Here is a 57,426-nt window from a genome sequence, read left to right as displayed (position 1 = left end):
ACCACCACGGCGATCGGCCGTGCCAGGTGCGGCAGGGTCAGGTGCCAGAAGATGGCCAGCGGGCCGGCACCGTCGAGGCGCGCGGCCTCCTTCTGCTCCTGATCCAGCGACTGCATGGCGGTCATCAGGATGAGAATGGCGAACGGCAGCCACTGCCACGACACGATGAGAATGATCGAGAACAGCGGGTGGTGCGCCAGCCAGTCCACCGGCTGGGCGCCGAAGAACTGCCAGACGGCGGCGAGAATCCCCGAAACCGGATGGAAGATCAGGTTCTTCCAGAGCAGCGCGCTGACCGTCGGCATGATGAAGAACGGCGAGATCAGCAGCACCCGCACGATGCCGCGGCCAAAGAACTCGCTGGCCTCCAGCAGGGCGGAGATCAGCACGCCGAACACCACGCTGATCAACAACACGCTGCCGACCAGCAACAGGGTGTTGCCGGCGCCGGACAGGAAGGCGGCGTCGGTGACGAAGTATTCGAAGTTTTCCAGGCCGACGAAATCGTTCTCGCCGGGGTACAACAGGTTGTAGCGGATCAGCGAGAAGTAGATGGTCATGCCCAGGGGCACGATCATCCAGATCAGCAGCAGAACCACCGAAGGGCTGACCAGGAACCAGCCGGGCGCCAGGCGCTTGCGCCGCGTGGCGACGGCTTCGCCAGCCGCTGGCGAGCGGGAGTCGAGGGTTGTGTTATCCATGGGGGCTCCGCAATGAGCGGTTAGGTATTGATCGTTCCCACGCTCCGCGTGGGAACGCCGCCTTTGGCGCTCCGCGCCGCGTAACACCGGGTCAGCGGACGCGGAGCGTCCCGACATACGTTCCCACGCCGACGTTTCGACGCCTCGACGTGGGAACGATCACGGTGCCGTTACTTCGGATACCCGGCGCGTTTCATTTCCCGCTCGGTGCTCTGCTGCGCGGCCTGCAGCGCCTGCTCGGGCTGCATCTGCCCGGTCAGGGCGGCGGCGAACAGCTTGCCGACGGCGGTTCCAATGGCCTGGAACTCGGGAATGGTCACCAGCTGGATGCCCACGTACGGCACCGGCTTGGCGCTCGGGTCGGCCGGGTTGGCCTTCTTCAGCGAATCTAGGGTCACCTTGGCGAACGGCGCGGCCTTCATGTAGGCATCGCTGTAGGTCGAGGCGCGGGTGCCTGGCGGCACGTTGGCGACGCCATCCTTCTCGGCGACCAGCTCGGCGTAGGCCTTGGAGGTAGCCCAGGCGCTGAAGGTCTTGGCGGCATCCTTGGACTTGGAACTGGTGGGGATCGCCAGCGCCCAGGAGTACAGCCACGAGGCGCCCTTGTCGGTGACCTGGGTCGGCGCGAAGGTGAAGCCCACCGAGTCGGCAACCTTGCTCTGCGACTTGTCGGTAACGAACGAGCCGGCCACGCTGGCATCGACCCACATGGCGCACTTGCCGCTGTTGAACAGCGCCAGGTTCTCGTTGAAGCCGTTGCTCGAGGCGCCCGGCGGGCCGTATTTCTTCATGGTGTCGACGTAGAAGTTCAGCGCGTTCTTCCACTCGCTGCCGGTGAATTCCGGCTTCCACTGTTCATCGAACCAGCGCGCACCGTAGGCGTTGGCCACGGTGGTGATCAGCGCCATGTTCTCGCCCCAGCCGGCCTTGCCACGCAGGCAGATGCCGTACTGGCCCTTGTCCGGCTGGTGCAGCTTGCCGGCGAACTCGGCCATCTGCTCCCAGGTCGGCTGCTCGGGCATCTTCAGCCCGGCCTGTTCGAACAGGTCGGTGCGGTAATAGGTGATCGAGGCTTCGGCGTAGAACGGCAGTGCGTAGAGCTGGCCGTTGGCCGACAGGCCTTCGCGCACGGAGGGGAACACATCGTCGAGGGCGTAATCGGCAGGCAGATCCTTCATCGGCTCCAGCCAGCCCTTCTCGCCCCACAGCGCCGCTTCGTACATGCCGATGGTCAGCACGTCGAACTGGCCGCCCTGGGTGGCGATGTCAGTGGTCAGGCGCTGGCGCAGCACGTTCTCTTCGAGTACCACCCACTTGAGCTTGATGTCCGGGTGCTGTTCTTCGAAGGTCTTGGCCAGGCGCTGCATGCGAATCATGTCGCTGTTGTTGACCGTGGCGATGGTCACGGTCTCGGCAGCCTGGGCGCCGACGGTCAGGGAAAGGCATGAAGCGGCTACGAATACTTTGAGCGTATGGTTCATGGTCTTGAACTCCTCTCCCTGGCCCGGTGAGCCTCGGGAGACGTTATTGTTTTTGTGGGCCGACCCGGATTACACCCCTAGCGCCGAACGCGAACAACGCCTCGACTGCACTTTGACCGATACTTTTTTGCACTGAGAGTGGAGCAAGCTGGCCAGCAGAAAAAGCCAGGAGCAGCCTCAAAAACGCTGCTTCTGGCTGTTTTCCCGTAGATAGGCGTGAAGGATTCAGTACAGGTTTTGCGCAGTAAAGCGCTGGGTGACCAACCGTCGGTAGCCGCTGGGTGTCATGCCCTTGAGCTGCTGGAAGCGTCGGTTGAAGTTGGAAATATTGTTGAAGCCGGACTCGAAACACACCTCGGTCACCGGCTTGTCGCTCTGGGTCAGCAGCTCGCAGGACTTGCTCACCCGCAGGCGATTGACGAACTCGACGAAGCCGCGCCCGGTGGCCTGCTTGAAGAAGCGCGAGAAGTAGGTGGGCGTCATCCCGAGGTACTCGGCCACTTCCTCCTGGCTCAATTCCTGGGCATAGCGCTGGAAGATGTAGTCGACGGCGCGGTTGATGCGGTCGACATGGTGTTCGTCGGCCAGCTGCGCAGCGGTGCGATCGGACAGCAACTGGTAATCGTCGCAGGCGGCGAGCAGCTCCATGAGAATGAAGAAGTTACCCAACCGGGTCATACCCTGGGAATCGGCGATGCGCTGCAGCAACTGGCGCGCCTCGCCGATGGTGTGCGGGCAACGGAACTCGATACCATACTGGGCGCGGGCCAACAGCGGCTGCAGGTCCTTGAGCTCGGCGAACACCGCGGTGCCGCTTTCCAGCACCTCGTCGGTGAAGTTGACCAGCATGTCGCGCTCGGCCACCGCTTCGCCCGGCGCCATCTGGCTGATCCAGTTGTGCGGCAGGTTGGGGCCGGTGAGAAACAGGGTGTCGGGAGAGAAATTGCCGATGTAGTCGCCGATAAAAACCTTGCCGGCGCTGGCGACGATCAGGTGCAGCTCGTATTCCTTGTGGAAATGCCAGCGCACCAGCGGGCTGGGAAAGCCGTGCTGGCGATAGATCAGCGAATGACCTTCGTGGTCATCCATCAGCTCATAGGACGGGTCGAGCGTTCTCTGCGATCGGGACATGGCGGGCCGGCATCGTCTTGTTCTTGTCGGTGATTGCCGGTGGCCGCGCTCGTCGCGCAACCCACCGACCGACTAAAGACCCTAGCACAACCCGTCGGGTTCGCTTGTTCGACTCGGATTGTAGGATGGGTCGGGCCGCGTAGGTAAAACCCATCAATGCGGTGATGGGTTTCACCCATCCTACGGATCTACATTCTGTGGGAGCGGGCCATGCGCGCGAATCGCGGGCATGGCCCGCTCCCACAGGCGTAAGGTGGACGACGCGTCACCTACGCGGCTCGCACTATCCTACGAGCCCTCAGCCCTGTGGATAACGCGCGCGCGGCGTGGCCATCGGCAGTGGGCCGTCGCCGATCTGGCGGAACTCGCCGGTTTCGGCATCGTAGGCTTTGATCTCGCTGCTTTCGATGTCGTACACCCAGCCATGGATGAACAACTGGCCGGCCGCCAGGCGCGAGGCCACCGAGGGATGGGTGCGCAGGTGGTCGAGCTGGGCCACCACGTTTTCCTCGGTGAGCACGCCCAGGGTGGTGTGGTCAGCGCAGCCGCAGTTGTCGGCCACCACGGTCTTGGCGACTTCAGCGTGGCGCAGCCAGGCCTTTACCGTGGGCATGCGCTCCAGGGTTGCCGGATCGAGTACAGCTTTCATCGCGCCGCAGTCGGAGTGGCCGCAGACGATGATGTGCTGCACGCCCAGGGCGGCGACCGCGTATTCGATGGCGGTGGACACGCCGCCGTTCATCTGGCCATAGGGTGGCACCACGTTGCCGACGTTGCGGGTCACGAACAGGTCGCCCGGCTCGCTCTGGGTGATCAGCTCGGGGACGATGCGCGAGTCGGCGCAGGTGATGAACATGGCGCGCGGCGACTGGGCATGGGCCAGCTTCTTGAAGAGCGCCTGCTGCTGCGGGAATACATCCTGACGAAAACGCAGGAAGCCATCGACCAGATGATCCAGCGCCTCGGCGGCCGATGCGGCGTTCTTTTCGGATTTGCTATCAGCAGGACGACGATTACCAGGCATAGCATTACCTCGCTTACGGATGGGGGACGGCGCGTGCGACAGCGCACAGCTTCCCAGCCGGCAGGATCACCGGCAAGGGATTGGGGCATTTGACTGTGGCAAAACCCTTCAGGACACGTCGGCGCGATAAATCGTCGCGCGACCGGGGATATCGACCGTGTTTTCGCTGGGTCGTGCGCCGCGCTGACGAGCCATGACACGGCCAATAGCCAACCTGGGTATCGCTACGCTCAACGCCAGGCTACAGAACCCGTAGCCCGGGTCGAGCGCAGCGACACCCGGGAACAGGCGCCTCGGGCTGCCCTCAGAACAAGCCCATCTGCTGCCCTGGCGGCGCGAACTGCGAGCAATCCAGTACGCCGCGCTTGCTGCCATCGTACCCATAACGGCGGCGCGCCAGGCGAAAGCGCTGGGCCAGCAGCTCGGCGAAGTGCCCCTCCCCCTTCATTCGCGCGCCAAAGCGGCTGTCGTAGTTCTGCCCGCCGCGGGATTGGCGGATCAGGCTCATCACGTGTTCGGCGCGGTCGGGGAAATGGGTCTGCAGCCATTGCTCGAACAAATCGGCGATCTCCAGGGGCAAGCGCAGCAGCACGTAACCGGCGGAACTCGCGCCAGCATCGCGGCCGGCTTCGAGCAGGCGCTCGAGCTCCATGTCGTTGATCATCGGGATCATCGGCGCAGCCATCAGGCCGACCGGCACGCCGTGCTCGTGCAGGGCCTTCATCGCACGCAGACGCGCCTTGGGCGCTGCGGTGCGCGGCTCCATGATGCGCTTGAGCTCGTCGTCCAGGGTGGTGACGCTGAACGCCACGCTGACCAGATTACGGCTGGCCAGCTCTTCGAGCAGATCCAGGTCGCGCAGGATCAGCGCGCTCTTGGTGATGATGCTCACCGGGTGGCGATAGCGCAGCAGGATCTCCAGAGCCTGGCGGGTCAGCTGGTGCTCGCGCTCGATGGGCTGATAGCCGTCGGTATTGATGCCCAGGGCGATGGGCGCCGGCACGTAGCCCGGCTTGCTGAGCTGCTTTTCTAGGCGCTCGGCCAGATTGGTCTTGGCGATCAGCTTGGTCTCGAAGTCAATGCCCGGCGACAGGTCCCAATAAGCGTGGCTGGGCCGGGCGAAGCAGTAGATGCAACCGTGCTCGCAGCCGCGATAGGGGTTCACCGAGCGGTCGAAGCCCACGTCCGGCGAGCTGTTGCGGCTGATCACCGTCTTAGCCTTTTCATGACGGACTTCGGTGACGAAGGTCAGCGGCGTCTGTTCCTGATACCAGCCGTCGTCCTCGGCCTCGCTGGTGGTGGGCGCGAAGCGATTGTGCGGCTTGCTGGCGGTGCCGCGCCCGCGGACGAAATCAGACATGGGAGACCTCACGAATGCTGTATTTACATACAGTAATTGAGCACGGAAAGTTTTCCCAGCACGCCCGATCAATGGCCGCCGGCACCTCGACCTGAACGGTGCGCGGAAAAGTCGCACACATCTGGTTACATGACGTTAAAATAGTTGTTTTGCTAACTATCAGAAGACTCATCAATGAACCTTTCGCGTCGCCAATTGCTGGGTACGCTGCTGGTCTCGGGCGGCTGTGCGGCGTTCGCCGGCTTGCCCGCCTGGGCCCTGTCGGCCGAGAGCCCCGCGCCTTATACGCGCTTCATGCGCCTCTCCACGCTGCTGATCAACCACCAGCTCAGCGCCGCGGTCGGCATGCGCATCGCCGACGCCGCGCAGCAAAAGTACCCGCAGCTGACCGACATGATGAACCGCATCATCGCCATCGCCGAGCAGCGCCAGGCCCGCACCGTGGAAGATTTCTTCGCCGATGTTCCCGAAGGCGAACTGCGCGAGCTGGCGTACTGGGTGATCTTCGCCTGGTACAGCGGCGTGTCCTCGCCCGCGGCGGACGCCCAGCTGTTCACCTATGAAGAAGCACTGACCTTCAAGACCACCGCCGATGTGGTTGCCATCCCGTCCTACGGGCTGAGCGCGCCCAATGGCTGGAGCCAGGTCACCGTCGCCCTGAGCCCGCTGCCCCGTTTCTGATCCCCTCGAAGAATTCCAGAAAATGAAAAGCCTGAACAGCGCCGACGTCGTGATCGTCGGCACCGGCGTGGTCGGTGTGACCATCGCCGAACAACTGCTCGACGCCGGCCTTAGCGTGCTGCTGCTCGAAGCCGGCCCGCGAGTCACCCGCGCCGAAATCGTCGAGAACTTTCGCAACCTGCCCCTGGGCCTCAAGGGCGACTCCACGGCCTGCTACCCGCCGCGCCCCTGGGCGCCGCACCCGATGCCCTCGTTCGAGAAGCCGGACGACACCTACCTGCAGCTCAGCGGCCCCGACGCCTACGCGCAGACCTTCATCCGTTACGCCGGCGGCTCGACCTGGCACTGGGCCGGCACCAGCTGGCGCCTGACGCCCGAGGACATGCGCCTGCGCACCCTGTACGGCGTGGGCCGCGACTGGGCCTTCGACTACCAGGAGCTGGAGCCCTACTACACACGCACCGAATACAAGCTGGGCATCTGCGGCCCGTCCAAGCCCGAGGATCAGTGGCCGCCGCTGCCGCGCTCCAAGCCATACCCGATGCCGCCGCTGCCGTTCAGCCCCGGCGAGCAGCGCTTCACCGAAGTGGTGCAGACTCTGGGCTACCGCAACGTGCCGGTGGCCCAGGCGCGCAACAGCGGCATGCCCTACGACGACCGCCCGGCCTGCTGCGCCAACAACAACTGCGTACCGGTGTGCCCGGTGGGCGCCAAGTACGACGCCGCCACGGCCCTCGGTCGCCTGGAAGCCAAGGGCGCGGTGATCACCACCGATGCGGTGGTCTACCAGGTCGAGACTGGCGAAGGTAACCGCATCCAGGCCGTGCATTATCTGGACAAGGAAAAGCAGCGTCATCGCCTCGGCGGCAAGCTGTTCGTGCTGGCCTGCAATGGCCTGGAAACCGCCAAGCTGCTGCTGATGTCGGCCGATGAGCGCAACCCCAACGGCGTAGCCAACAGCTCCGACCAGGTGGGCCGCAACATGATGGACCACCCGCAGATCAGCCTGAACCTGACCCTGGCCGAGCCGTACTGGTCCGGCGTCGGCCCGGTGGTCAACAGCGGCATCATGCAGACCTCCCAAGGCGACTTCCGCAGCGAGCACGCCGGTGCCTACTTCCGCTTCAACAACTTTGCGCGCAACCGCTTCGTCACCTTCGAAGCTCTTGGCAAGGGCCTGGTCGGCAAGGCGCTCGACGAAGAAATCCGCCGCCTGACCGCCTGCACCGCCAACGTGGTGATCGCCCACGAGATGCTGCCGGACGCCAACAACCGCCTGACCCTGTCGAACAAGAAGGACTGGCTGGGCCTGCCCAAGCCGGCGATTCACTACGACGTCGGCGACTACGTGCGCAAATCCTTCGAGCGCTACTCGCGGCCCATCGCCCTGCGCATCGCCGAAGCCATGGGCGCCACCGACGTGAAGGTCGCGCCCAAGTTCGCCCAGAGCAAGCACATCATGGGCGGGACCATCATGGGCCTGGACCCGCGCGACTCGGTGGTCGATTCCCACTGCCGCGCCCACGACCACGACAACCTGTTCCTACCCGGCGGCGGCGCCATGCCGAGCACCGCCTGCGGCAACAGCACCATCACCATGGTGGCGCTGGGCCTGCGCGCCGCTGACGCCATCGTCAGCCAGCTGAAGGGGGCCTGAGCATGAACCGCCTCAACACCCTGCTCGCCGCCGCTTTCATCGTACTACCGGGCCTGGCCGCCGCGCAGAGCTTCCCCGAGGAGCTGGTCAAGCGTGGCGAGTACACCGCCACCGCGTCGGACTGCGTGGCCTGCCACACCGCCCATGGCGGCAAGCCGATGGCCGGCGGGCTGGTGATGGCCTCGCCGGTTGGCGAAATCGTCGCCACCAACATCACCCCGTCCAAGCAGTTCGGCATCGGCCACTACACCGAACAGCAGTTCGCCGACGCCCTGCGCAAGGGCGTGCGCGCTGACGGCGCCAACCTCTACCCGGCGATGCCCTACACCGCCTACGCCAAGCTCAGCGATGACGACGTGCACGCCCTGTACGCCTACTTCATGCAGGGCGTGGCGCCGGTCGACGAGCCGGTGGCCGAAACCAGCCTGCCGTTCCCGATGAACATCCGCCTGTCCATGAAGGCCTGGAACCTGCTGTTTCACGACGACCAGCCGCTCAGCGATGACGCCGAGCACTCGGCCGCCTGGAACCGCGGCCGCTACCTGGTCGAAGGCGCGGCGCACTGCGGCACCTGCCACACGCCGCGCGGCCTGCTGATGCAGGAGCAGAACGACAGGTTCCTCGCCGGCGCCCAAGTCGGCCCCTGGTACGCGCCGAACATCACGCCGCACCGCAACAGCGGTATTGGCAGCTGGACGGCCGATGAGCTGGTGCAGTACCTCAAGACCGGCCACCTGGAAGGCAAGGCGCAGGCCGCCGGCAGTATGGCCGAGGCGATCAGCCACAGCTTCCAGCACCTGCGTGACGACGACCTGCGCGCCATCGCCGAGTACGTGATGAGCGTGCCGGCCGTAGCGAGTGCCGACGGTTTCAGCGGCGAGCAGTCACGCTTCAACCAGGGCCAGGCCGGCAACCACTTGAGTGATTTGCGCGGTGTGGAAAACGCCGAGGACGCCAAGGGCGCGCGCATCTACTCCGGCAGCTGCGCCTCCTGCCACGGCTACAACGGCCAGGGCACCACGGACGCCTACTACCCGAGCCTGTTCAGCAACTCGGCGCTGACCGGCGTGAACACCAGCAACCTGCTGGCGACCATCCTCTATGGAGTCGACCGCAAGACCACCCAGGGCCACGTGTTCATGCCGCCATTTGGCGACCAGCCTAATGCACTCAATCGCCTGAACAACGACGAGATCGCCGCGCTGGCTAACTACCTGGTGCGACAGTACGGCGACGGCAAGCAGGCGGTCAGCGCCGACGATGTGCAGACCATCCGCCAGGGCGGCCCGGCCTCCAACCTCCTGCTACTGGCCCGCCTCGGCATGCTGGCCGGCGCGCTGGTCGCCCTAGGGCTGATCGTCTGGCTGCTGGCGCGCAGGCGTCGCGTAGCCCGGCAGCGCACCGCCTGACCGCAGCAGCGGGCCGGCCCTCGGCTCGCTGCTGCTTGAGCCCGGGTAGTGCAACGCTACCCGGCGCACGTTGCCCTGAAACGGTTGCCTGAACCGTTCGTCGCCTGGCATGGTCGCATCTGCACACACCTTCGCGTCCCTGCTGTGCCGGAGCCTCCATGCCGCCCGTACCGACCTCTGCGTTGCCTCGCCTTGCCGTGGCCCTGCTGGCTTTCGCGCTGCTGGCCGGCTGTAGCGACGAGCCGCCGCCCGCGCCGAAGAGTCCGCGGGTCAAGGTGGCGACCGTCAGCCAGGTGGACTACGCGGCGGATGCCACCGTCACCGGCGACGTGCAGGCGCGGGTGCAGACCGACCTGTCGTTTCGCGTCGGCGGCAAGATCACCGAGCGCCTGGTGGATGTCGGCGACACGGTGAAGGCCGACCAGGTGCTGGCGCGCCTCGATCCGCAGGACCAGCGCAACGCGGTGCGCTCCGCCGAAGCGGCCGCCGAAGCCGCCCGCGCCCAGGTCAAGCTCAGTGCCGCCAACCTGTGGCGCCAGCAGCAACTGCTGCCCAAGGGCTACACCAGCCGCAGTGAATACGACAGCGCCGTGGCCAGCGACCGCAGCGCGCGCAACAGCCTGGCTGCCGCCGAAGCGCAACTGGCCGACGCCCGCGAACAGGCCGGCTACACCGAGCTGCGCGCCGAAAGCGACGGGGTGATCACCGCCCGCCAGGCCGAAGTCGGCCAGGTGGTGCAGGCCGCCACGCCGATCTTCGGCCTGGCCCGCGAAGGCGCCCGCGATGCGGTGTTCAACGTTTTTGAAGCGCTGCTGGTCGAGCCTGGCCAGGCGGTGCAGGTCAGCCTGCTCGACAACCCCGAGGTGACCGCCCGTGGCGTGGTGCGCGAGGTCAACCCGCAGGTGTCGGCGCAGAGCGGCACGGTGCAGGTCAAGGTCAGCCTCGAAGAAGTGCCGGCAGCGATGACCCTGGGCTCGGCGGTCAGCGCCCATGTCAGCAACCCGGTGGTGCGCAGCGTCGAGCTGCCCTGGTCGGCGCTGACCAAGGCGGAAAGCGAGCCCGCGGTGTGGCGCCTGGGTGAGGACGATACCGTGCAGTTGCACCCGGTGCAGGTCGGCCGCTACCTGACCGACAAGGTGATCATCCGCGCCGGCCTGAATGACGGCGACCGCGTGGTGGTGGCTGGCGGGCAACTGCTGCATCCGGGCCAGAAGGTGGAAATCGCCGAGGCTCGTGCACAGAATCAGCAGCAACAGCAGGAGCAGCAGCCATGAAGCGCGCTATCCCGTTAGTGCTGCTCGCCGCCCTGCTCGCCGGCTGCGCCGAAGACGAGAAACCCGAGCCGATCCGCCCGGTGCTCTACACCGAAGTGCAGCAGCAGGACCAGCAGGTGCTTGGCCGCTTTGCCGGCACCATCGAGGCGCGGGTGCAGAGCACCCTGGGCTTTCGCGTCGGCGGTCGGGTTTCCCATCGCATGGTGGACGCCGGCGCCGAAGTGACGGCCGGCACGCCGCTGGCCACCCTCGACCCCACCGACCAGCAGAACGCTCTGCGCGCCAGCGAAGGCGACCAGGCACGCGCCGAAGCGCAGTGGATCAACGCCCAGGCCAATGCCCGGCGCCAACAGGAACTGTTCGACCGCGGCGTCGGCGCCAAGGCCAACCTGGAGCAAGCCCAGACCGAACTGAGCAACGCCCGCAGCAACCGCGACCAGGCCGCAGCGGCCACCCGCCAGGCCCGCGACCGGCTGAACTACGGCACCCTGAAAAGCGACTTCGATGCAGTGGTCACCGCCTGGCACGTGGAGGCTGGCCAGGTGGTCGGCGCCGGCCAGGAAGTGGTCACCCTGGCCCGCCCGGACTTGCGCGAAGCGGTGTTCGACCTGCCCGTGGAGCTGGCCGACGGCCTGGACGATCAAGTGCAGTTCAACGTCGCCTCCCAGCTCGACCCGAGCATCGCCACCCGCGGCCGGCTGCGCGAACTGGAGCCGCGCGCCGATGCCGCCACCCGTACCCGCCGCGCCCGCCTGACCCTGGAAGAAACACCGCCCGGCCTGCGCCTGGGCACTGCGGTGGCGATCAGCATGACCCGCGCCCAGCAGCCGCGCAGCCTGTTGCCGGCCGCCGCCGTACAGGAAGTCGACGGCCAGAGCCGCGTATGGGTGATCGACACCCAGGCCAACACCGTGCACCCGCGCACCGTGCAGGTGGTCGGCCGCGAAGGCGAACAGATCAGCGTCGAAGGCCTTGCGGCCGGCGACAAGGTAGTCAGCGCCGGCCTGAGCGAACTCAGGGACGGCCAGCAGATCCGCATCGATGAGGGCGTCGCACCATGACCCAGCAGGCGCCGCGCAAGGACGGCTTCAACCTCTCGGACTGGGCGCTGCGCCACCAGTCGTTCGTCTGGTACCTGATGTTCGTGTCGCTGCTGATGGGCGTGATCTCCTACATGAACCTGGGCCGCGAGGAAGACCCGGCGTTCACCATCAAGACCATGGTCATTCAGACTCGCTGGCCGGGCGCCACGGTGGACGAAACCCTCAACCAGGTCACCGACCGCATCGAGAAAAAGCTCGAGGAACTGGACTCGCTCGACTACGTGAAGAGCTACACACGGCCCGGCGAGTCGACCGTCATGGTGTTCTTGCGCGACACCACCAGCGCTGGCGACATCGACAACATCTGGTACCAGGTCCGCAAGAAGATCGACGACATTCGCGGTGAGTTTCCCCAAGGCTTGCAAGGCCCGTCGTTCAACGACGAATTCGGCGACGTGTTCGGCTCCATCTACGCCTTCACCGGTGACGGCTTGAGCATGCGCCAGCTTCGCGATTACGTGGAAAAAGTGCGCGCCGAGATCCGTAGCGTGCCGGACCTGGGCAAGGTGCAGATGGTCGGCCAGCAGAACGAGGTGTTCTACCTCAACTTCTCGACCCGCAAGCTGGCCTCCCTGGGTATCGACCAGAGCCAGGTGATCCAGAGCCTGCAGGCGCAGAACGCGGTCACGCCGTCCGGGGTGATCGAAGCCGGGCCGGAGCGGATTTCCGTGCGCACCAGCGGCCAGTTCGCCTCGGAAGCCGACCTGCGCAACGTCAACCTGCGCCTGGACGACCGCTTCTACCGGCTGACCGATATCGCGGAAATCACCCGCGGCTACGTCGACCCGCCGCAAGCGCTGTTCCGCTACAACGGCAAACCGGCCATCGGCCTGGCCATCGCCATGCGCGACGGCGGCAATATCCAGACCTTCGGCAAGGCTCTGCATACACGCATGGACGAGATGACCGCCGAACTGCCAGTAGGGGTGGGCGTGCACGTGGTGTCCGACCAGGCCGAGGTGGTCGAAGAGGCGGTCAGCGGCTTCACCCGTGCGCTGTTCGAAGCGGTCGTGATCGTCATGCTGGTGAGTTTCGTCAGCCTCGGCATCCGCGCTGGCCTGGTGGTCGCCTGCTCGATTCCGCTGGTGCTGGCCATGGTGTTCATGTTCATGGAATACAGCGGCATCACCATGCAGCGTATTTCCCTGGGTGCATTGATCATCGCCCTCGGGCTGATGGTCGACGACGCGATGATCACTGTCGAAGTGATGGTCACCCGCCTGGAGAAAGGCGACTCGCTGCACGATGCCGGCACCTTCGCCTACACCTCCACGGCCTTTCCGATGCTCACCGGCACCCTGGTCACGGTGGCCGGCTTCGTGCCCATCGGCCTCAACTCCAGCTCGGCGGGCGAGTACACCTTCACCCTGTTCGCCGTGATCGCCGTGGCACTGCTGCTGTCCTGGCTGGTGGCCGTGGTGTTCGCCCCGGTGATCGCCGTGCACATCCTGCCCAAGCGCCTGCAGGCCAAGGAAAAAGGCCCGGGCCGCATTGCCCGAGCCTTCGACAGCGGCCTGCTGCTGGCCATGCGGCACCGCTGGTGGACCATCGGCCTGACCATCGCCCTGTTCGCCGCCTCACTGGCCGGCATGACGATGGTGCAAAGCCAGTTCTTCCCTGCCTCGGATCGCCCGGAGCTGCTCGTCGACCTCAACCTGCCGCAGAACGCCTCGATCAACGAGACCCGCGCCCAGGTCGACCGCCTCGAAGCCACCCTGGAGGGCGATGAAGACATCGCCCGCTGGAGCACCTACATCGGCCAGGGCGCCCTGCGCTTCTACCTGCCGCTCGACCAGCAATTGCAGAACCCCTTCTATGCCCAGCTGGTGATCGTCGCCAAGGACATCGATGCCCGCGACCGCCTGGTGGCCAAGCTCAACAAGCGCCTGCGCGAGGACTTCGTCGGCATCGGCACCTTCGTGCAGCCGCTGGAGATGGGTCCGCCAGTGGGCCGGCCGATCCAGTACCGGATCAGCGGGCCGAACGTCGATCAGGTGCGCAAGCACGCCCTGGAGCTGGCCACCCTGCTGGACAAGAACCCGGACATCGGCGAGATGGTTTACGACTGGAACGAGCCCGGTAAGGTGCTGCGCATCGACGTCGCCCAGGACAAGGCGCGCCAGTTCGGGCTGTCTTCCGAGGACGTCGCCAACCTGCTTAACAGCGTGGTCAGCGGCAATACGGTCACCCAGGTGAAGGACGACATCTACCTGATCGACGTGATCGGCCGCGCCGAAGACAGCGAACGCAGCTCGCCGCAAACCCTGGAGAACCTGCAGATCGTCAACCCGAATGGCGTGGCCGTTCCGCTGCGCGCCTTCGCCACCGTCGGCTACGAGCTGGAGCAACCGCTGGTGTGGCGTCGCGACCGCAAGCCGACCATTACCCTCAAGGCCGCCGTAGTCAGCGACATCCAGCCCACCGACCTGGTCGCCAACCTGGCGCCGGACATCCAGAAATTCTCCGATGGACTACCCAACGGCTACAGCGTCGCCACCGGCGGCACCGTGGAAGAAAGCGGCAAGGCCCAGGGTCCGATCGCCAGCGTGCTGCCGCTGATGCTGTTTCTGATGGCCACCTTCCTGATGATCCAGTTGCACAGCGTGGCCAAGACCTTCCTGGTGTTCAGCGTGGCGCCGCTGGGCCTGATCGGCGTGGTGCTGGCCCTGGTGCCGACCGGCACGCCGCTGGGTTTCGTGGCGATTCTTGGCGTACTGGCGCTGATCGGCATCATCATCCGCAACTCGGTAATTCTGGTGACCCAGATCGACGAATTCGAACGCGCTGGCGACTCGCCCTGGCAAGCGGTGATCGACGCCACCCACCATCGCCGCCGCCCGATCCTGCTGACCGCCGCTGCCGCCAGCCTGGGCATGATCCCCATCGCCCGCGAAGTGTTCTGGGGCCCGATGGCCTACGCCATGATCGGCGGCATCTTCAGCGCCACCCTTCTGACGTTGCTATTCCTGCCGGCGCTGTATGTGGCGTGGTATCGGATTGAGGAGCCGTCGGAAAAGGAGCGGGAGAAGGCGCCGGCTTGAGGTGAATGGCCTATCGCGTGCTGTCAGTGAGATTGATGGTGCTCGATAGGCCCTTCGCGGGCATGGCCCGCTCCCACAGGTTTGGCGGGGCGCTCAGATTCCGTGGGAGCGGGCCATGCCCGCGAAAAATAAGGCAGTCACCTCAACCCTAAAGCCAGACCGCATTCCAAAATGGGTAGTCACCAATACGCCTGACCAACCCCGCCCTCAGCGGGTTGGCCACGATATAGCGCGCCACACCGAGCAAATCCTCCTCGGCGCGCAGCCCATGATCGTGGAACCCAGCCACCCAGATCCCCCTCTCGGTGCCCGCGCGCTTTCCAGCCAACCGACTGCTCGACGATTTCAGACGATTCACCAAAGCAGCCAGGCTGTCCACCTCGCCCAGTTGAATCAGCCAATGGGCATGATCCGGCATCAGCACCCAGGCCAGCATATGGCTGTCGCGCAGGAGCGTCGGGGGTTTCAAAGCAGCGGGCAGCCGCACAGCCAGCGGGGAAGTGGCTGAATATCGGCTGACGGTCACGGGTGATGGTGGTGATCAGATAGGCCGTTCCTGGGCAGGAAGCGCGGCCTCTACGCAGGGCGCGATAGCCCGGTTTCGATGGCATCGGCATGAATCGACCTCCGTGTTGATTCAGCGAGGTCAGTCTAGCCCTTGATATCGCTTCGCGCGCATGGCGCGCTCCCACAGGGATCTATGGATACCGACAATTCGGTGTCGGGCTCGAATCCTGTGGGAGCGGACCATGCCCGCGAACGCTCTCAGCTTCCCCGCGCCCGCTTGAGCCGATAGGCAAACTGCGCCCGGCTCAACCCCAGTAGCCGCGCCGCTGCAGCCAGGTTGCCGGCGCTGCGTTGCAGGGCCTGCTCCAGCAGCTGGTTTTCAACGGCCTCCAGCGACAGGCTGGCATCAGGCAAATCCGGGCAGCCAAGGCGGGTCAGCAGATCCACCTCGCCGGGCTGCTCCTGGTCTTGTACCAGGCGCCCCTGCTGCAACAGCGAATAGAACTCGGCCGGCAGCTCCTCGTCGCGGAACAGGTGGTTGAGATCGATGGGTGCGCCGTCGTTACTGGCGATCACCCCGCGCTCGATCAGGTTCTGCAGCTCGCGGATATTGCCGGGAAAGCTGTAGTTGAGCAGCGCCTTCAGGCCACGCATGGTCAGGCCAACCGGCGTGCGCCCGTAGCGCTCGCAGTAGCGGCGCATGAAGAAATCCACCAGCAGCGGAATATCGTCGCGCCGTTCGCGCAGCGGCGGAATATGGATCGGGTAGACGTTGAGGCGATAGTACAAATCCTCGCGAAACTCGCCACGGCGCACCGCCGCACGCAGGTCGACGTTGGTGGCGGCGATCACCCGCACGTCGACGCTGATCACCGAAGTGCCGCCGACCCGTTCGATCTCGCGCTCCTGCAGGGCGCGCAGCAGCTTGCCCTGGCCCGGCAGACTCAGGCAGGCGACTTCGTCTAGAAACAGCGTGCCGCCCTGGGCGCGCTCGAAGCGGCCAGGCCTCGAATGGCTGGCGCCGGTGAAGGCGCCGCGCTCGACGCCGAACAGTTCGGCCTCGATCAGGCTTTCAGCGATGGCCGCGCAGTTGAGCGCCACGAACGGCCCATCACGGCGCTCGCTCATGCGGTGCAGGTTGCTGGCGAACAGTTCCTTGCCGACCCCGGACTCGCCGCCGAACAACACCGTGGCCGGCGTGCGCGCCACCCGCTGCAGCGACTGGAAGGCGGCGTTGAAGGCAGCCGAAGCGCCGATCATGCGGCCTTCGTCGGTTTCACCCGCGCTGGCCGGCAACGGTTGGTAGGCGGCGCGTTCCAGGCCGCCGCCCTCGCCTTCCTCGGCTGAGGCGTTGAGATAGCGCAGGTCCTCTTCCACATCGCCCCACAGCTCGGCGGTCTTGCCCAGCACGCGGCACACCTGATGGCCCATGGCGCGGCATTCCACCTCGCGAAACACCACCAGGCGGCCGAACAGCCCGCTTACGTAGCCGGTGGCATAACCGATTTCCATCCAGCAGGCCGGGTCGTTGCCGATGCCGTAGGCGGCGATGTGCTCGTCGTCTTCGTGGGCGTGGTGCCAGAGAAATTCGCCGTCGTAGTGGCCGCGGTCGACATCGAACTCGAAGTGCAGCGGCTCGACCTTGACCATGCCTTCGAGCCCATGCAGGCGGATGCCGGCGGCGAATATAGAGGCCGGCTCGGCGCCTGCCCAGCGCTGCTGCACCAGGCGCGCATCCCGGGCGCCGGAGAGGTAGCCAACGCGGGTGAACAAACCGCGGGCGCGCTCCATGCCCAGGCTGTCGATCAGCTCGCGGCGCAGCGCGCCCAATGCCTCGCAATGCAGCAGCACCATGCGCTGATCGTTGAGCCAGATGCGTCCGTCCCCCGGAGAAAAGAACAGGCACTCGGTGAGGTCACGCAGTGTCGGCGCACTCTGCCAGTCCAGCGCATCGCTGGCGCCTCGGTAGTGCGGTACTTCGGTGATCTGCAACGCATCCAGGGAAATACGACGGGTATCGATCACGCACGACTCCTCGCTTACGCAATTCATCACTTCGATCCGTGGCGGGCAGGCTCTGGATTGCTCATTTGCTTAACAGCGAGCCTTTCAAAACCACACCTGATGGATCGTAGAAATTCGATGAATACAGCCAGCTTATTGAAATTGTTATGGATTCTCTGCGCCACCCAATACCGCGATACGGCTGGGCACGCTCCTTGCGATCAGTGTCAATGCCATCGGCACATCACTCAAAACAACAATACTCCAAGGAGACACCATGTCTCGACTGCCCCGTTCAGAATCGAACCCTGCCCTGCTGGATGAGCAGATCTGGGAGGCCCGGCTGTTTTCCGGCACCTGGCGCACGCCAATAGCGGGCGGGCGTAACGAAGTCAGCGAGCCGGCTACCGGTAAGTGTCTGGCCACCACCGGCCAGGCTCGCGCTGAGGACGTCGCCATGGCTACCGCCGCGGCAGCCGCCCAACAGCCAGCCTGGGAGGCTGTGCCACCGCGCCAGCGCGCCGATATCTTCCTGCGCGCCGCTCAGCTACTGCAGGCCCAGGCAGACGAGTGTGCGCTGTTCATCGCCCGGGAAACCGGCGGCATCCTGCCCAAGGCCCAGCATGAGGTGCGCGAAGCGGTGCTGTTCCTGCAGCTCGCCGCCGGCCAGGTGATGCAACCCCACGGCCTGGTACTGCCGAGCAACACCGGCACGCTCTCCTACGCACGGCGTCTGCCCCACGGCGTAGTGGGGGTGATTTCGCCATTCAACTTCCCGCTGATCCTGTCGATCCGCGCCGTGGCGCCGGCCCTCGCCGCCGGCAATGCAGTGGTGCTCAAGCCTGATCCGCAGACGCCGATTGCCGGCGGTTTCCTGATCGCCCGTTTGTTCGAGCTGGCCGGGCTGCCCGAGGGCGTGCTGCACGTTTTGCCCGGCGGCGCCGATGCCGGCGCGGCGCTGTGCAGCGACCCGCACGTGCGGATGATTTCCTTCACCGGCTCCACCGCTGCCGGCCGCAAGGTGGCGGAAACCGCCGGCCGCCACCTGAAAAAGGTGGCCCTGGAGCTCGGCGGCAAGAACCCTTTGATCATCCTCGACGACGCCGACCTGGAGCGCGCCCTGAGTTGCGCCAGCTGGGGCGCCTTTCTTCATCAGGGGCAGATCTGCATGGCCAGTGGGCTGATCCTGGTGCACGAGTCGCTGCACGAGCGTTTCGTCGAAGGGTTGGTCGAGCGCGCCCGGCACCTGCGTGTCGGCGACCCGGCCGGCGGCGATGTGCAGCTCGGCCCGATGATCAACGAGAACCAGCTGGTGCGTACCCATCAACTGGTGCTCGACAGCGTGGTGGCCGGCGCTCATCTGCATACCGGCGGTCAGTACGACGGCCTGTTCTACCAACCCACCGTGCTCAGCCACCTGACGCCGGGCATGCCGGCCTTCGATACCGAGATGTTCGGTCCCGTGGCCTGCGTGGCCAGCTTCGCCAACGACGAAGAGGCCATCGACCTGGCCAACCGCACCGAGTACGGCCTCGCCGCGGCAGTGATCTCGTGCTCCGTGGGCCGCGCCATGGCGGTCGGCGCCCAGCTGCGCGCCGGCATGCTGCACATCAACGACCAGACGGTGAACGACGACGGCGTCAACCCGTTCGGCGGCCGCGGTAACTCCGGCAACGGCGGCAGCATGAGCGGCCCGGCCAACTGGGACGAGTTCACGCAGTGGCAGTGGGTGACGGTCAAGGACACGCCGCCGCAGTACCCCTTCTGACGTCTCACCCGACTGACTCACAACAAGAACAAGAGGACGCACCATGAACCTGAATCTGCACGACAAGACCCTGATCGTCACCGGCGCCGCTTCCGGCATCGGCGCCGAAGTCGCCCGCCTGGCGCGCTGCGCCGGTGCGCGGGTGATCGCTCTGGACCGTAACGAGCCACAGATCAGCGTGCACGCCTATCACCAGGTGGATCTGGGCGACCCGGCGAGCATCGACCAGGTGATCGCCCGCCTGCCCGGGCACATCGACGGCCTGTGCAACATCGCCGGCGTGCCCGGTACCGCGCCCGCCGAACTGGTCGGCCGGGTCAACTACCTGGGCCTACGTCACCTTAGCGAAGGCCTGCTGCCGCGTCTGGCTGGCGGTTGCATCGTCAATGCTGCGTCGATTCTTGGCGCCGAATGGCAGCAGCGCCTTGAAGCCCACAAAGCGCTGGCCGCCACCGCGGGTTTCGAGGCCGGTAGTGACTGGCTGGATGCCAATCCGGTCGAGCAGGCCACCTGCTACCAGTACTTCAAGGAGGCGCTGATCGTCTGGTCGTACCAGAACGCTTCGCCCTGGTTCCGCGAGCACGACGTGCGCATGAACTGCGTGGCCCCCGGCCCGGTGTTCACGCCGATCCTCGGCGACTTCGTACAGATGCTCAGCGATGAACGCCTGGAGCGCGACGGCCGCCACATGAAACGCCCGGCCCTGGCCGACGAAGTAGCTGCAGTGGTGCTGTTCCTCTGCTCGGATGCGGCGCGTTGGGTGTGCGGCGCCAACATCCCGGTCGATGGCGGGCTGGCAGCCAGCTACGTGTGAGTCGCGCCAACGCGGCACAGCGATCTACCAAAACAACAAGAAGGATCACCACCATGCACGCATCACGTCTTTCGGCTCTGACCCTCGGCCTGGCTACCCTGGCGGGCACCGCCCAGGCCTACGACCTGCCCACGGTCAACCTTGGCTCCACCAGTTTCTACGACGGCGCGCCACTGCCCGGCGGGCCGGGCGGCTACGTGGTCGAGTATCTGGTCTACGGCAAGGCTTCGCGCTTCAACGACCAGAACGGCGACAAGCTGCCGCTGCCCAAGCAGGAAATCGAAACCTTCGCGCCGGTCACTCAGTACATCCACCTGGCCCAGCCGCTGGCCAATGGCTGGATGCCCGGCGCCACGGTGATCGTGCCCTGGCTGGCCCACGCCAAGTTGGACGACGGCCTCGACAACGCCGTGCTCAGCTCGCGCGAAGGTGTGGGCGACATCGTGCTGGGGGCCTTCCTGCAATCGCCGGTAAGTACTCGCGCTGACGGCTCGCCGCTGTTCGCCCAACGTATCGAAGCCGAAGTGATCCTCCCCACCGGCGCCTACGACCGCGACAAGGCGGTCAACCCGGGCAGCAACTTCTGGTCGTTCAACCCCTACTACGCGGCGACCTACTGGTTCACACCCAGGTGGTCGGTGAGCGGGCGCTTCTGGTACCTGTGGAATGCCAAGAACCGTGATCCACTAACGTCGTTCGGCGACGTGTCGAGCACCCAGGCCGGCCAGGCATTGCATGCCAACTTCGCCACTCAGTACGCACTCACCGACCAACTGAGCGTCGGCCTGACCGGTTACTGGCTCAAGCAGATCACGGATACCGAGATCGACGGCCGCGATGTCAGCGGCCGTCGTGAAAAGGTCTGGGCCATCGGGCCGGGCCTGACCTACAGCTTCTCGAAGGAGACCATCGTGACTGCCAACAGCTACTTCGAGCAGGACGCCGAGAACCGTACCGAGGGCAACAAGTTCGTGCTCAGCTTCGTGCACAAACTGTTCTAGCGGGCCTCGGCGCGATACGCGTCACGGCGCCTTGGCGACGGGCGCAGGCTGCGCGGCCTGTGCCTCGATGGCGACTTCCGGGCGGCGCGCATAGCGCTGGGCGAGCACTGCGCAGACCATCAGCTGGATCTGGTGGAACAGCATCATCGGCAGGATCATCAGGCCGATGCTGCCGCCGGCGAACAGCACCTGGGCCATCGGCACGCCGGTGGCCAGGCTCTTCTTCGAGCCGCAGAACAGGATGGTGATGCGGTCTTCCTGGTTGAAGCCGCACACTCTGCCGAGCAGCGCGGTAATGCCCAACGCCAGGGCCAGCAGAATGCAGCAGGAGAGGATCAGCAGACCCAAGGTCGGCCAGGACACCTGATTCCACAGGCCTTCGACCACGGCTTCGCTGAACGCGGTGTAAACCACCAGCAGGATCGAGCTCTGGTCGACATACTTGAGCCAGTTCTTGTTGCGGCCGACCCAGGCGCCAATCCAGCGGCGGGCGATCTGCCCGGCGATGAAGGGCACCAGCAGTTGCAGGGTGATCTTGCCGATGGCGTCGAGCATCGAGCCGCCACTGCCGTGCACGTCCATCAGCAGCGCAACCAGTAGCGGGGTGAGGAAAATGCCGAACAGGCTGGACGCCGCCGCGCTGCAGATCGCGGCGGGGATATTGCCGCGCGCCAGCGAGGTGAAGGCGATGGCTGACTGCACGGTGGCCGGCAGCGCGCACAGGTAGAGCATGCCCAGGTACAGCTCGGTGCCGATCAGCGGCGACAGCAGCGGCTTGAGTGCCAGGCCGAGCAGCGGAAAGAGGATGAAGGTGCAGCTGAATACCAAGAGGTGCAAACGCCAGTGACCGGCGCCGGCGAGGATCGCCTCGCGCGACAGCTTGGCGCCGTGCAGGAAGAACAGCAGGCCGATGGCCAGGTTGGTGATCCAGCCGAACGCCACGGCCGCCTGGCCGCTGACCGGCAGGAAGGTGGCGGTGAGCACGACGGCGATCAGCGTCAGGGTGAAGTTGTCGGGCAGTAAACGGGAACGGGCCATGGGCAGGACTCCGGGCAGGCGATGGCAAAGTTGCCACAGAAAGGGCGCCACTCTACTCTGAGCGGCAATTGCCGACTAACGCCATAAAGTCAGATCATGTCGCCTAACGGACAGAACAGCATCGCCGAACGCAGTATTCCCCAGCTGGAACGCCTGCCCCGCCCGCTTTATGCGCGCAACGAGTCACTACTGCGCCAGACCGGCACGCCCCGCCATAGCCATCCGTGGGTACAGCTGACCTACGCCATCCAGGGCGTACTGCACGTGCGCACCGCCGCCGGCAGCTTCGTCGCGCCGCCACAGCGGGCCATCTGGATTCCCGCCGGCCTGGAGCACGAGGTGCTTAGCTCGCCGAACACCGAAATGCGCAGCCTGTATCTGCAGGACGAGAACCCCGAAAGCGTCGCCGAGAGCTGCCGGGTGCTGGGCGTGGATGCGCTGACCCGCGAGCTGATCCGCAGCTTCTGCGAACTGCCGGTGGAGTACGACGAAGATGGCCCGGACGGCCGCCTGGCCCAGGTGCTGCTCGACCGCCTGCGCGCGGCCCCGGAAGTGCTGTTGTCGCTGCCGCTGCCGAGTGATGCGCGGCTGAAAAAACTCTGCAGCCGCCTGCAGAACAGGCCCGACGACGACCGCACCCTGGCCGCCTGGGGTGACGAGCTTGGCGTATCGGAAAAGACCCTCAGCCGCCTGTTTCTGCGCGACACCGGCCTGACCTTCCGCGCCTGGCGTCAGCGCCTGCGCCTACTCGGCGCGCTGACCCCGCTGGAGCGCGGCGAACGGGTCACCGACGTCGCCCTGCTCTGCGGTTACGACTCCACTTCGGCGTTTATCGCCGCCTTTCGCCAGCAGTTCGGCGCCACGCCGGGTGAGTTCTTCAACAGCTGATTCAGCTGCTACGGCGCACCTGCAGGCCCGAGTAACCGTGATCGCCCGGCTCACCACCGAGCACCAGCTGGCCGCTGCCGGCCAGCTCGCGGGCACGCCAGAACAGAAAGAAGTCGGTGGCGAAGAAGCCGTCGCAGCGCGCCATCACCTCCGCCATCACCCGTGCCAAAGGTTGTGGCTCGGCGCGAGCGTGGCGCAGCAGCGCCGCGTCGATGGACTGGTAGTCCTCAGCGCTGAACGCGCCGGTTTGCCAGCGATGGATCAGCCCGCCATCGGTGACCGCAGCACGCCACTGCGCCGCCAGCTCGGCGAGGCGTTCGGGGCCGACCGGCTGCGGGTTGGCCAGCTCCAGTAGCGCCTGCGGCGCATGCATGGCCACCGCCTTGCGGCTCTGCACCCAGCTGTTGCCGGTGCCGCAGGCCACCTCGATCAGCGCGACGCCGCTACCTTCAAGAGCATTGGCCACCCGCGCCAGCAGCAATTGCTCGCTGGCGCTGTCGCCGTGCCAGACGGTCACCGGCCGCTGCTGACGGGCCAGATCGGCGAGCCACTGCGCATCGGCGGGCAGGTCCGCCTCGAAATCCGGTACCGGCGTCACGCCCGCCGGCCATACCCCACGCCAGAACGCCGCGCGTGCCGCACAGGGCGGGGTGTCGACATCGCCCAGCGGGCCTACGGCCAGGTCGTCGCGCAGCACACGCAGGCCAGCTTCGGCGGCCTCCTGGCCGATCACATGGGTGACGCCGGCGACGGCATTGTCACCACAGACCAGATGCCACATAAGCCATCCTCGTCGTATGTTACGGGGTGAGTTTTACCGCCAGCGCCCGCTTTTCGCCCTGCTGCCAGGTGCCGGTCAGGCTGCCGTCGGCCTGGAATTCGAGCTCGAAGCGCGCCGGCGGTTCGCCGCTTTCGTGCAGGGTGAGCGAATCCTGCTGGAATTCACCGCCCAGCTCGATGTACTTGGCGTGCTTGTCGTAGAAGTAGCTGGCGGTCAGGCTGCGGTCGCTATAAAGCTGCTCGATCACCAGGGTGATCGGATAGGCGCCGAGGCTGCCGTGGTAAACGCCCTGCGCCGTGCTATTCGCCGGCAGAGCACAGTCGCTGCGTTTTTCCAGCAGCAGGCAGCGGCCGTAGGAGCTCATGTCGGCGCTCAGGGCCTGGTAGCTGATGCTCTCGGGAAACTCGCCAAGCTCGTCCAGCGCGCGGCTGGCGTGGTTGGCGCAGCTGCCGCCAATCACCGTCATGCTGTCTGTGCCCAGCTGCAGGCGGTCGAAGTCGAAGCTGGCCTCGCCAAGGCTCTCCAGGCATTCGCTGTAGAGCTCGCGCTGGTCTTCCCGCTGCTGCTCATCGTCGCTCAGCTCGTCCGAGTCCACCGGCTTGCTGGGCGGCATGGCCTTGAGAAAGTCCTGCATGCGCTTGGCCCGTTTGCCCTGCAGCTCGGTCTGCAGACGCGCCAGCCCTTGAGGAGTGAGCAACTGCGCCAGGCCGATGGGTCGCCCGCTGGCCAGGTCGAAGTTGTAGGCAGTCGAATTCTGGCTGCTGTAGGCAGCGGTGTACTCACTGTCGACGTTCAGCGACAGATAGCCCGGGCCCTGACCGACCACCTGATAATCGAGGCTGTTCACGCCACCGATTTCGCCCTCCTTGGGCCGCACCTTCTCGAACGGCGACTTGGCGAAGCGGCCGGGCAACGCCTGCAGTTCGCGTACATGCAGGAAGGTGTTGATACGCGCGATGGCCGGGCTGTCGCCAACCAGCAGCGGAAAGCGGTAGGTTTCCCAGTCGCTGCGCTTGTCGGTGAGATCGTCGATACGCACATCGGCCAGCGCTGGCAAGGCGATGGCGAGCAGGGGCAGTAGCAGCAGGCGCACGGCAGGTCCTTGTTGCAGTTACGGGAGGCCCGCAGTATCCGCCAGGCCCAGCGCGAACTCCAGACGCCAGCTCAGAGCAGCTTGCCGGGGTTCATCAGCCCGCTCGGGTCGAACGCGTTCTTGAGGCTGCGCATCAGTTCCAGCTCCAGCGGGTCCTTGTAGCGCCGCGCTGCCTCGCGCTTGGCCTGGCCAATGCCGTGCTCGGCGCTGATGCTGCCGGCGAACGCCGCGGTCACGTCGTAGATCTGCTGCATGATCGCCTCGGCCTGGGCCTTGAACGGCTCATCCTCGCTGCCCACCGGTTTGCTGATGTTGTAGTGCAGGTTGCCGTCGCCGACGTGGCCGTAGCAGACGATGCGCACACCGGGAAACGCCTGCTGCAGGCGTTCGTCCGCCTCGGCGATAAAGGCGGGGATGGAGCTGACCGGCACGCTGATGTCGTGCTTGAGGCTCGGCCCCTCGTGATTCTGCGCTTCGGAAATGCCCTCGCGCAGCTTCCACAACGCCGCGACCTGCGCCTCGCTGCTGGCCACCACGGCATCTAGCGCCTCACCTTCCTCGAATGCTGCACCCAGGCCGCTTTCCAGCATGGCGTTGAGTGGCGCCTCGGGCAGCGTGTCGCTAAGTTCGATCAGCACGTACCAGGGATGCTCCTCGGCGAAGGGATCGCTGCAACCCGGTACGTGGCGCAGCACGAACGCCACGCTCTGCCGCGACATCAGTTCGAACCCGGTCAGCCGATCGCCGCACAACGCGCGCATACGACCGATCAGCGCCACCGCCGCCTGCGGGCTGGACAGCGCGACCCAGGCCGTGGTGCGGCTGCGCACCGCCGGGTAGAGCTTGAGTACCGCCGCAGTGATGATGCCCAGAGTGCCTTCGCTGCCAATGAACAGGTGCTTGAGGTCATAGCCGGTGTTGTCCTTGCACAGGCCGCGCAAGCCATTCCAGAGTCGCCCGTCGGGCAGCACCACTTCGACGCCTAGGGTCAGGTCGCGCATGTTGCCGTAGCGCAGCACGGCGGTGCCGCCGGCGTTGGTCGCCAGGTTGCCGCCGATAGTGCAACTGCCTTCGGCACCCAGCGACAGGGGAAACTGGCGGCCCACCGCGGCGGCGGCTTCCTGCACCTGCTGGAGCACCACGCCGGCCTCGACGGTGATGGTTTCGTTACCCGCATCGACGTCACGAATCCGGGTCAGGCGGGTCAGCGACAGCACCACCTGGTGCCCCGAGTCGTCGGGGATCGACCCACCACACAGGCCGGTATTGCCGCCTTGTGGCACCAGCGCCACGCCGGCCTGGTGGCAGGCACGAACCACTCCAGCGACTTCCCCGGCGGAGGCCGGCCGCACCACCAGCGCGGCGCGCCCGCAGTAGGCGTTACGCCAGTCGCTGAGGTAGGCCTGCATGGCGGCAGGGTCATCGATCAGGCCGGCCGGGCCGACGATCTCGCCCAGGGTCCGTAGCAATTCGGCTGGCAGGTGGCTCATGCAAGGGTACTCCGCAGGGAATGGTCAGAATGGCCGCTGACTCGACAGTGCGAACTCGACAGCCGGGGAGAGAGACCGCCTTACCCAGGCCTCGGCAGATGAACTCAGCGCTGGGGGCAATACATGGCAAGACTTATCGAGCCGCCAAATAAAGTTCGGCCAAGCAAGTTACTGGCGCCGATCAATCATAAGTCATCGTATAACGAAATTTAAATCGGCAAAAATCCGCCCATCAACGGATTATCAATCGGCAAGAATCCGCCTACTTAATGATCAATATCTAAATCCATATATAAGAAAGATAATGAAACATTTAATAAACTAGTTATTAATCAGAAAGTTATGAAAATTAAACATTATGAATCGGGTTATCGAAAGATGCTTTATTGACAGGCCGAACAGCGCAGACAATCATCCTCTTGTCGTCATACGACAACGTACGACACTAACTAATAATAATCATAGGATCCGCTCTCGCCATGAGTAACCGCAGCAGTCCAGACCGGCACTAACGCCGCCTCCCCATCCCCAATCGCCATATGACTTACCTGCTGATTAATTATCGGGCGGGTTGGGCTTCCTATTAAGTGCGCGCTGAAAACAAGCCATCGAGTTGTTCAGGCGTGGCGTTATCGGAGAACTTCCAATGAATAAAATTCTGTCCGCGACCTTGCTGTCCGCAGCCCTGCTGACCACTTCCGCCACCAGCTACGCCCAGGAGCCGAACTGGCCGACCCGTGCGGTGCAGGTGGTGGTGCCGGCCAACGCCGGCGGCGACACCGACTTCAACGCCCGCATGATGGCCAAGTACTTCACCCAGATCACCGGCAAGCCGATGGTGATCACCAACATGGGCGGCGGTGGCGGTACCGTAGCGGCGTCCCATGTGAAGGAATCGGCTGCCGATGGCCACACCATCCTGTTCACCCACACCGGCCAGTTGATCGTCAACGAAGTCGCCGGCCTCAGTGAAGACAGCTATGACGCCTTCGACATTTCCTGCATCGCCGGCGTCGACAAGGCATCGATCTTCGTGGCCTCCAAGCAGTCGGGCATCGACAGCGTCGAGAAGCTGATCGCCCAGGCCAAGGAAAAGCCCAAGAGCATCTCCTACGGCACCGAGATGGGTAACTTCTCCCACCTGCAGGGCCTGATGTTCGAGAAGCGCACCGGGACCGAGCTGCGCTACATCGACACCGGCACCGTGGCCGAGCGCATCGTCGCGCTGCTGGGCGGGCGCATCGACATGGGCGCGATCAGCTACGGCGCGCTGCAGGACTACATCCAGAGCGGCGCAATGAACGCCCTGGCGCAGCCCAACGAGGCGCGCAACCCGCTGGTCGGCGACATCCCCACCTTCCGCGAGAAGGACGTCGACCTGATCGTCGAGAAGCCCTACGTGGTCGCCTTTCCCAAAGGCACCGACGCCGCCATCGTCGCCAAGATGGCCGAGGTCATGAAACAGATCACCGAGATCCCCAGTTACGGCGAGGAACTGGCCAAGACCTACAAGCAGCCGGTGGCCTACTACGGCACGGACGACGCCATCGCCATGCTCAAGGAGCACCGCGAGGAGTTCATGCAGTTCAAGGACGCCCTGCGGCAATCGAACTGATCCCTGCAGCCGCAAGCCCACGCTTGCGGCTTTTTCATTCCCCGATCCATAGGAGTTCGCTGTGGATGCTTTCAAGCGAAAAGAGCTGATCACCGGCGGCTTCATGCTGGCCGCTGGCATCGCTTACCTGCTGGCCACCATGAGCCTGCCGCGCAAGTCGTTCATCGACGCCGCATTCGTGCCCTACGTACTGGCGATCTTCATGTGCGGGCTGGGCGTGCTGCAGCTGGTATTCGGCTTTCGCAACGCGCCGGCCGCAGATAGCCCGGCCGACGACAAGAAGGGCGAGGTCTCCGAATACGGCACGGTGATCAAGACCCTGGCGCTGATCGCCGCCTACATCGCCACCCTGGAGCCCATCGGCTTTCCCATCGTCACGGCGATCTACCTGTACCTGCAGTTCATCGTGCTGACGCCCCACGGCCAGAAGATCGGCCACGTGACCTACGCAATCACGGCGATCATCTCGGCCATCGTCATCTACCTCATCTTCCGCCAGGGCTTCGATCTGATGCTGCCCTCCGGCGTGCTGAACATCTAGGAGGCGCGCCATGCTCGACTTGATGACACACGGCTTCGCCGCCGTCTTCTCGCTGCAGATCTTCATCCTCATCACCATCGGTGTGGTGGTCGGCATCATCTTCGGCGCCGTGCCGGGCCTTTCGGCCACCATGGCCGTGGCGCTGTGCCTGCCGCTGACCTTCACCATGGGCCCGGCCGCCGGTCTGTCGCTGCTGGTAGCGCTCTACGTGGGGGCGATTTCCGGCAGCCTGATCCCGTCGATCCTGCTGAAAATTCCCGGCACGCCCTCCTCGATCGCCACGGTGTTCGATGGCGGGCCGATGATGGAAAAGGGCGAAGGCTTCAAGGCCCTCGGCATCGGTATCGTGTTCTCGTTCCTGGGCACCTTCTTCGGGATCGGCGCGCTGATGTTCATCGCCCCGATGCTGGCCAAGGTGGCGCTCAGCTTCGGCCCCCACGAATACTTCGCCATCGCCATCTTCTCGCTGACCCTGATCGCCACGCTGTCCACCGGCTCGCTGACCAAGGGCGTGTTCTCCGGCGCCCTGGGCTTCGCCTTCTCCACCGTCGGCATCGCCCCGGTGGATGCGATTCGTCGCTTCACCTTCGACCAGTCCAACCTCAACGGCGGCTTCGCCATGCTGGCGGTAATGATCGGCATGTTCGCCGTGGCCGAGGTGATTCGCCTGGCCGAGACCGGGCGCCACGCCGGCATGACCAAGGTCAAGCCGCTGGACATGTCCAAGGTGCGCGGCTTCGGCTTCTCGCTGAAGGAATTCGTCGGCCAGTTGCGCAACGCCTTCCGCTCGGCGATGATCGGCCTCGGCATCGGCGTGCTGCCGGGCGTGGGTTCGGGCACCTCGAACATCATTTCCTACATCGTGGCGAAGAAGCGCGCCAAGGATCCGGACTCCTACGGCAAGGGCAACCCTGGCGGCGTGGTGGCCAGCGAAACCTGCAACAGCGCGGCCATCGGTGGCGCCATGGTGCCGCTGCTGACCCTCGGCATTCCGGGTGACACGGTGACCGCCATGCTGCTCGGCGGCTTCCTGATCCACGGCATCCAGCCCGGCCCGCTGCTGTTCATCACCCAGGGGCCGCTGGTGTACACCATCTTCGCCGCGCTGATCCTGGCCACGGTGATCATGCTGGTGCTGGAGTTCTACGGCCTGCGCATCTTCATCAAGCTGCTGTCGGTGCCCAAGCACATCCTGCTGCCGATCATCTTGGTGCTCTGCGTGGTCGGGGCCTTCGGCCTCAACAGCCGCCTGTTCGATGCCTGGAGCATCCTGCTGTTCGGCATCCTCGGCTACGGCTTCATCAAGGCCGGCATGCCTGCGCCGCCGTTCATCATCGGTTTCATCCTCGGGCCGATGGCCGAGACCAACCTGCGCCGCGGGCTGATGCTTTCCGACGGCAGCTTCACCGCCTTCCTGACCAGCCCGATCTCGGCGCTGTTCCTCGGCTTGGCGGCGCTGTCGGTGCTCTGGCACGCCTACAGCCTGCTGCGCGCCAGGAAGGACAAGAAACCCGCCGAAGCGTTATCGACGAGTTGATCGCCCACTCCTGAAACGAAACAAGCGCCCTGGGGCGCTTGTTTCGTTTCCGCGAGATGAAACCTATTCGGGCTTCTTCAGCTTCGGATTGGGAAAGAACTGCACGGCCTTGACCTTGGGATCCGCCGGTTTCTTCGGCGTCAGGCCGCTGACGTTGACGCGGGTCGGCAGCTCCTTGGCCACCGAGTTGCCACGCTCGTCCAAGGTGTCGGCGTAACCGCACTGCACGCATTCGCGGTGCGGCACGCCATCGACGTTCCACATCTTGATGCTGTCCATCTCGCTGCACGCCGGGCACACGGCACCGGCGATGAAACGCTTGGGCGTGATTTCTACAGGGGCGTCGCTCATGCCGCCTCCGCACTCAGGCCCAGATGGCGCAGCAGCGCGTCGATGCTCGGCTCGCGACCGCGGAAATCGACGAACAGCACCATCGGCGCCTGGGAACCTCCGCGGGCCAGGATCGCCTCGCGGAACGCGCGACCGGTCTGCGGGTTGAGCACGCCCTCTTCCTCGAACTTCGAGAAGGCATCGGCGCTCAGCACCTCGGCCCACTTGTAGCTGTAGTAACCGGCCGCGTAACCGCCGGCGAAGATATGCGCGAAGCTGTTGGGGAAGCGGTTGTAGGCCGGCGGGCGCAGCACCGAGACCTCGTCGCGGATGCCTTCGAGCACCTCCAGCACGCTGCGACCATCGCCGTGGGTAACGTGCAGCTCGAAGTCGAACAGCGAGAACTCCAGCTGGCGCACCATCATCAGGCCGGACTGGAAGTTCTTGGCGGCCAGCATCTTGTCGAGCAGGTCCTGGGGCAACGGCTCGCCGGTCTGGTAATGGCCGGAGATCAGCGCCAGGCCCTCGGGCTCCCAGCACCAGTTCTCCATGAACTGGCTCGGCAGCTCGACGGCGTCCCAGGCCACGCCATTGATGCCGGACACCCCGACATGCTCGACGCGGGTCAGCAGGTGATGCAGGCCATGGCCGAATTCGTGGAACAGCGTGGTGACTTCATCGTGGGTCAGCAGCGCCGGCTTGCCCGCCGACGCAGGGGTGAAATTGCACACCAGGTTGGCCACCGGGCTGACCAGTTCGCCACCGACGGCGCGGCGCTTGTCGCGGGCGCCGTCCATCCAGGCACCGCCGCGCTTGTTGGCACGGGCGTAGAGGTCGAAGAAGAAGCGCCCGACGTGCTGGCCGTTCTCGGAAATCTCGAACAGGCGCACGTCCGGGTGCCAGGTGTCGAAGTCATGCAGCTCCTTGATCTGGATGCCGTAGAGCTTCTCGACGATGGCGAACAGGCCGCCGAGCACCTTGTCGATGGGGAAGTAGGCGCGCAGGATTTCCTGGGAAATGCTGTAGCGCTGCTCGCGCAGCTTCTCACTGTAGTAGCCCACGTCCCAGCTTTGCAGGTCGTTGCAGCCCTGCTCGGCGGCAAAAGCGCGCAGCTCGGTCAGGTCCTGCTCGGCGAACGGCTTGCTGCGCACCGCCAGGTCGCGCAGGAAGCTCAGCACCTGCTCGCTGGACTCGGCCATCTTGCTGGCCAGGCTCAACTCGGCGTAATTGCCGAAGCCCAGCAGGCGCGCCAGCTCCTGGCGCAGCTCGAGAATCTCGGCCATCACCGGGCCGTTGTCGTTCTGCCCGGCGTTCGGGCCCTGGTCCGAGGCGCGGGTGCAATAAGCCGCGTACAGCTCCTCGCGCAGGGCGCGGTTGTCGGCGTAGGTCATCACCGCGTAGTAACTGGGGAATTCCAGGGTGATCAGCCAGCCCGAGAGGTTCTTGGCTTCGGCGGCCTGCTGCATCTGCGCCTTGGCCGACTCGGTGATGCCGGCCAGCAGGCTTTCGTCCTCGATGTGCTTGGTCCAGGCCTGGGTGGCATCCAGCAGCTGGTTGGAGAAGCGGCTGCCCAGCTCGGACAGGCGCATCTGGATCTCGCCATAACGCTTCTGCTGCTCGGCCGGCAGGTCGATACCGGACAGGCGGAAGTCACGCAGGGCGTGTTCGAGAATGGTCTTCTGCGCGACATCGAAATTCGCTGCTTCGGGGCTGGCGGCCAGCGCTTCGTAGGCCTGGAACAGGGCACGGTTCTGGCCCATTTCCGTCCAGTATTCCGACAGTTTCGGCAGGCAAGCCTCATAGGCGGCGCGCAGCTCAGGGTTGTTGCGCACGGCATTGAGGTGGCTGACCGGGCTCCAGGCGCGGCCCAGCTTGGCACCCTGCTCGTCGAGCGCGTCGATCAAACTTTCCCAGCGCGGCGTATCGCCCTGGCTGGCCAGCACCTTGGCGACCACGCTGCGGCTCTCGGCGAGAATGGTATCCACCGCCGGCTCTACATGCTCGGGCAGGATGGACGAATACGGCGGCAGGTCGAAATCTTGCAGCAGGGGATTGTTCGCACTCACGTCGGGTACCTGTGGTGGAATGAATAAGATGTCTGATTGACCAGATATGGCGGTCATCTTAATTACAATCAACCCCCGGCGTAACTTCAGAGGTTTCTATCGTGGCGATTCGTACTTATCAGGGCACAAAACCGACGCTCGGTGATCGGGTGTTCGTCGACAGCTCGGCGGTGGTCATCGGCGACGTGGAAATCGGCGAGGACAGCTCCGTGTGGCCGCTGACCGTGATCCGCGGCGACATGCACCGCATCCGCATCGGCAAGCGCACCAGCGTGCAGGACGGCAGCGTGCTGCACATCACCCACGCCGGCCCGTTCAACCCGGACGGCTTCCCGCTGATCATCGGCGACGAAGTGACCATCGGCCACAAGGTGATGCTGCACGGCTGCACCCTGGGCAGCCGCATCCTGGTCGGCATGGGCAGCACGGTGATGGACGGCGCGGTGGTCGAGGACGACGTGATCATCGGCGCCGGCAGCCTGGTGCCGCCGGGCAAGGTGCTGGAGAGCGGTTTCCTGTACGTCGGCAGCCCGGTGAAACAGGCACGCCCGTTGACCGACAAGGAACGCAATTTCTTCAGCTACACCGCCGGCAATTACGTGAAGCTCAAGGATCAGCATATCGCCGAAGGCTACGACCAATAACTGACAGCCGAGCGTGCAAGCGCGAGCGCAAAGGAGTAACCTTCATTTGACGTTTAATTTTATTCAAATGAAGGAGGCAGCATGACCGTTACCGCAATGCGTCAGGCCAAACAGGGCAAGGACGACCCCTCGCCCGTGGTCGCCGCCTTCTGGGATTTCAGTGCTGGCCGGGAAAAGCTCAGTGAAGCCGAGCGCCTGCAGCAGATTCGTGATGGCTTCGCCGCCGACTTGGTGCAGGCAGTGAAAGCGACCTTCACCCTGCCAGAGCGCAGCCTGGAAATTCTTCTCAACGCGTCGATCTCGACCCTCGAACGTCGCCGCCGCGAGCGCAAGGTGCTCGACCCGGTGGCCTCCGAGCGCCTGGATCGCATCGCCATGGTCTGCCAGTTGGCCGAAGACGTGTTCGAAAGCCGCCAGGCAGCCGCCGAGTGGATGTCGCGGGCCAATCGCTCCCTTGGCGGCCAGGCGCCGATCATGCTCTGCGAGACGGAAATCGGCGCCAAGCAGGTACGCCGGGTGCTCAATGCCCTCGATTGGGGTGGCGCGGCCTGATGCGTGCCTGGCGCGTGGCCAAGGCCAAGCGAGCCACCGACCTGTCCGGGCGTGGCGCCGCCATCGAAGGCGGGCGCTGGAACGAGCAGGACATCGCCGCGGTGTACATGGGCCTGAGCCCCGGCATCTGCTGCCTGGAAACCTTCGTGCACGCCGAAGGCCCGCCGGCGATGCCGATGAAAATCACCTGCTTCGAGCTGCCGGACGATTCGGATCTCTACTGGGAGCCCGCAGCGGGCGAACTGCCACAAGGCTGGAACGCGCTGCCGGTGGATCGCCCGAGCATGGATTTCGGCAGCGTCTGGCTGCGCGCCGTCAGCCACCTCGGCCTGATCGTGCCATCCGCGGTGCTGCCGCTGGAGCGCAACCTGGTGGTGAACCCGCTGCACCCGGCCATCAGCCGCATCCGCATCGTCGACACCTACGATTTCACCTACGACCCACGCATGTTCAAGGCGTGACCAGACCCTAGGAAACCCCCGTGAATATCCGCCCTATAAGCGAAACCGATTTCGATCAGGTCTGGCCCATCATCCGCGATGTCGTCCAGGGCCAGGAAACCTACGCCTATGACCCGGCCATGGACCGCGAGACGGCCTGGAAAACCTGGGTCGAGCTGCCCCGCGCCACCTTCGTGGCCGAAGAACACGGGCAGATCCTCGGCACCTATTACATCAAGGCCAACGCCGCAGGACCGGGCGACCACGTGTGCAACTGCGGCTACATGACCTCGCCCGCCGCCCGCGGCAAGGGCGTGGCGAGCGCGCTGTGCCAGCACTCGCTGCAGGTCGCCCGTGAGCTGGGCTTCCAGGCCATGCAGTTCAACTCGGTGGTGGCCAGCAACACCGTCGCCGTGGCGCTCTGGCAGAAACACGGTTTCGCCATCGTCGGCACCCTGCCCAAGGCCTATCGCCATCGCACGCTGGGCCTGGTGGACTGCCATGTGATGTATCGCTGGCTTAATGATTGACGCCGATTCCGTAGCCCGGTGTAGAGCGCAGCGAAACCCGGGATGATCTCCTGGGTATCGCTATGCTCAACCACAGACTACGAGCTGGTGATTATCTGTGGGAGCGGGCCATGCCCGCGATTTTTCGCGCGCATGGCGCGCTCCTACAGTGGATCGGCGAACGGCTGCTCCTGCCCTGCTGCAGTCGATAAGCTACTAGCGCCCGAGCAGGCTACGACCTGAAGCGCGCCAGCGAAAACGCCGACAGGTCAGCCGCGCCGGGCTCGCCGCAATGCTGCATGGCCAGCGCCTCACCGATGCCGGCGGAATGCTTGAAGCCATGCCCCGAGCAGGCCGACACCAGGGTCACGTTGGCCATCTGCGGGTGTGTATCGATGATGAAATTGAAGTCCGGCGTGATGGTGTAGGTGCACACCCTGGACTTCAGCACCCGCCGGGAAACCCCGAGCAGCCGGCCAGCCACGTGGGCGTCGTACAGGGCGTCGGTATCCGCCTGGCTGACGTGGCGATCCAGCGCGTCGGGATCGCAGCCTTCGAGGTACTGCTCGGTGGCGACCTTGATGGCGTTCTCGCCCGGCAGCGGCGGAAAGCCGTAGCAACTGTCGGTATCCGCCGCGCCATGCAGCAGGATGTACACCGGCGAGCCGGCAGCAAAACGCTCCGGCTCGTCCAGCTCGAACCACACCAGTTGCTGGCGGCAGACCTTCAGCAAGCCCTCGATCGACGCGCCCAGCAGCCGGCCCGTCCACATGCCGGCGCAGACGATGGCCTTGTCCGCCGTCAGCGTGCCGCCGCCCGTGCGCACCCGAACGCCTCCGGCATCGGACTCGATAGCCTCGACCCGCGTATGGGTGTGCAAGACCGCACCCAGTTGCTCGGCCAGCCGCAGCTGCACGTCGATGGCCCGCTCGGGGCGCACGTAACCGGCGCCCGGCTCGTAATAGCCGGTGGCCGCATCGCCGAAGCCGCCGAATTGCGGGAAGCGCTGGCGGATGGCGGCGGCGTCCAGCAGGCTGTGTTCGATGCCGAAGCGTTTGGCCAGCGCCGCCGTTTCGCCGCCGAAGTCAGGCGTGCCGTGGCCGCGGGTCGGCTCCTGGCTGCTGCTCAGCATCAGCATGCCGCAGGCTTCGAACAACGCCTCGCCGCTCTGCGCCTCCAGCTCGCGCCAGATGCGCTGGGAATTGAGCGCCAGCGGCACGTAGGCCGCGCCCTCGCCCACCGCCTGGCGGGTGATGCGCGTGTCGCCATGGCTGGAGCCCTGGTCGTGGGGCGGTGCATGGCGGTCGACGCCGGCCACGCGCACGCCGCGCTTGGCCAGTTGATAGAGGGTGGCGGCGCCCATGGCGCCCAGGCCGATCACGATAACGTCGTAGTGCATGGGATTCTCTACTGCTCGAAGGGCTGGGTTTCTTCGCGAAAGGCGTCGAGGAAGGCGACCATCCGCGCGTGCCGCTGTCCGGCCAGGCGCGCACCGGTGGCGGTCTGGAAGCCGGCGGCCAGGCCCAGCAACTTGCTGTGGAAATGGTCCAGGGCGAAACGCTGGTCATCCAGCGGCCGCTGGCGTGCGTCGATATCCTCGGCATCGTACAGCGCACTGCCCAGGCGCCCGGAAACATGAAAGCAACGCGCCACGCCGATCAGGCCGATGGCGTCCAGGCGGTCGGCATCCTGCAGGATGCGCGCCTCCAGGCTGGTCGGCGTGATGGCGGCGGAGAAACTGTGCGCCTCGATGGCATGGCGCACGGCGGTGATGCGCTCGCTCGGCCAGCCGTGGCCTGCGAGCACCTCGCCGGCGCGCGCAGCGGATAGCCGCGAAGCGCTGGAGCGCAGCGGCGAATCCTTTTCCACCGCCACGCAGTCATGCAGCAGCACCGCCGCCAGCAGCAACTGCAGATCGCCGCCCTCCTCGCGCTGCAAGCGCCGAACGTTGGCCCATACCCGCTGCAGGTGCGACAGGTCATGGGCGCCATCGTCGGTGGATGGCGCGCAGCCGGCCAACAGCTGGCCAGCCAGCTCGGCGTAGGGGGCGAAAGGATCCAGATTCATGACAGATCGCCAGAAAGGGAAAGCCGCACCTTACGGGCCAGCCGCCAGGGCTCGCAAGTCATGCAGCGGAGTGTGGCGCCTTGCCATTACTGGACAAGCTCATAGGGCTTGCGCCACCTTTGGCAGCTTCGCCGAGCGACCTGGCCGCGCGCCAGGATCGCCTCGACGCATGAAGGATTTTCGACAGACTCGCCCCCAATGAGCGCACATTCCGAACGGCGTCTCAGCAGATAACCGCGTTCGCGGTTATCTTCGGCACAGGATGGCATCGCAGGGATACGCACATGGCAATCACACAACAGTCGCGCATGGCCAAGGTCAACAGCCCGCTCGGCGACAACGTGCTGGTGATGGAGCGCCTGGCCGGCAGCGAATCCCTGGGCCGCCTGTTCCACTACGAGCTCAGCCTGGCCTCGGAAAATTCCTCGCTCAAGCTCAACGCTCTGCTCGGCAAGCCCATGGGCCTGGCCGTACAACTGGCCGACGGCAGCGACCGCTACTTCCACGGCATCGTCGCGCGCTGCAGCCAGACCGCCCACCGTGGCCAGTTCGCCAGCTATCAGGTCACCCTCAAGCCTTGGTTGTGGCTGCTGTCGCGCACCTCCGACTGCCGGATCTTCCAGAGCAAGACCGTGCCGGACATCGTCAAGCAGGTGTTCCGCGACCTGGGTTTCTCCGACTTCGAAGACGCCCTGACCCGCTCCTACCGCGAATGGGATTATTGCGTGCAGTACCGCGAGACCAGCTTCGATTTCGTCAGCCGGCTGATGGAGCAGGAAGGCATCTACTACTACTTCCGCCATGAGCAGGAGCGCCATGTACTGGTGCTCTGCGATGCCTACGGCGCCCACGGTACGGCGCCCGGCTATGGGCGCGTGCCGTTCTACCCGCTCGACGACCAGATGCGCGAGCGTGACCACATTCACGACTGGCACCTGGCCCACGAAGTGCAGCCCGGCTCCCTGGCGCTCAACGACTATGACTTCCAGCGCCCCAGCGCACGCCTGGAAGTGCGCTCCAGCATCGCCCGCGAGCACAGCAACGCCGATTATCCGCTCTACGACTACCCGGGCGAATACGTGCAGAGCAAGGACGGCGAGCAGTACGCGCGCAATCGCATCGAGGCCATCCAGGCGCAGTACGAGCAGATCCGCCTGAAGGGCAATGCCCGCGGCCTGGGCAGCGGGCACCTGTTCAGCCTCACCGATTACCCGCGCGACGATCAGAACCGCGAGTACCTGATCGTCGATGCCGAATACACAATCACCCAGGACCTCTACGAAAGCGGTCGCGGCAGCGAGAGCTTCCAGTTCGACAGCAACCTGACCTGCATCGACGCCAGCCAGGTGTTCCGCCCGCTGCCGCAGACCGTGCAGCCCATCGTGCAGGGCCCGCAGACGGCCATGGTGGTCGGCCCCAAGGGCGAGGAAATCTGGACCGACCAGTACGGCCGCGTGAAGGTGCACTTCTACTGGGACCGCCACGACCAGTCCAACGAGAACAGCTCGTGCTGGATTCGCGTATCGCAGAACTGGGCCGGCAAGAACTGGGGCTCGATCCAGATCCCGCGCATTGGCCAGGAAGTGATCGTCAGCTTTCTGGAAGGCGACCCTGACCGGCCGATCATCACCGGCCGCGTCTACAACGCCGAGCAGACGGTGCCCTACGACCTGCCCGCCAACGCCACGCAAAGCGGCACCAAGAGCCGCTCGAGCAAGGGCGGCACGCCAGCCAACTTCAACGAAATCCGCATGGAGGACAAGAAGGGCGAAGAGCAGCTGTTCATCCATGCCGAGAAGAACCAGGACATCGAGGTCGAGAACGACGAGACCCACTGGGTCGGCCACGACCGCACCAAGACCATCGACAACGACGAAACGGTGCACGTCAAACACGACCGCACCGAGACGGTGGACAACAACGAGACCATCACCATCGGCGTCGACCGTACCGAAAAGGTCGGCAACAACGAGTCCATCACCATCGGTGTGAACCGCACCGAAAACGTGGGCAGCAACGAATCGATCAGCATCGGTGCCAACCGTACCGAGAGCGTGGGCAGCAACGAAACCATCAGCATCGGCGCCAACCGCACCGAGAGCGTGGGCAGTAACGAAACCATCAGCATCGGTGCCAACCGTACCGAAAGCGTGGGCAACAACGAGCGCATCACCATTGGCGCCGACCGCACCGAGCTGGTCACCGCCAATGAAAGCGTGTTCATCGGTGCCAACCAGACGACCGCCGTCGGCGGCAGCGAATCGCGCTACGTGCGCGGCGAGCGCAACACCCGCATCGGCAAGGACGACACCCTCAACGTCGGCAAGAACTTCGTACTCAAGGCCGGCGACTCGATCACCCTGCAGACCGGCGCTGCCAGCATCACCATGAAGAAGGACGGCACCATCGTCATTCGTGGCAAGAACATCAGCATCGACGGCTCCGGGGCGATCAACGTCAAGGCCGCCAAGAACATCGTGATGAAAGGCCAGAAGATCCTGCAGAACTAGGCCGCGATCAGCGCCAGGAGCCCCCATGACTGTCCAGCACCACACCCCCGCCGCCGCCACTCGCCTGGACGGCGTGGTCATCGGCGTACTGCTCGATGTGCCGCAAGCTTCCAGCCCGATCGTGGCTTTTGCCGGCTGCCCATCGGAGACCGGCATCGCCGCGACCACCACCACGGCCCTCAGCCGCGAGGACATCGGCGCCCAGGTGGCCCTGATGTTCGTCGGTGGCGACCCGAGCCAGCCACTGGTGATCGGCCGTATCCAGCGCCTGCCGCAGGCACCGGCGCCGGCCGCCATCGCCCATCTCGACGGCGAGCGCCTGGAATTCAGCGCCGAACGGGAGATCGTGCTGCGCTGCGGCAAGGCCAGCATCACCCTGACCCGCGAGGGCAAGGTGCTGATCAAGGGCGCCTACCTGTCCAGCCGCTCCAGCGGCGTGAACCGCATCAAGGGCGGTTCGGTGCAGATCAACTAAGAGCCGCCCATGGAACTGCTCAACGCCACCCGGATGGTGGCCGCCTACAACCAGGGCCTGGACGCCGATGGCCGCGAGTACCTGGTGGTCATCGTCAAGGGCACCTTCAGCCTGCCGGTGGACGGCAGCGTGGCGCGCCTGCTCGATGAGCAGCAACCGCTGCTGATGAGCGACACCTTCGCCGGCGACCCGGCGCTCTCCGCGCCGTTGCGCGAGTTCGACTTCGCCCCCTTCAAGCCGTACTGCGACGTGCTGGTCAGTGGCAGCGCCCATGCGCCGGGCGGGCGGCCGGTCAGCCAGCTCACCGTGGGTATCCGCGTCGGCCGGGTCAGCAAGGCGTTCAGCGTTTTCGGCCCGCGTCACTGGCAGCCCGGCGCCCTGGGCACCAGCGCCGGCGCGCCGCAGCCCTTCGTGCGCCAGGACATCTCCTACGCCAGCGCCTTCGGCGGCAACCACCCGGCACCCGGCAACCCCGAGCAGTTGCTGTGCAACCTGCGCAACCCGGCCGGCCAGGGCTGGTACCCGCGCAGCCTGGGCGGCGGCACCGTGGTCGGCATGCCGATGCCCAATACCGAGAAGCTCGGCCAGCCGGTGGATGCGCCCCATGGCGATTTCGAGCCCATGGCCCTCGGCCCGCTGGGCAAGCACTGGCAGGCACGGGTCGGTTTCGCCGGCACCTACGACCAGGCCTGGCAGGACGAGCAGTTTCCCTTCCTGCCCAGGGACTTCGACGAGCGCTACTTTCAAGCGGCCCCGGCCGACCAGCAGACCGACTACCTCAAGGGCGGCGAAGAGGTGTTCCTGCTCGGCCTGCTGCCGACCGAGCGCGCCGGCTTCCGGGTGCCCAGCGTGCCCATGCCGGTGACTTATTTTCTCAGCGCCGGCGGCCATGAAACGGCGGAAGCGGTCATCGACACCCTGCTGGTCGATACCGACGCCAACCGTGTGGAAATCACCTGGCGCACCCGCCGACCACTCAAACGCAGCCTGTTCGAAATCGCCCAGGTGCTGGTCGGCGAGAAATCCCGAGGCTGGTGGCGCGCCCGCGAACTGGGCAAGGACTACTATCCGTCGCTGGCCGCGCTGAGCCGCAGCCGCCTGGCCGAGGATGAATCGTCATGAGCGCCCTCAGCATCCTCTCCAGCGGCATGCTCAGCGCCGTGGGCCTGAGCGCGCCGGCCAGTTGCGCGGCGATCCGCTGCGCCCTCGACAACTTCCAGGAAACCCGCTTCATCGACGGCGGCGGCGAATGGCAGATCGCCGCCAGCGTACCGCTCGAAGAGCCCTGGCGCGGGCGTACCAAGCTGGTGAAGATGGCTGCTCGTGCCATCACCGAAAGCCTGGCCGGCGTGCCGGGTATCGATTGCGCCACCACGCCGCTGCTGCTCGGTGTCGCCGAAGTGGATCGCCCAGGGCGTTGCGACGGCCTGGACAACAGCCTGCTGCACGATATCGAGCGCGAGCTGGGCGTGCGCTTTCATGGCGCCTCCACGCTGATCCCGCGGGGCCGGGTCAGTGCGGGCGTGGCGCTGCTCAATGCGCGCCGGCTGATCCACGAAGGCGGCCACCGCCACGTGCTGATCGCCGGCGTCGACTCGTTTCTCAACGCCGCCACCCTGACCGCCTTCGAACAGCGCCAGCGGCTACTCACCAGCCGGCATTCCAACGGTTTCATTCCCGGCGAAGGCGCGGCGGCGGTGGTGGTCGGCGCGCCCGTGCGCCAGGACGCCGAACAGCTGATCTGCTTCGGGCTGGGCTTTGGCGTCGAGAAGGCCACGGTGGAAGCCGACGACATCCCGCTGCGCGCGGACGGTCTGGTGCAGGCTACCCAGGCGGCGCTAAAGGACGGCAACTGCCGTATGGAGCAGATGGACTACCGGCTGACCGACAACTCCGGCGAGCAGTACTACTTCAAGGAAGCCGCCCTGGCGCTGAGCCGCACGCTGCGGGTGGTCAAGGAAGAGTTCGACATCTGGCACCCCGCCGACTGCATCGGCGAATGCGGCGCCGCCATCGGCCCGGCCATGCTCGCCGTGGCACTGGCCGCCTCGCGCAAGGGCTACAGCCCTGGTGCGAACATCGTCTATCAACTGGGCAACGACGCTGGCGAGCGCGCCGTGGCGTTGCTGCGTTACCAACGAGTAGGAGCCGCCTGATGGCCAACGAGGTCTATGCCAACAACCGGGAGATTTCCTGCAAGGCGGCCAGCGGCAAATCCATCGCCGCCTTTCCCGACGTCTGCTTCACCCCGCCGCAAACGCCGCCCATGCCTCTGGGCATCCCGATCCCGTACCCCAACACCGGGCTGTCCAAGGACACCACCAAGGGCACGCGCACCATCCGCATCACCCGCAAGGAGGTGATGCTCAAGAACAAGAGCTACTACAAGACCAGTTACGGCGACGAACCCGGCCGCGCCCCGAAGAAAGGCATCATCACCAGCAAGATCAAGGGCAAGGTGTACTTCACCTCCTGGTCGATGGACGTCAAATTCGAAGGCAAGAACGTGGTGCGGCATATGGATCTGACGACCCATAACCATGGGTCGTTTCCGGGGAATACACCGACCTGGCCGTATCTGGATCAGATGGCGGTAAGCAAGGGTGAAGGGCCGTGCAAGGAAGACATCAAAAAAGAGAAGGATGCCTGTAAGGAATACACCCCTCATGGAGAGGGTGACCCATGCCCGCCAACCACTGAACTGGTGAAGGCAAAAAAAGCACGGGCGCTTACCGCTAAGGGCTCCCCAGCCAGAGCCCAGGCCAATGCATCGGTTAAGAGCGCCTACGAACGACTCGCAAGTAAAAATCGAGCCAATAAATGCCTGCAGGCTCGACGCTGCATGCTGACACCCTACAAACCCCAAGGCCGCGGCAAAGCCCGCCAGCCGGGCTGTTGCCCTGGCCAGACAGGCCACCATCTCATAGAGGCTTCCGCATTTCTTGAGCCAGGTACCCGCAAAGAAGGCGGTTCCTTAAGAGCGCAATTCAAGAACTCGAAATATGACCTTGATCGAGCACCCTGCGTGTGTGCGGAAGGCCCTGACAATACGACCGCGACCCACGGTTTGATGCATACCTATCAAGGCGTCAGAGCAAAAAAGCTGGCTCCCGATGGCACATGGACCTTACGCCAAGCCACGGAATGCGGCGCGGCGTCAGTGAATATGGTCTTCCAGAGCGGGTGTGATCAGCAGTGCCTGGAGTCGCAACTCAACGCCTATCACTCCAGCCCCGAAGTAGGCGTGAAACCGGACACGAAAATACCCTCGTCACCCAGTGGCAAAACCGACAGCAAGGTTGCCGAGAAAGCTTGGCAGCAATACGACAAGGGCAAACGGTCAATAGATAACTCAGGGAGTACTACACGATGATGTTCAAGGACGTTGGTTACCGTTACCGCAGCGGGGCCGTGCGCTACGGCGACCTCGCTTATGTCTTGTGCATTGACCCTGATCTTGCGGCGGACGGCTTACCACATACCTCTTTTTATGCCTGGGATAATGGCGGATGGGGTATGTATGAGATAGGGCGCTGGAACGCTCATTCGATCTGCGTTACTCAAACGCCAAAGGATCAAGCTATCGCACTGGGCGAGCACGGCGATATCCGTGTGATGGGCAACAACGACGATTATGACGAGCAGATAGCCTGTCCCGGCATAGCGTTGAGCATCATGCGGGAGATACGCAATATCGGTGGTTTCGCCTATGTGTGCGGCATGGATCGTCAGGTATTCAAACGAGACGGCCCAGGCAATTGGATTGCCTTGCACGGCGACATGCCGAACCAACCAGCCAAGGATATGGTTTTCGGCTTCGAATCCATACATGGTTACAGCGAGCACGATATCTACGCCGTCGGCTGGTATGGCGAAATCTGGCATTTCGATGGCAAGGCTTGGAAGAATTGCGCCAGCCCCACCAACATAAACCTCACTCGGGTGTGCTGTGCCGAAGACGGCTGGGTTTATGCGTGTGGCATGCACGGCATTCTTCTGCGGGGTAAAAACGATCAATGGGAAACCATCGATCATGAGGCTACCGATTCAGATATCTGGGATCTCGAGTGGTTCGCCGGCAAGCTTTATATCTCTACACTCCATGCGCTGTACTGGCTCAACGGAGACCAGCTTGAGCTGGTCGACTTCGGTGATTTGATCCCCAACAGCTGCCATAGCTTGAGTAGTGCAGATGGGCTGCTCTGGTCCATCGGGGAAAATGACATTCTGGCCTTCGACGGCGCTTCGTGGACCCGAATCGAGTAATGATCACCACCCTCCTCGACCAGCACACCGAAGAAGCTGCATTCCTAAGCGGTTTGCGCACCTACGCCGTCGGCGCGCCGCATTATGACCTGGCCCATCTCGGCGATCTGGACGAGCGGATCGAGGCTCATCTCGATGGTCTGCAGATCGCCGGCCTCAAGGGGCTTCATCTGTTGCTGGAGCAACTCACCCCACACGCCCAGGGCGAGGTATTCGCTACGGCTGCGCTGGCGCTGCGGATGAGCAACGAGAGCGCCCTGGAAACCCTGTATCAGCACCTACACGCCAACCCTGAGGGCGAGGCGTTTCTTGTCGCCGCACTGGGCTGGTTGGAGTGGCACGAAGTCTCCGCGCTGATCGAACGCGACCTGAGTTCCACGGACGCCCAGCACCGCCGGATCACCCTGGCTGCCCATGCCCTGCACGGCAAGGATCCCGGCCCGGCGCTGCTGTCTGCCCTGGGCCACGGTGATGCCAGCGTACTGGCTGCCGCGGCCCGGCTGGCCGGCACCCTGCGGCGCCGCGACCTTCTGCAGCCACTGCGTCAGCACCGCCTGCACGGCGACGATGAAGTCCGTTTCTGGAGCAACTGGGCCAGCGCCCAGATGGGTGATCAGGAAGCGCTCGGCAATCTGCGCCTGTTCGCCGAGCAGCCGGGTGAACGGCGCCGACCTGCACTCGAGGTGCTGCTCGCCTGGCAACCGCGGGAGGCCAGCATCACCTGGTTGCGTGGCCTGATGCAGAGCGCGGCGCACCGCCATATGGCGATCCAGGCCATCGGTTTGCTTGGCGATCCGCAGACCATCCCCTGGCTGATCCGCCAGATGCACGAACTGCCCACGGCCCGTGCCGCGGGTGAAGCCTTCAGCCTGATCACCGGCACCGACCTCGCGGAACTCGACCTGGAATTGGACGTCTATCCCGACTACGACGAAGGCCCTACCGATGATCCGTCCGACGCCAACGTCACCATGGATCCGGACATCGACCTGCCCTGGCCCGATCCCCATCGGGTCGAACGGTGGTGGCAGAGCCGGCAACAGGGCTTGCAACCAGGCACCGGCTACCTGCTGGGCCAGCCGTTCAGTGAGCAGCAATGCATGGCGGTACTCCGCAGCGGGACGCAGCGACAACGAAGGGCCGCCGCCAGCCTGCTGGCGCGCTATCAGCCCACCCGTGTGCTGTTCGCGACGGATGCGCCGGCGAGTCGGCAAAAGCGATTGCTCGACAGCTGAGCCAGCCGTCGACGACACAAGGAGAGTGCGAACATGCTCAAGAAATCCCTGCCATGCCCCTCGCTATACTCGGTAACCGGCGCGAATCATGCGGCTAGCGTACCTGTGCAAGCCGAGCGGCCAACTAGCGAAAATTGCGGACACCGCAGCGGCCGCCGAAATCCCGAATACCGGCCTTCAGAAACCTTCAAGCAAGGACTCGCTTACCCATGAACACGCCACGCCACATTGTGCCTTGCGGTTTCTGCCCTTCCACGAATCACATTCACTCGACGAGGGAATGACCTTGAACCGCAAATCAATAGTCTGCTGCGCGCTGTTACTTATCGGACTACTCACACAGGGTTACGCCATGGCTTTTTCCAAGACGCTCTATCTGTTCTCAGCAGTCGAAGGCACGGTGCTGCTTGATGGCAAGCCGGTTCAAGGCGTTGAAATCGAACAGGAATACCACTGGCACTGGAAAAACGAACATCGCAAGAACACGGTGCAAAGCGATGCACAAGGTCGCTTCCACCTTCCGGCGGTAACGGCGAAGTCACTAACCGCTGGTTTCATGCCCCATGAGCCGGTAATCGGCCAGCGTCTGACGCTTCGTTATCAAGGCAAGGATCACAAGGGCTGGGTCTTCACCAAGCACAACTACGACGATCTAGGGGAGGTAAAGAATCGGCCGCTGAAGTTCGTCTGTGAGCTTAATAGCGAGCCCGTTGCACACCCTGAAACAGAGACCTTTGGCATCTGCGTTATCCAATAACGCCCTCTCTCACCAGACCAGAAGGATTCGGCTGTGAACCCCTTGAGCCCCAAACAATCCGCACAAATCGCCACTCACGTCTACACGGTCAAAGACGCCGTCGTGTCATCGATGGGAGGCATCGCGGATGAAGCCGCCCGTCTCGGGCTGAGCAACTCGTTCGACTTTTCCAATCTGCAAATGGCCAGTGGAACCAGCGGCGCGATATTCCGCACGCGCACCGGATTCGCTTACGCCGTGCAGGGTGTGGGCGGTCGCCAAGGGGAAATGCTGCTGGCCTTTCGCGGCACCGACAGCATTGCCGACGCCCTGACCGATGCGAACGCGGGATTGCAACGAGGACCAAGCACCTGGCCGGTTCACGCAGGCTTCAACGAAACATTCAAATCGTTGCGTGGCGATATCGACAACTTCATGCGCGGCCGCAACCCCAGCACTGTGCACTGCGTTGGCCATAGTTTGGGCGGCGCCCTCGCCACGTTGGCGGCAGATCATCTGAGCGAACTTGGCGTAGCCGGCATCAAGCTCTACACCTTTGGCTCACCACGCACGGGTGTGGCCGGCTTCGCACGCCACCTGAGTGGCAAGCTCGGCGCTGACAATATCCACCGGGTCTACCACAGCGCTGACCCGGTGAGCATGGTGCCGATCTTCCCGTTCAGCCATGTGCCGGTTACCGGCAATGTCTGCATGATTCCGTGGAAGGGCGCGCAGATCAGCCCTGACGCTCACCGCATGACCTCCTACCTGCCTTCGATTGGCGATGCCAGCTGGAGAGGGCTCTACCGCAATCCGGAGCCGCCTCTGGATCGGGAAATCGATATCTGGCTGGAAAGCGCCAGCTACGGCCCGACCATGTTTTCTGCGGCAACGCTGTGGATGATCTCCAAGGCCATGCAGTACCTCCTCAAGAAGGCCGCCAATATCGTTATCGGCAGCGCGATCACCATCGGCGTTACAGTGCTGGATCAGATTGCCGGGATCCTGGTGCAGGGCGCCCAGATTTGCAAAGACATCAGCGATTCGGTCCGCGCCCTGATCGTGAAAATCTTCAAGTTCCTGGGCCGTGCGGTCCCCGCGACCATTGAAGTGACCACGTTCTTCCTGCGCTGGGTACTCGACCTGCTCGCCCGAGCAGTCGTCGATATGGCGCGTCAGGCCATGCACCTGGTCATACGCTCCTGAGTCCAAAAGAAAACGGCGCCTTCAGGCGCCGTTTTCACATTACAGATCCCCTTCCTCGACCATCCTGGCGCTGCTGGCATCCAGCGCATAAGCCGCATCGGCCAGATCGTTGCTGACCTTCTCGACCTTCAGCGTGCCACTGACCCATAACGGTTCGTAGATATCGGGCAGGGCGATGCCCTTGGGGTAGCGCACCAGCACCAGTTGGTTCGGTGGTGGTGGCGGGACGTGGATGCAGGCGCCGGGGTATGGCACCAGGAAAAACAGTGTGCTGCGCCCGGCGTTGTTGGTTTCCAGCGGTACCGGGTAGCCGCCGAGGCGGATCTTCTTGCCGTTCATGCCCGGCACGGTCTTGGCGGAATACATGACGGCGGGCAGGCCTTTGTCCTGCTGCTTCAAACCGCCCTTGCTGTCGAAGGTGCCTGAGCCTTCGGGGCCGTTGTGGGAGATTTCCGGCATCTGCTCCAGGGCGCGCTGATCCTCTTCGGGCATCAGGTCGAGCCAGTCGGTTTCGGGAAGTTCGGCGCGGGCGAAGCCGCTCAGCAACAGCAGGACCAGCAACAGGTAACGCATCGACGAGACTCACGTAATGGCAACGGGAGGCAGCCTCACGTCGATGCGTCAGGCTACCGGTTCAACTTTTCTTGGTGATCATGCCGAAGATCACCAGCAGGATGATCGCACCGACGACCGCACCGATGAAACCAGCCGCTTCACCCGCTTCGTAGATGCCCAACGCCTGACCACCGTAGGTTGCGGCGATGGAGCCACCGATGCCCAGCAGGATGGTCATGATCCAGCCCATGCTGTCATCGCCCGGCTTGAGGAAGCGAGCCACCAGACCCACGATCAGGCCGATGAAAATAGTGCCGATAATACCCATGACGCCCTCCGCAATTGAAAAAGGCGCCGCACGAATGCGGCGCCTTTCATCTGACGGAGACGGCGCGGGAGAGGTTCAAACTCCTGCGCCTGGCCTCAGCCGGCGTCGATCAGCGCCTGCACCTGAGCAATACGGCTGTCGAGAGTGGCGCGGTCTGCGCAGCGCAGCGTGGCGTGGCCGACCTTGCGCCCGGCCTTGAAGGCCTTGCCGTAGTGGTGCAGGTGGCAATCGTCGATGGCCGCCACTTTATCCACAGCCGGTACGCTGCCGATGAAATTGAGCATGGCGCTCTCGCCGACCTTGGCGGTCGAGCCCAGTGGCAGGCCGGCGACGGCGCGCAAGTGGTTCTCGAACTGGCTGCACTCGGCGCCTTCGATGGTCCAGTGCCCGGAGTTGTGCACGCGCGGGGCGATCTCGTTGGCCTTCAGGCCGCCGTCGACCTCGAAGAACTCGAAGGCCAGCACGCCGACATAGTCGAGTTGCTTCAGCACACGGCCGACGTAATCTTCGGCCAGCGCCTGCAGCGGGTGCGCGGTGCTGGCGATCGACAGGCTCAGAATGCCGCTGTCGTGGGTGTTGTGCACCAGCGGGTAGAAGCGCGTTTCACCATCACGGCCGCGCACGGCGACCAGCGACACTTCACCGCTGAACGGCACGAAGCCTTCGAGGATGCACGGCACGCTGCCCAGCTCGGCAAAGGAACCGGCCACGTCTTCGGGCTTGCGCAGGACCTTCTGGCCCTTGCCGTCGTAGCCCAGGGTGCGGGTCTTCATCACCGCCGGCAGGCCGATGCTGGCAACGGCCGCATCGAGATCGGCCTGGGACTGGATGTCGGCGAACTCGGGCGTGGGGATGCCCAGGTCCTTGAACATCGACTTCTCGAACCAGCGATCACGGGCGATGCGCAGCGACTCGGCGCTCGGGTACACCGGCACGAACTGGGACAGGAAAGCCACGGTTTCCGCCGGCACGCTCTCGAACTCGAACGTCACCAGGTCGACCTCGTCGGCCAGCTGGCGCAGGTGATCCTGATCGCCGTAATCGGCGCGGATGTGCTCGCCCAGGGCTTGCGCACAGGCGTCCGGGGCCGGGTCGAGAAACGCGAAATTCATCCCCAGCGGAGTGCCCGCCAGGGCCAACATGCGGCCGAGCTGGCCGCCACCGATTACGCCGATCTTCATCACTGTGCCCTCGGGTCCGGGTTTTCCAGCACGGTGTTGGTCTGCTCGTCGCGGAACTGCTTAAGCGCCGCGTGGAACTGCGGGTGCTGATGACCGAGGATGCTCGCCGCCAACAGCGCAGCGTTGATGGCGCCGGCCTTGCCGATGGCCAGGGTGGCCACCGGGATGCCGGCTGGCATCTGCACGATGGACAGCAGCGAGTCGACGCCCGAGAGCATGGACGACTGCACCGGCACACCGAGCACCGGCAGGTGGGTCTTGGCGGCGCACATGCCCGGCAGGTGGGCAGCGCCACCGGCACCGGCAATGATCACCTGGATGCCACGGTCCTCGGCTTCTTCGGCGTACTGGAACAGCAGGTCCGGCGTGCGGTGGGCGGAAACCACCTTCACTTCGTTGGGGATGCCCAGCTTGTCGAGCATCTCGACGGTATGGCTCAGGGTGCTCCAGTCGGATTTGGAACCCATGATCACGCCAACCAGTGCGCTCATCGTCGTGCCTCTCTACGTCTCGGGCGCAGGGCGCCATGTCGATTGATCGGGCGCTTGGCGCCGCGGCAGAAACAACAAACCACGCGGAAGGCGTGGTTTGCGTAAACCGGCAATTATACTGCAGTCGCACACAAATCGATAACCGACCGCCTGTCGGCCCATGACGCCCGGCGCACTGCTGTTGTCCTGGAGCAATACCCTGTCCCACCAGGCTTCGCATACTGCGGTCCTCATCGAGGAGGATCGCGCCATGCAACAGACCATGAAAGCAGCCGTCGTCCATGCCTTCGGCGAGCCGTTGCGGCTCGAAGAGGTGAAGGTTCCCCTGCCCGGCCCCGGGCGGATTCTGGTGAAGATCGAGGCGGCGGGCGTTTGCCATACCGACCTGCACGCCGCCGACGGCGACTGGCCGGTAAAACCCAGCCTGCCGTTCATTCCAGGCCATGAAGGCGTCGGCTACGTTGCCGCGGTCGGTGCCGGCGTGACGCGGGTGCGCGAAGGCGACCGGGTCGGCGTGCCCTGGCTGTACACGGCCTGCGGCTGCTGCGAACACTGCCTGACCGGCTGGGAAACCCTCTGTGCCGATCAGCAGAACACTGGTTACTCGGTCAACGGCAGCTACGCCGAATACGTGCTGGCCGACCCCGACTATGTGGGTATCCTGCCGAAGAACGTCGAATTCGCCGAGATCGCGCCGATCCTCTGTGCCGGCGTTACCGTCTATAAAGGCCTGAAGGTCACGGGCGCCCGGCCCGGCCAGTGGGTGGCGATTTCCGGCATCGGCGGCCTCGGTCACGTGGCGGTGCAGTACGCCCGCGCCATGGGCCTGCACGTGGCCGCCATCGACGTGGACGACGCCAAGCTGGCGCTGGCCAGAAAGCTCGGCGCCAGCCTGACCATCAATGCCCGTCAGGAAAACCCGGCCGAGATCATTCAACGCGATATCGGCGGCGCCCACGGCGTGCTGGTCACCGCCGTATCGAACAGCGCCTTCGGCCAGGCCATCGGCATGGCCCGGCGGGGCGGCACCGTCGCCCTGGTGGGGCTGCCACCTGGCGACTTCCCGACGCCGATCTTCGATGTGGTGCTCAAGGCCATCAGCATCACCGGCTCCATCGTCGGCACCCGCGCGGATCTGCAGGAGGCGCTGGACTTCGCTGGCGAGGGACTGGTGAAGGCGACAATCCACCGTGACCGGCTGGACAACGTCAACGGCGTGCTCGAACAGATGCGTGCGGGGCAGATCGAAGGCCGGGTAGTGATGCAATTCTGATCGTGGCGTCTGACAGCGCGGAACGGGCTCACATCACGCGCTGTCAGACGCAGTTAGAATCGCCTCATCACCCACCAAAGGACCATGCCATGACACGGCTGTCGCTGCTTATCGCCTCAACCTTCCTGACCTTCAATGCCAGCGCTCTGGAGCTGGCGAAATATCCCAAGGCCTTCGCCGCCGACAAGGGCGTCAGCGTCGTGGTCGCGCCCAGCAGCGACGAGAAGCAGGCCCTCGTGCAGATCAGCGGTATCAACCATCCGCTCGATGAAGTGGTGCTGCTGACCGACGTCAACGCGCGCAGCCAGGACGAAAGCGATTACGCCACCACCCTCGATGGCAGCGCCTACGTACTGGTTGGCCAGCGCCAGGAATGGGGCGGCGAGTCCTACCAGCTGTACCTGCCGGGCAACCGTGAGCCGCTGTACCTGAGCTTCGACGAGAAGGCCAGCAAGGCGGTCAAGCCGGCCGAGCTGCTGGCGCTGTACGAGAAGCAGAAAAAGGATGGCGTGCAGGACAAGCTGGCCAAGTTCGACCGCGAGAAGCGCCAGCAGTACCACGTCGAACGCCTGCAGCAGATGGACAAGGAGGCGTCGGCCAGCTGCGGCACCGACCTAAAGACCGAGGTCAACTGGCAGGCCCTGGACGAGCCGCTGCTCAAGGAGCTGAGCGTGTCCGGCTACTGCGGCGAGGTGGTCAACCAGATGAACAACCTGTGCAGCAGCTCGCCAGAATTCAAGGAGCAGGCCGCCAAACTCAATACCGTCGAGTGCAGCTTCGGCAAGGAAATGAAGATCCGCGAGCAGGGCAATCGCATCCTGTTCACCACCGAGCGTGACGCCGCCAACCAGGGCGAATTCATTAACGCCTTCCTACGTAACCGCTAGTAAACGTCCCCCGGCGGGCGGCCATCATGGCCGCCCGCTTTCATTCGGAAATCCGAACGCCTTCAGGTCGAAAAACCGAACAACCGACCGCCCCGCCCTGCCTACCCTCGCAAACTAAAAATTAAAACCCTTTAAATTCATAAACTTGCGCACTAAACATGGCGCCGAGAAGGTCTGGCACACATCCTGCTCTCTACCTGTCAGGAAAGCGATAGCCGCTCCACATGGAGGTACGTACCTCGCCGTACGTCCTCAATAACAACAACACCGAGGAAATCGACCCATGCGTATCGTCCCCCGCGTACTGGCTGTAGCCGTTGCCGCCACCCTGATGTCCAGCCCGGTTTTCGCCGCCGAACTGACCGGCACCCTGAAGAAGATCAAGGACTCGGGCACCATCACCCTGGGCCACCGCGACTCGTCCATCCCCTTCTCCTACTACGGTGACACCTCCAAGCAGCCGGTTGGCTACTCCCACGACCTGCAACTGAAAGTGGTCGAAGAGCTCAAGAAAGAGCTGGAGATGCCTGACCTGAAGGTGCGCTACAACCTGGTCACCTCCCAGACCCGTATCCCCCTGGTGCAGAACGGCACCGTGGATCTGGAGTGCGGCTCCACCACCAACAACGTCGAGCGCCAGCGCCAGGTCGACTTCTCCGTCGGCATCTTCGAAGTGGGTACCCGCCTGCTGACCAAGAAGAGCAGCGGCGTGAACGATTTCGAAGACCTCAAGGGCAAGAACGTGGTGACCACCGCCGGCACCACTTCCGAGCGCCTGCTCAAGGCCATGAACGCCGAGAAGAAGATGGGCATGAACGTGATTTCCGCCAAGGATCACGGCGAGTCCTTTCTGATGCTCGAGTCCAACCGCGCCGTGGCCTTCATGATGGATGACGCCCTGCTGGCCGGCGAAATGGCCAAGGCCAAGAAGCCGGACGACTGGCATGTGGTCGGCACCCCGCAGTCCTTCGAAATCTACGGCTGCATGGTTCGCAAGGGCGACGAAGGCTTCAAGAAGGTGGTCGACAAGGCCATCTCCGACACCTTCTCTTCGGGCGAAATCAACGACATCTACAACAAGTGGTTCCAGCAGCCGGTTCCGCCAAAAGGCCTGAACCTCAATTTCCCGATGAGCGAAGAGCTGAAGAAGCTGATCGCCAATCCCACCGACAAGTCTGCCGAGCAGATCTGACGGTGTGATGCCACGCCCCTTTCACGAGAAGGGGCGTAGCGGGAACCCGGAGGGGCCGGCGGCCTCTCCATCCATTTCCTGACGAAGCCAAAAATCGTTCGCTGACGCGGATGCGGGAAGCTGTTGCCCGCCGCCGGCTTCGCTGCGTCCACTCACCTGAGGGGAAACCCGATGAACTACAACTGGGACTGGGGCATCTTCTTCAAGTCCACCGGCATTGGCGATGAAATCTACCTGGAGTGGTTCATCACCGGTCTGGGCTGGACCATCGCCATCGCCCTGGTCGGCTGGCTGATCGCCCTGTCGCTTGGCTCGCTGCTCGGTGTGATGCGCACCGTGCCGAACCGCCTGATCTCCGGGATCGCCACCGCCTATGTGGAGATCTTCCGTAACGTACCGCTGCTGGTGCAGCTGTTCCTCTGGTACTTCCTGGTGCCGGACCTGCTGCCCGAGCCGCTGGAAATCTGGTTCAAGCAGGACCTCAACCCGGCTACCTCGGCCTACCTGAGCGTGGTCGTATGCCTGGGCCTATTCACCGCCGCCCGCGTCTGCGAGCAGGTGCGCACCGGCATCCAGGCACTGCCCAAGGGCCAGACCGCGGCGGCCTACGCCATGGGTTTCCGCCTGCCACAGATCTATAAAAATGTACTGCTGCCCCAGGCCTACCGGATCATCATTCCGCCGCTCACCAGCGAGTTTCTGAACATCTTCAAGAACTCCTCGGTGGCTTCGCTGATCGGCCTCATGGAGCTGCTCGCGCAAACCAAGCAGACCGCCGAATTCAGCGCCAACCTGTTCGAAGCCTTCACCTTGGCGACGCTGATCTACTTCACCCTGAACATGAGCCTGATGATGATCATGCGCATGGTCGAGCGTAAGGTCGCCGTGCCGGGCCTGATTTCCGTGGGAGGCAAATGATGGACTTCAGTCAGATCATTCCCGCTCTGCCAGGCCTCTGGGAAGGCATGGCCATGACCCTGCAACTGATGGTCATGGGCGTTATCGGTGGCGTGGTTCTCGGCACCCTGCTGGCGCTGATGCGCCTGTCGAACAGCGTGCTGCTGTCCAAGATCGCCGCCACCTACGTCAACTACTTCCGCTCGATCCCGCTGCTTCTGGTGATCACCTGGTTCTACTTCGCAGTGCCGTTCATCCTGCGCTGGATCACCGGTGAAGACACCCCCGTGGGCGCGTTCGCGTCCTGTCTGGTGGCCTTCATCATGTTCGAGGCGGCGTACTTCTGCGAAATCGTCCGTGCCGGCATCCAGTCGATTCCGCGCGGCCAGATGGGCGCGGCCCAGGCACTGGGCATGAGCTACGGCCAGACCATGCGCCTGATCATCCTGCCCCAGGCGTTTCGCAAGATGACTCCGCTGCTGCTGCAGCAGAGCATCATCCTGTTCCAGGACACCTCGCTGGTTTACACCGTCGGCCTGATGGACTTCCTCAACGCCGCCCGCTCGCGTGGCGACATTCTGGGCCAACCCCATGAATTCCTGATCTTCGCCGGCCTGGTCTACTTCACCATCAGCTTCGCTGCCTCGCAGCTGGTCAAGCTCCTGCAAAAAAGGTTAGCCGTATGATTTCCATCAAGAACGTCAACAAGTGGTATGGGGACTTCCAGGTGCTGACCGACTGCACCACGGACGTCAAGAAAGGCGAAGTGGTCGTGGTCTGCGGGCCGTCCGGTTCGGGCAAGTCGACCCTGATCAAGTGCGTCAATGCCCTGGAGCCGTTCCAGAAGGGCGACATCGTGGTCGACAGCACTTCGATTGCCGACAAGAAGACCAACCTGCCCAAGCTGCGCTCGCGCGTCGGCATGGTGTTCCAGCATTTCGAGCTGTTCCCGCACCTGACCATCACCGAGAACCTGACCATCGCGCAGATCAAGGTGCTCGGCCGCAGCAAGGAAGAAGCCACCAAGAAAGGCCTGGCCCTGCTCGAGCGCGTTGGCCTCAAGGAGCACGCCCACAAGCATCCGGGTCAGCTCTCCGGTGGCCAGCAGCAGCGCGTGGCCATCGCCCGCGCCCTGGCGATGGATCCGGTGGTGATGCTGTTCGACGAACCGACCTCGGCGCTCGACCCGGAGATGGTCAACGAAGTGCTCGACGTGATGGTGCAGCTGGCCCACGAAGGCATGACCATGATGTGCGTGACCCACGAGATGGGCTTCGCCCGCAAGGTCGCCGACCGGGTGATCTTCATGGACGCCGGCAAGATCGTCGAGGACTGCCCCAAGGAAGAGTTCTTCGGCGATATCAGCGCCCGCTCCGACCGCGCCCAGCAGTTCCTCGCCAAGATCCTTCAGCATTGATGCGCCAGGCCCGCTATCGCCTTGATAGCGGGCCTTCTAGACTCGAGAAGCACAATAAAAATCGAGGTTCCATCATGCGTGTTCTGCACTTCAAAACCCTGACACTCAGCGTCGCCATCGCCGCCTGCAGCAATGCCGTGCTGGCCGCCAATCTGGACGGCGGCGCGGTCGCCGCGCCTGACGAATACGCCGCCAAGGTGGCCGCCGATATCCTCAAGAAAGGCGGCAACGCGGTCGACGCCGCCGTCGCCACCGCCTTCACCCTGGCCATCACCTACCCCGAAGCCGGCAACATTGGCGGCGGCGGTTTCATGACCCTGTTCATGGACGGCAAGCCGTACTTCCTCGACTACCGGGAAACCGCGCCCAAGGCCGCTACCAAAACCATGTACCTGGACGACAAGGGCGAGGTGATCGAAAACCTCAGCCTGGTCGGCGCCAAGGCCGCCGGCGTGCCCGGCACGGTGATGGGTCTGTGGGAAGCCCACAAGCGCTTCGGCAAGCTGCCGTGGAGCGAGCTGCTGACGCCCGCCATCGGCTACGCCAACAGCGGCTTCAAGGTCGCCGACCAACAGTTCCAGTACCGCGAAGACGCCATCGGCCTGTTCAACGGCAAGACCAACTTCACCGCACACTTCGGCAGCATGCGCCCGGGGGAAACCTTCAAGCAGCCGCTGATGGCAGCGACCCTGGAGCGCATTGCGGCCAATGGCCCGGATGAGTTCTACAAAGGCAAGACCGCCGACCTGCTGGTCGCCCAGATGCAGCACGACGGCGGGCTGATCACCAAACAGGATCTGGCCGACTACCGCGTCAAATGGCGCGAGACGATGCGCGTCGACTGGCAGGGCAACAGCCTGTACACCGCGCCGCTGCCCAGCTCCGGCGGCATCGCCCTGGCCCAGCTGATCGGCATCAAGGAGCAGCGCGCCGCCGACTTCAAGGGCGTCGAGCTGAACTCCGCGCGCTATATCCACCTCCTGGCCGAGATCGAGAAACGGGTGTTCGCCGACCGTGCCGATTACCTGGGCGACCCGGACTTCTCCAAGGTACCGGTCGCCAAGCTGGTCGACGCCAGCTACCTCAAGCGCCGCGCCGCCGAGGTCAACCCGACCGCCATCTCGCCGACCGAGAAGGTTCGCCCCGGCCTGGAACCGCACCAGACCACGCACTTCTCCATCGTCGACGCCGACGGCAACGCGGTCAGCAATACCTACACCCTCAACTGGGACTTCGGCAGCGGCGTGGTAGTCGAAGGCGCCGGCTTCCTGCTCAACGACGAGATGGACGACTTCAGCTCCAAACCTGGCGTGGCCAATGCCTTCGGTGTGGTCGGTAGCGATGCCAACGCCATCGAGCCGGGCAAGCGCATGCTGTCGTCGATGAGCCCGAGCATCGTCACCCGTGACGGCAAGGTCAGCCTGGTGCTGGGCACGCCCGGCGGCTCGCGGATCTTCACCTCGATCTTCCAGGTGCTCAACAACGTCTACGACTTCAAGTTGCCTCTGGAGAAGGCTGTAGCCGCCCAGCGCGTGCACCACCAGCTGCTGCCCAAGGACACCATCTATTACGACGCCTACGCGCCGCTCACCGGCAAGGTCGCCGACGAGCTGAAGGCCATGGGCTACGTGCTCGAAGACCAGGGCTGGAACATGGGCGATATCCAGGCCATCCGCGTCGACGGGCGCAGCCTGCAAACCGCTTCCGACCCCCGCGGTCGCGGTGTCGGCATGGTGGTCAAACCCTGAGCGGCATGGCATGACTCACGTTTCACGGCACCGCTGCGCCCGCAGCGGTGACCGATCCGCCCTGCCCTTGCGCGGGCTGGCTCGGTCGCGGTGACTGTGATGCAATGCGTGTCCATCAGTCTCCCTGGGGTGCCGCCCGCCTTGGCTGCCAAACCGCGCTACGTCCGCCACCTGTCACTGACCCTGCTGATGCTGGCGCTGGTGGCTACCTGTGGTTACGCCGGTTACTACCTGAGCGAACAGTCGGGTATCCGCAGCCTGGTCGACAGCGGCGAGCGCCAGCTCGAGCTCAACGCCCGGGCAGTGGAAAGCGAGATCAACAAGTACACCTACCTGCCCAGCCTGCTGGAGCTCGAATCCAACGTCAGCCGCCTGCTGCTGACGCCCGATGCCTACCGGCGCCAACGCGTCAATGACTACCTCGAAGGCCTCAACCAGCGCAGCGGCAGCCTGGCCATCTACGTGATGGACACCGACGGCCG

53 protein-coding genes (2 of these 53 cut by a window edge) are annotated in these 57,426 nt (G+C 64.4%); 34 read left to right on the top strand and 19 right to left on the bottom strand.

Annotated elements, in window-relative coordinates; genetic code table 11:
• From FB481_RS10460 to FB481_RS10440, 5 genes are all read right to left on the bottom strand, one after another.
• Positions 1–701 carry the 5' portion of a carbohydrate ABC transporter permease gene (locus FB481_RS10460; RefSeq protein ID WP_013793411.1) on the bottom strand. Its footprint begins 232 nt before the window's first position, so only the first 701 of its 933 coding nucleotides appear in the window; the start codon lies at positions 699–701; its stop codon lies beyond the left edge, outside the window.
• Positions 702–871: 170 nt separating this feature from the next.
• Entirely contained in the window at positions 872–2,182 is a 1,311-nt protein-coding gene (locus tag FB481_RS10455) for a sugar ABC transporter substrate-binding protein (protein WP_093500777.1), read from the bottom strand.
• Between the two features lie 225 nt (positions 2,183–2,407).
• Complete coding sequence (locus tag FB481_RS10450; protein ID WP_093500779.1) at positions 2,408–3,313, bottom strand: AraC family transcriptional regulator; 906 nt, start codon at positions 3,311–3,313, stop codon at positions 2,408–2,410.
• Between the two features lie 298 nt (positions 3,314–3,611).
• Positions 3,612–4,337: a carbonic anhydrase gene (locus FB481_RS10445; RefSeq protein ID WP_093500781.1), complete on the bottom strand. Its 726-nt coding sequence runs from the start codon at positions 4,335–4,337 to the stop codon at positions 3,612–3,614.
• Positions 4,338–4,641: 304 nt separating this feature from the next.
• The gene (locus FB481_RS10440) at positions 4,642–5,697 is read right to left on the bottom strand and encodes a PA0069 family radical SAM protein (RefSeq protein WP_147176284.1); all 1,056 of its coding nucleotides are present in this window, start codon (positions 5,695–5,697) and stop codon (positions 4,642–4,644) included.
• A gap of 174 nt (positions 5,698–5,871) precedes the next feature.
• Here FB481_RS10440 and FB481_RS10435 point away from each other — a divergent pair, with 174 nt between their 5' ends.
• From FB481_RS10435 to FB481_RS10410, 6 genes are all read left to right on the top strand, one after another.
• Positions 5,872–6,378, top strand: a complete 507-nt coding sequence (locus tag FB481_RS10435) for a sorbitol dehydrogenase family protein (RefSeq protein ID WP_093500785.1) — start codon at positions 5,872–5,874, stop codon at positions 6,376–6,378.
• Positions 6,379–6,400: 22 nt separating this feature from the next.
• A complete protein-coding gene (locus FB481_RS10430; protein ID WP_147176283.1) occupies positions 6,401–8,035 on the top strand; it encodes a GMC family oxidoreductase in 1,635 nt (544 codons plus the stop codon).
• Between the two features lie 2 nt (positions 8,036–8,037).
• Complete coding sequence (locus FB481_RS10425; protein ID WP_147176282.1) at positions 8,038–9,444, top strand: cytochrome c; 1,407 nt, start codon at positions 8,038–8,040, stop codon at positions 9,442–9,444.
• 158 nt (positions 9,445–9,602) lie between these two features.
• A complete protein-coding gene (locus tag FB481_RS10420) occupies positions 9,603–10,718 on the top strand; it encodes an efflux RND transporter periplasmic adaptor subunit (RefSeq protein WP_147176281.1) in 1,116 nt (371 codons plus the stop codon).
• On the top strand, positions 10,715–11,779 hold the full coding sequence (locus tag FB481_RS10415; protein WP_093500793.1) for an efflux RND transporter periplasmic adaptor subunit: 1,065 nt from the start codon (positions 10,715–10,717) through the stop codon (positions 11,777–11,779). Before FB481_RS10420 ends, FB481_RS10415 begins: the two co-directional genes overlap by 4 nt.
• Entirely contained in the window at positions 11,776–14,862 is a 3,087-nt protein-coding gene (locus FB481_RS10410) for an efflux RND transporter permease subunit (protein ID WP_147176280.1), read from the top strand. Before FB481_RS10415 ends, FB481_RS10410 begins: the two co-directional genes overlap by 4 nt.
• Positions 14,863–15,010: 148 nt before the next feature.
• Here FB481_RS10410 and FB481_RS23425 read toward each other — a convergent pair whose 3' ends face one another.
• The gene (locus FB481_RS23425; protein WP_306109834.1) at positions 15,011–15,298 is read right to left on the bottom strand and encodes a transposase; all 288 of its coding nucleotides are present in this window, start codon (positions 15,296–15,298) and stop codon (positions 15,011–15,013) included.
• 329 nt (positions 15,299–15,627) lie between these two features.
• Entirely contained in the window at positions 15,628–17,394 is a 1,767-nt protein-coding gene (locus FB481_RS10400) for a sigma-54-dependent Fis family transcriptional regulator (protein ID WP_147176279.1), read from the bottom strand.
• A gap of 256 nt (positions 17,395–17,650) precedes the next feature.
• Between FB481_RS10400 and FB481_RS10395 the strand changes: the two genes are divergently transcribed.
• The 3 genes from FB481_RS10395 to FB481_RS10385 are packed head-to-tail and all read left to right on the top strand — an operon-like array spanning position 17,651 to position 20,956.
• On the top strand, positions 17,651–19,141 hold the full coding sequence (locus tag FB481_RS10395; RefSeq protein ID WP_147176278.1) for a benzaldehyde dehydrogenase: 1,491 nt from the start codon (positions 17,651–17,653) through the stop codon (positions 19,139–19,141).
• Positions 19,142–19,190: 49 nt separating this feature from the next.
• A complete protein-coding gene (locus tag FB481_RS10390; protein ID WP_147176332.1) occupies positions 19,191–19,955 on the top strand; it encodes a coniferyl-alcohol dehydrogenase in 765 nt (254 codons plus the stop codon).
• Positions 19,956–20,008: 53 nt separating this feature from the next.
• On the top strand, positions 20,009–20,956 hold the full coding sequence (locus FB481_RS10385) for a transporter (protein WP_147176277.1): 948 nt from the start codon (positions 20,009–20,011) through the stop codon (positions 20,954–20,956).
• A gap of 21 nt (positions 20,957–20,977) precedes the next feature.
• Here FB481_RS10385 and FB481_RS10380 read toward each other — a convergent pair whose 3' ends face one another.
• Positions 20,978–21,994, bottom strand: coding sequence for a bile acid:sodium symporter family protein (locus tag FB481_RS10380; RefSeq protein ID WP_147176276.1), 1,017 nt, complete (start codon positions 21,992–21,994; stop codon positions 20,978–20,980).
• A gap of 96 nt (positions 21,995–22,090) precedes the next feature.
• Here FB481_RS10380 and FB481_RS10375 point away from each other — a divergent pair, with 96 nt between their 5' ends.
• Positions 22,091–22,882, top strand: coding sequence for a helix-turn-helix transcriptional regulator (locus FB481_RS10375; protein WP_147176275.1), 792 nt, complete (start codon positions 22,091–22,093; stop codon positions 22,880–22,882).
• Position 22,883: 1 nt separating this feature from the next.
• Here FB481_RS10375 and FB481_RS10370 read toward each other — a convergent pair whose 3' ends face one another.
• From FB481_RS10370 to FB481_RS10360, 3 genes are all read right to left on the bottom strand, one after another.
• Entirely contained in the window at positions 22,884–23,663 is a 780-nt protein-coding gene (locus tag FB481_RS10370; protein WP_147176274.1) for a DUF1835 domain-containing protein, read from the bottom strand.
• 19 nt (positions 23,664–23,682) lie between these two features.
• Complete coding sequence (locus tag FB481_RS10365; RefSeq protein WP_147176273.1) at positions 23,683–24,756, bottom strand: hypothetical protein; 1,074 nt, start codon at positions 24,754–24,756, stop codon at positions 23,683–23,685.
• A 71-nt stretch (positions 24,757–24,827) separates the two neighbouring features.
• Positions 24,828–26,246, bottom strand: coding sequence for an FAD-binding oxidoreductase (locus FB481_RS10360; RefSeq protein ID WP_147176272.1), 1,419 nt, complete (start codon positions 26,244–26,246; stop codon positions 24,828–24,830).
• A 646-nt stretch (positions 26,247–26,892) separates the two neighbouring features.
• Here FB481_RS10360 and FB481_RS10355 point away from each other — a divergent pair.
• From FB481_RS10355 to FB481_RS10345, 3 genes are all read left to right on the top strand, one after another.
• A complete protein-coding gene (locus tag FB481_RS10355) occupies positions 26,893–27,861 on the top strand; it encodes a tripartite tricarboxylate transporter substrate binding protein (RefSeq protein ID WP_147176271.1) in 969 nt (322 codons plus the stop codon).
• Positions 27,862–27,922: 61 nt separating this feature from the next.
• Positions 27,923–28,402 (top strand): tripartite tricarboxylate transporter TctB family protein, encoded by a 480-nt coding sequence (locus tag FB481_RS10350; RefSeq protein ID WP_013793432.1) that lies wholly within the window; start codon positions 27,923–27,925, stop codon positions 28,400–28,402.
• A 10-nt stretch (positions 28,403–28,412) separates the two neighbouring features.
• Positions 28,413–29,939, top strand: coding sequence for a tripartite tricarboxylate transporter permease (locus tag FB481_RS10345; RefSeq protein WP_013793433.1), 1,527 nt, complete (start codon positions 28,413–28,415; stop codon positions 29,937–29,939).
• Positions 29,940–30,002: 63 nt separating this feature from the next.
• Here the strand turns inward: FB481_RS10345 and FB481_RS10340 are convergent, their stop codons facing one another.
• Both FB481_RS10340 and prlC read right to left on the bottom strand, forming a co-directional pair.
• Positions 30,003–30,290, bottom strand: coding sequence for a YheV family putative zinc ribbon protein (locus FB481_RS10340; protein ID WP_093500818.1), 288 nt, complete (start codon positions 30,288–30,290; stop codon positions 30,003–30,005).
• On the bottom strand, positions 30,287–32,335 hold the full coding sequence (gene prlC / locus FB481_RS10335) for an oligopeptidase A (protein WP_147176270.1): 2,049 nt from the start codon (positions 32,333–32,335) through the stop codon (positions 30,287–30,289). The genes FB481_RS10340 and prlC overlap by 4 nt, the downstream gene beginning before the upstream one ends.
• 101 nt (positions 32,336–32,436) lie before the next feature.
• Here prlC and FB481_RS10330 point away from each other — a divergent pair, with 101 nt between their 5' ends.
• The 4 genes from FB481_RS10330 (at position 32,437) to FB481_RS10315 (ending at position 34,501) form a co-directional block, all read left to right on the top strand.
• Positions 32,437–32,979 carry a gamma carbonic anhydrase family protein gene (locus FB481_RS10330; protein ID WP_027908502.1) on the top strand — a complete coding sequence of 181 codons (543 nt, stop codon included), beginning with the start codon at positions 32,437–32,439 and terminating at the stop codon, positions 32,977–32,979.
• 81 nt (positions 32,980–33,060) lie between these two features.
• The gene (locus FB481_RS10325; protein ID WP_147176269.1) at positions 33,061–33,531 is read left to right on the top strand and encodes an antitoxin Xre/MbcA/ParS toxin-binding domain-containing protein; all 471 of its coding nucleotides are present in this window, start codon (positions 33,061–33,063) and stop codon (positions 33,529–33,531) included.
• Positions 33,531–33,992, top strand: a complete 462-nt coding sequence (locus FB481_RS10320; RefSeq protein WP_147176268.1) for an RES family NAD+ phosphorylase — start codon at positions 33,531–33,533, stop codon at positions 33,990–33,992. The genes FB481_RS10325 and FB481_RS10320 overlap by 1 nt, the downstream gene beginning before the upstream one ends.
• Positions 33,993–34,012: 20 nt before the next feature.
• Complete coding sequence (locus FB481_RS10315; protein WP_147176267.1) at positions 34,013–34,501, top strand: GNAT family N-acetyltransferase; 489 nt, start codon at positions 34,013–34,015, stop codon at positions 34,499–34,501.
• Positions 34,502–34,712: 211 nt separating this feature from the next.
• Here FB481_RS10315 and solA read toward each other — a convergent pair whose 3' ends face one another.
• The gene (solA, locus tag FB481_RS10310; protein ID WP_147176266.1) at positions 34,713–35,879 is read right to left on the bottom strand and encodes an N-methyl-L-tryptophan oxidase; all 1,167 of its coding nucleotides are present in this window, start codon (positions 35,877–35,879) and stop codon (positions 34,713–34,715) included.
• 8 nt (positions 35,880–35,887) lie between these two features.
• Complete coding sequence (locus tag FB481_RS10305; protein ID WP_147176265.1) at positions 35,888–36,547, bottom strand: HD domain-containing protein; 660 nt, start codon at positions 36,545–36,547, stop codon at positions 35,888–35,890.
• Between the two features lie 284 nt (positions 36,548–36,831).
• Here FB481_RS10305 and FB481_RS10300 point away from each other — a divergent pair, with 284 nt between their 5' ends.
• The 9 genes from FB481_RS10300 (at position 36,832) to FB481_RS10260 (ending at position 46,975) form a co-directional block, all read left to right on the top strand.
• Positions 36,832–39,057 carry a type VI secretion system Vgr family protein gene (locus FB481_RS10300; protein ID WP_147176264.1) on the top strand — a complete coding sequence of 742 codons (2,226 nt, stop codon included), beginning with the start codon at positions 36,832–36,834 and terminating at the stop codon, positions 39,055–39,057.
• A gap of 25 nt (positions 39,058–39,082) precedes the next feature.
• Positions 39,083–39,532, top strand: coding sequence for a DUF6484 domain-containing protein (locus FB481_RS10295; RefSeq protein WP_093500836.1), 450 nt, complete (start codon positions 39,083–39,085; stop codon positions 39,530–39,532).
• Positions 39,533–39,541: 9 nt separating this feature from the next.
• Positions 39,542–40,654, top strand: coding sequence for a DUF2169 domain-containing protein (locus tag FB481_RS10290; RefSeq protein ID WP_147176263.1), 1,113 nt, complete (start codon positions 39,542–39,544; stop codon positions 40,652–40,654).
• Positions 40,651–41,688 carry a hypothetical protein gene (locus tag FB481_RS10285; RefSeq protein WP_147176262.1) on the top strand — a complete coding sequence of 346 codons (1,038 nt, stop codon included), beginning with the start codon at positions 40,651–40,653 and terminating at the stop codon, positions 41,686–41,688. The genes FB481_RS10290 and FB481_RS10285 overlap by 4 nt, the downstream gene beginning before the upstream one ends.
• Positions 41,688–42,905, top strand: coding sequence for a PAAR-like domain-containing protein (locus FB481_RS10280; RefSeq protein ID WP_147176261.1), 1,218 nt, complete (start codon positions 41,688–41,690; stop codon positions 42,903–42,905). The genes FB481_RS10285 and FB481_RS10280 overlap by 1 nt, the downstream gene beginning before the upstream one ends.
• Entirely contained in the window at positions 42,902–43,798 is an 897-nt protein-coding gene (locus FB481_RS10275) for a hypothetical protein (RefSeq protein ID WP_093500844.1), read from the top strand. Before FB481_RS10280 ends, FB481_RS10275 begins: the two co-directional genes overlap by 4 nt.
• A complete protein-coding gene (locus tag FB481_RS10270; protein ID WP_147176260.1) occupies positions 43,798–45,033 on the top strand; it encodes a TIGR02270 family protein in 1,236 nt (411 codons plus the stop codon). The genes FB481_RS10275 and FB481_RS10270 overlap by 1 nt, the downstream gene beginning before the upstream one ends.
• An 88-nt stretch (positions 45,034–45,121) precedes the next feature.
• On the top strand, positions 45,122–45,790 hold the full coding sequence (locus FB481_RS10265; protein ID WP_256662728.1) for a DUF4198 domain-containing protein: 669 nt from the start codon (positions 45,122–45,124) through the stop codon (positions 45,788–45,790).
• A 33-nt stretch (positions 45,791–45,823) separates the two neighbouring features.
• Positions 45,824–46,975 (top strand): lipase family protein, encoded by a 1,152-nt coding sequence (locus FB481_RS10260; protein WP_143103560.1) that lies wholly within the window; start codon positions 45,824–45,826, stop codon positions 46,973–46,975.
• Between the two features lie 39 nt (positions 46,976–47,014).
• On the opposite strand, the gene FB481_RS10255 is transcribed toward FB481_RS10260, so the two are convergent.
• The 4 genes from FB481_RS10255 to purE form a co-directional block, all read right to left on the bottom strand.
• Complete coding sequence (locus FB481_RS10255; protein ID WP_147176259.1) at positions 47,015–47,548, bottom strand: DUF3299 domain-containing protein; 534 nt, start codon at positions 47,546–47,548, stop codon at positions 47,015–47,017.
• Positions 47,549–47,609: 61 nt separating this feature from the next.
• On the bottom strand, positions 47,610–47,858 hold the full coding sequence (locus tag FB481_RS10250) for a GlsB/YeaQ/YmgE family stress response membrane protein (protein ID WP_093500853.1): 249 nt from the start codon (positions 47,856–47,858) through the stop codon (positions 47,610–47,612).
• A gap of 95 nt (positions 47,859–47,953) precedes the next feature.
• Positions 47,954–49,039: a 5-(carboxyamino)imidazole ribonucleotide synthase gene (locus FB481_RS10245; RefSeq protein ID WP_147176258.1), complete on the bottom strand. Its 1,086-nt coding sequence runs from the start codon at positions 49,037–49,039 to the stop codon at positions 47,954–47,956.
• Positions 49,039–49,530 (bottom strand): 5-(carboxyamino)imidazole ribonucleotide mutase, encoded by a 492-nt coding sequence (gene purE / locus FB481_RS10240; protein ID WP_093500857.1) that lies wholly within the window; start codon positions 49,528–49,530, stop codon positions 49,039–49,041. The genes FB481_RS10245 and purE overlap by 1 nt, the downstream gene beginning before the upstream one ends.
• Positions 49,531–49,780: 250 nt before the next feature.
• Between purE and adhP the strand changes: the two genes are divergently transcribed.
• The 8 genes from adhP to FB481_RS10200 form a co-directional block, all read left to right on the top strand.
• The gene (gene adhP, locus FB481_RS10235) at positions 49,781–50,803 is read left to right on the top strand and encodes an alcohol dehydrogenase AdhP (protein ID WP_147176257.1); all 1,023 of its coding nucleotides are present in this window, start codon (positions 49,781–49,783) and stop codon (positions 50,801–50,803) included.
• Positions 50,804–50,892: 89 nt separating this feature from the next.
• Entirely contained in the window at positions 50,893–51,690 is a 798-nt protein-coding gene (locus tag FB481_RS10230; protein ID WP_093500861.1) for a hypothetical protein, read from the top strand.
• 283 nt (positions 51,691–51,973) lie between these two features.
• Positions 51,974–52,882: a glutamate/aspartate ABC transporter substrate-binding protein gene (locus FB481_RS10225; protein WP_147176256.1), complete on the top strand. Its 909-nt coding sequence runs from the start codon at positions 51,974–51,976 to the stop codon at positions 52,880–52,882.
• Between the two features lie 171 nt (positions 52,883–53,053).
• Positions 53,054–53,800 (top strand): amino acid ABC transporter permease, encoded by a 747-nt coding sequence (locus FB481_RS10220; RefSeq protein ID WP_093500863.1) that lies wholly within the window; start codon positions 53,054–53,056, stop codon positions 53,798–53,800.
• Positions 53,797–54,465, top strand: coding sequence for an amino acid ABC transporter permease (locus tag FB481_RS10215; protein WP_178109863.1), 669 nt, complete (start codon positions 53,797–53,799; stop codon positions 54,463–54,465). Before FB481_RS10220 ends, FB481_RS10215 begins: the two co-directional genes overlap by 4 nt.
• Positions 54,462–55,196 carry an amino acid ABC transporter ATP-binding protein gene (locus tag FB481_RS10210; RefSeq protein ID WP_147176255.1) on the top strand — a complete coding sequence of 245 codons (735 nt, stop codon included), beginning with the start codon at positions 54,462–54,464 and terminating at the stop codon, positions 55,194–55,196. Before FB481_RS10215 ends, FB481_RS10210 begins: the two co-directional genes overlap by 4 nt.
• 74 nt (positions 55,197–55,270) lie before the next feature.
• Positions 55,271–56,944, top strand: a complete 1,674-nt coding sequence (ggt, locus tag FB481_RS10205) for a gamma-glutamyltransferase (RefSeq protein ID WP_093500867.1) — start codon at positions 55,271–55,273, stop codon at positions 56,942–56,944.
• A gap of 99 nt (positions 56,945–57,043) precedes the next feature.
• Positions 57,044–57,426: the start of an ATP-binding protein gene (locus FB481_RS10200; RefSeq protein WP_147176254.1), read on the top strand. 1,519 nt of this gene lie beyond the right edge of the window; only the first 383 of its 1,902 coding nucleotides appear in the window; the start codon lies at positions 57,044–57,046; the stop codon falls past the right edge of the window.

Source organism: Pseudomonas sp. AG1028, from assembly GCF_007993955.1.
GTDB classification, from domain to species: Bacteria; Pseudomonadota; Gammaproteobacteria; order Pseudomonadales; family Pseudomonadaceae; genus Aquipseudomonas; species Aquipseudomonas straminea.
Note: the sequence above shows the minus strand (reverse complement) of the source record. Positions and strands in the feature narration are given on the sequence as shown.

Coding starts and splice junctions, on each gene's coding strand:
- ggt (WP_093500867.1), top strand. CDS start 55,271: ATGCGTGTTCTGCACTTCAAAACCCTGACACTCAGCGTCGCCATCGCC.
- FB481_RS10280 (WP_147176261.1), top strand. CDS start 41,688: ATGGCCAACGAGGTCTATGCCAACAACCGGGAGATTTCCTGCAAGGCG.
- FB481_RS10325 (WP_147176269.1), top strand. CDS start 33,061: ATGACCGTTACCGCAATGCGTCAGGCCAAACAGGGCAAGGACGACCCC.
- FB481_RS10210 (WP_147176255.1), top strand. CDS start 54,462: ATGATTTCCATCAAGAACGTCAACAAGTGGTATGGGGACTTCCAGGTG.
- FB481_RS10455 (WP_093500777.1), bottom strand. CDS start 2,182: ATGAACCATACGCTCAAAGTATTCGTAGCCGCTTCATGCCTTTCCCTG.
- solA (WP_147176266.1), bottom strand. CDS start 35,879: ATGCACTACGACGTTATCGTGATCGGCCTGGGCGCCATGGGCGCCGCC.
- FB481_RS10370 (WP_147176274.1), bottom strand. CDS start 23,663: ATGTGGCATCTGGTCTGTGGTGACAATGCCGTCGCCGGCGTCACCCAT.
- FB481_RS10430 (WP_147176283.1), top strand. CDS start 6,401: ATGAAAAGCCTGAACAGCGCCGACGTCGTGATCGTCGGCACCGGCGTG.
- FB481_RS10300 (WP_147176264.1), top strand. CDS start 36,832: ATGGCAATCACACAACAGTCGCGCATGGCCAAGGTCAACAGCCCGCTC.
- FB481_RS10410 (WP_147176280.1), top strand. CDS start 11,776: ATGACCCAGCAGGCGCCGCGCAAGGACGGCTTCAACCTCTCGGACTGG.
- FB481_RS10445 (WP_093500781.1), bottom strand. CDS start 4,337: ATGCCTGGTAATCGTCGTCCTGCTGATAGCAAATCCGAAAAGAACGCC.
- FB481_RS10305 (WP_147176265.1), bottom strand. CDS start 36,547: ATGAATCTGGATCCTTTCGCCCCCTACGCCGAGCTGGCTGGCCAGCTG.
- FB481_RS10220 (WP_093500863.1), top strand. CDS start 53,054: ATGAACTACAACTGGGACTGGGGCATCTTCTTCAAGTCCACCGGCATT.
- FB481_RS10450 (WP_093500779.1), bottom strand. CDS start 3,313: ATGTCCCGATCGCAGAGAACGCTCGACCCGTCCTATGAGCTGATGGAT.
- FB481_RS10250 (WP_093500853.1), bottom strand. CDS start 47,858: ATGGGTATTATCGGCACTATTTTCATCGGCCTGATCGTGGGTCTGGTG.
- FB481_RS23425 (WP_306109834.1), bottom strand. CDS start 15,298: ATGCTGGCCTGGGTGCTGATGCCGGATCATGCCCATTGGCTGATTCAA.
- FB481_RS10320 (WP_147176268.1), top strand. CDS start 33,531: ATGCGTGCCTGGCGCGTGGCCAAGGCCAAGCGAGCCACCGACCTGTCC.
- FB481_RS10245 (WP_147176258.1), bottom strand. CDS start 49,039: ATGAAGATCGGCGTAATCGGTGGCGGCCAGCTCGGCCGCATGTTGGCC.
- purE (WP_093500857.1), bottom strand. CDS start 49,530: ATGAGCGCACTGGTTGGCGTGATCATGGGTTCCAAATCCGACTGGAGC.
- FB481_RS10345 (WP_013793433.1), top strand. CDS start 28,413: ATGCTCGACTTGATGACACACGGCTTCGCCGCCGTCTTCTCGCTGCAG.
- FB481_RS10295 (WP_093500836.1), top strand. CDS start 39,083: ATGACTGTCCAGCACCACACCCCCGCCGCCGCCACTCGCCTGGACGGC.
- FB481_RS10285 (WP_147176262.1), top strand. CDS start 40,651: ATGAGCGCCCTCAGCATCCTCTCCAGCGGCATGCTCAGCGCCGTGGGC.
- FB481_RS10415 (WP_093500793.1), top strand. CDS start 10,715: ATGAAGCGCGCTATCCCGTTAGTGCTGCTCGCCGCCCTGCTCGCCGGC.
- FB481_RS10360 (WP_147176272.1), bottom strand. CDS start 26,246: ATGAGCCACCTGCCAGCCGAATTGCTACGGACCCTGGGCGAGATCGTC.
- FB481_RS10435 (WP_093500785.1), top strand. CDS start 5,872: ATGAACCTTTCGCGTCGCCAATTGCTGGGTACGCTGCTGGTCTCGGGC.
- FB481_RS10215 (WP_178109863.1), top strand. CDS start 53,797: ATGATGGACTTCAGTCAGATCATTCCCGCTCTGCCAGGCCTCTGGGAA.
- FB481_RS10255 (WP_147176259.1), bottom strand. CDS start 47,548: ATGCGTTACCTGTTGCTGGTCCTGCTGTTGCTGAGCGGCTTCGCCCGC.
- FB481_RS10275 (WP_093500844.1), top strand. CDS start 42,902: ATGATGTTCAAGGACGTTGGTTACCGTTACCGCAGCGGGGCCGTGCGC.
- adhP (WP_147176257.1), top strand. CDS start 49,781: ATGCAACAGACCATGAAAGCAGCCGTCGTCCATGCCTTCGGCGAGCCG.
- FB481_RS10420 (WP_147176281.1), top strand. CDS start 9,603: ATGCCGCCCGTACCGACCTCTGCGTTGCCTCGCCTTGCCGTGGCCCTG.
- FB481_RS10270 (WP_147176260.1), top strand. CDS start 43,798: ATGATCACCACCCTCCTCGACCAGCACACCGAAGAAGCTGCATTCCTA.
- FB481_RS10440 (WP_147176284.1), bottom strand. CDS start 5,697: ATGTCTGATTTCGTCCGCGGGCGCGGCACCGCCAGCAAGCCGCACAAT.
- FB481_RS10355 (WP_147176271.1), top strand. CDS start 26,893: ATGAATAAAATTCTGTCCGCGACCTTGCTGTCCGCAGCCCTGCTGACC.
- FB481_RS10230 (WP_093500861.1), top strand. CDS start 50,893: ATGACACGGCTGTCGCTGCTTATCGCCTCAACCTTCCTGACCTTCAAT.
- FB481_RS10340 (WP_093500818.1), bottom strand. CDS start 30,290: ATGAGCGACGCCCCTGTAGAAATCACGCCCAAGCGTTTCATCGCCGGT.
- FB481_RS10385 (WP_147176277.1), top strand. CDS start 20,009: ATGCACGCATCACGTCTTTCGGCTCTGACCCTCGGCCTGGCTACCCTG.
- FB481_RS10290 (WP_147176263.1), top strand. CDS start 39,542: ATGGAACTGCTCAACGCCACCCGGATGGTGGCCGCCTACAACCAGGGC.
- FB481_RS10375 (WP_147176275.1), top strand. CDS start 22,091: ATGTCGCCTAACGGACAGAACAGCATCGCCGAACGCAGTATTCCCCAG.
- FB481_RS10265 (WP_256662728.1), top strand. CDS start 45,122: ATGCGGCTAGCGTACCTGTGCAAGCCGAGCGGCCAACTAGCGAAAATT.
- FB481_RS10380 (WP_147176276.1), bottom strand. CDS start 21,994: ATGGCCCGTTCCCGTTTACTGCCCGACAACTTCACCCTGACGCTGATC.
- FB481_RS10225 (WP_147176256.1), top strand. CDS start 51,974: ATGCGTATCGTCCCCCGCGTACTGGCTGTAGCCGTTGCCGCCACCCTG.
- FB481_RS10395 (WP_147176278.1), top strand. CDS start 17,651: ATGTCTCGACTGCCCCGTTCAGAATCGAACCCTGCCCTGCTGGATGAG.
- FB481_RS10425 (WP_147176282.1), top strand. CDS start 8,038: ATGAACCGCCTCAACACCCTGCTCGCCGCCGCTTTCATCGTACTACCG.